Genomic DNA, 42425 nt, shown 5'->3' on the forward strand with positions numbered 1-42425 from the left:
CTTTTTGAATCCTAGAGCACTCCCTTCGGTCGGGTTAGTTCGCCGCCATCCGGCGCCGAACTAACCGAATCTGGTATTACTCCGAGACGATCCAGTGGAAGTGGGTGGTGTGTCCCCCCAGGGGCCGGATTACGTCGCGTGCCTGCCGGCCGTCGTTGAGGGTCACGTTCCTGATGGCCTCCCAGAAGGCGTTGCCGTTGGCCTGCTGGTACGTGACGTAGACGGTGAGGATGCGTGAGCCGTAGGTGGCGTCGTTGAGGTGACCGATGATGGTCTGGGCGGTCGCGGCGTCCCGCGCGTTGTAGCCGTTGAACCAGCCGTCGGCATCGTTGCCGTCGTTATGCGTCTGGTGGGGCGGGAACGGGCCCCCGTTCATGTTGCTGAAGTCGCCCCAGGTAAGACCGGCGAAGTGCTCGATCACGGTCCTGACGCTGGGTTTGACCCAGTCATCGCCCCCCACCCCCTCGTCACGGCCACCGTAGCGGTTGGCGCCGGTGTAGCGCACCAGTTTCTGCACCGCCCCGAACTCCTCGGTGGCCTCCTCGCCGTTCTGGGACTTGGCCCGCGCGCGCAGGGTGAGGTTGCCGTTGTTCTGCTGGTTGACGGCGGCGGCCTGGGCTGAGGGGAGTTCGAAGAGCAGTTGCGAGTTGCTGACCTCCACCTTCTCGTCGTCGCCAAAGGCGGTGAGCAGGGTTCCCCGGACCCCGGCCGCCAGGTTGGCCCTGGCCACCACCGCCCCCCCCTCGAGCACCTCGAGCTCCAGCGAGGTGAGCGAGTCGTCCTCGGCCCCCTCGACCGTGATGGTGCCGTGGATGCGGGTGTTGCCGCCGAAGTAGGTGTGTGCGGAGGCGCTCAGGTAATTGAGGGGCTGGTTGTTGATGTCGTTGAGCTGCAGCTTGGTGATCGCTAGCTTCTTCTCTTCGACGATGTCCACCACCACCTGGGAGTCCAGGAGGTCGTCGGCAACGTTGGCCACGGTCAGATCCACCTGGATGGTGTCGCCCTCTTCGTCCACCGGCAGGTCCTGCTCACGCCAGGCCGTCGCTCCGCCGGCATCGAAGGCCGCCAGGCCCAGCCCGTTCATGCTGTTGCGCTCCAGGGCCGCGCCGCCGCCCTTCTGGCTGCGGATGGAAACGCCGAAGTAATCGTTGTACTTGGTGCCGAAATAGCCGCCAGGCACCTCGCTGGTGATGAAGCGATAGCGCACCGTGACGTTCTTGGTTCCCGGCTTGATGGTGAAGGTGCGGGAGATGGACTGTGGCCCTTCACCGGAGGTGTTGAGCACTAAGTCCATGTCGTCGGCCTGGGGAGCGGTTGCGGCTCGCGTCCAGGGGGCTGGAGCGATGAAACCTGGCCTCCGCTCGAGCCGGGGCGGGGTTGCCGCGCCGGCGGGCAGGCTGCCGATGCTCCCTTCCACGTGGGGAGCGATCTCTACCGGAGCCTTCCCGTCCCCGTCGGTGTCCAGGTTCCAGCCGTTGGTGCCCTGGCTGAAGTCGTTGTTGTCCACGGCGCTGGGTGGGTCGAACCCCCTCAGCACCAGCTTGGGCGAATCCCCGATGATGGCGGCCAGCGAGGCAAAGCGGTTGCCGCTGGCCTTGGCCTCGAGGATGAAAGTCCGGTCGGGGAGGTTGTCGAAGGTCGCCTGGCCCCCGGTGCTCGTGGCCTGGGCGCTCACGCTCTGGTCGTCGTTGAGCCGGATGGTCACGGCGGCGTCGCTGACGGGCTGGTTGCCCTGGTCCACCACCTGGACCAGGAGGCTCTGGCTGCCGGCCCAGAAGCGGGTCTCGTAGGTGATGCCCAGCCCCTTGCTGTCGCGGGCGATGAGGGTGAACTCGTTGAGCCCTTCCTCGGTGATGGAAGGGAGGGTGACCTCGCTGCTCGAGACCTCGAGCGCGCCGTCGGGGACCTTGGTGTTGTTGTGCAGCACCAGCACGCTGCCCGGCGCGGTGTCGAGGGTCTCGCCGGAGATCACGAACTTCACCGTGCCGGCAGCGGCGTTGAAGCCGGTCTTGTTGACTCCTACCACGCTCACCTGTGCCGCAGACGTGGGCTCATCATCCGACGGGGTTGGCTCGGCCGGGCGGCAGCCGAAAAGCAGAACTCCCGCCAGCAGTGCCAGGGGCCATCTCGAGCCGCTGGCCTGAATGACATGCCCCCTGATCCGCAGAATTGCTCCCAATGCGTCCATACGGAACCTCCTTCCTGGCGAATGCAGTACCTGGCGTGTCCTTGAAGGTCACGCTCTGTAGTTCGGCATCCCAGTCTCTTGGGCGAGTTTACACGGTGGCAGAGAGCACCACGGCGGGCCGGCTCGAGCTTCCCATAGCCGACCCACCACGGAGCCTTACCGCAACGTCACCAGCACCCGGATCAGGCCCGTTCCCTCCCTCAGGGGCTCGAGGGCCTTGCCGATGAGGATGCCGCCGGGATAGACCGCGACGCCGCTCACCCGCACCGGCGAGGCTTTCATGGCGTGGCCGGGGGTGCTCGAGGTCGTGAGCATGTCGCCGACCTCGATGGGGCCGTTCTCGGCGCTGGCCTTGGTGGGCACGATGCCCACGATGGCTACCGGCACGTCGCTGGCGTCCACGCGGGTGATGCCGTCTCCTTTCTCCGCGCCCAGGATGCCCGGCCGGGTGGAGTACACCCCGGCCACGCGGGGGTCGTTGGGGCGGCTGGAGCGCTCGACCCGGCCTGGGGTCTGCGTGCTCAGTACCAGCACGTCTCCGGGGCTGAAATCGGCCTTGTCGCCCAGGGCGGGCAGCGCTTCGGCGAAGTCCGAGCCGGCCACGAAGGTGCCGTCCTTGTTGATGTGGCACTTCCGCGCTTGCCCCTGGGCCTCGCACTCGAGGAAGTTCCCGCTCGAGTCCTTGTGCTTGATCAGCTTCAAGACCGCGTTGGCATTGGCCGCGCTGTCGGTGCGTAAGAGCGCGGCTTCGCCGGCGGTGGTGAAGTTGTAGGCCTCCAGCCCGGCCAAGGTCGCGGGGACGCTGGTGATCCCCCGCAACACCTGGACGTTGCCCGTGCCCACCGAGAAGACCAGGTCGCGGTTGTTGACCGTCTCCAGTACGGTTTGCGTGCCCCCGACCGGCTTGACGTCGAGAAAGGCGTTCGAGCCGGACAGCAGCCGCAGGGCCGGGCTCCCCTCGCTCACCGCGACGGTGGCTTTGGCGCCGGGGCTGGCCGTGCCGATGCCCACGTTGCCCCCTGTGTCCACCCGCAGCCGTTCCACGTTGTTCGTCCTGAACACCAGGGGCTGGTTATCGGCGGTGCCCAGGAAATTGCTGGCGGGGTTGGTCCCTGCGTTGCCCGTGAGCTTCCAACCCGCGTCCCCGCCGCCGCTCACCGCCTCGCAGGTCACGCTGCCATCGGCGTTGACGACCCGGATCGCCGAACCCGCCGCGCAGGTGCCGTTCACGCGGTTTTGCTTGCCGCTCTCCAGCGCGTCCACCGCGGTCTTCAGCGCGCCGAAGTTGGCGTTGACCTCGCTGGCCTTGATGGGCGTTCCCGGGGCGAAGGTGTGGGGAAGGCTCACCGCCACCACGTATAGCCCCGAGGCGGCCAGGGCTGCTCCGAGCACGAAGTGTTTCAGGTTTCCACCGCGCATAATCCCCCCTCACTCCTATTGCCAGTTGGCGCCATCCCAGTTCGACTGATCCCAAACCCCGCCCTGCCCGCCCGGCTGGGGGCCACTACAGGCCACCGGGAGGAGGGCCAGCAGCAGGGCGAGACCGAGGCCGGCCACGGCTTTCGCGAGTCTTCGCATGGCTATTCCCCCGCCTCCTACCCTGCCACCCTGCCCTCAACAAGCGCTCAACGTGGCTAGACTTGGGGTATGTCGTCCAATGGGCAGGGTTGGGCCTGGGCGATCCCCAGGCCGCGCCTGATCAGGGCCATCGACCAGGCTCAGGGCCCGCTGGTGCTGCTGCGGGCAGCCGCCGGCTACGGCAAGACCGTGCTGGCCGCGCAGTGGGCAGCGCAGCGTTCCGGCGTGCGCTGGCTCGAGCCAGGGGACGTTCTACCCGGCGGGTCGGGGGACGTGGTGTTCGAGAACTACCGGCCTGGCGACGCCGGGTTGGACCGGGCCCTCATCGCCCGGCTCGAGGCCCTCGAGCCGGGGGCCCGCCTGCTCCTGCTCGCGCGGGCCGAGCCAAGCCTGCCCATCCCCCGCTGGCTGGCGGAGGGCCGGGCCACCCTCCTGGAGGCCGAGGACCTGGCCTTCGACCCGGACGAGGCCGCGGCCCTCCTGGGCCGCCATGCCGGGGAGCACCTGGAGCAGGTCATGCAGCGCAGCGAGGGCTGGCCCCTGGCGCTGCGGTTGATGGCGCAGGCCCTCGAGCGGGGCGGGACGGCGGATCAGATCGCGGGCCGCTTACCCCCCCTCTCGGACTACCTCGAGGCCGAGGTCTGGCCGGCGCTCACGCCCGCCCAGCGCCGCTTCCTGCTTCGGACGGCGGTGCTGGAGGAGCTTTTCCCCCAGGAGTGCGACGCCGTGCTGGGCCGCAGCGGCTCGGCCCGCGGCCTGCGGGCGATGCAGGCGGCGGGAGTGCCGCTCTGCCCGCCCGCCAGGGTGGGCCAGGGCTACCGCTACCCGGCGCTCTTCCGCGACTTCCTGCTCTCCAAGCTGGACGAGACCCCCAAAGAGCGCCGGGGGCTCGAGGCCCGCGCCGCCCGGGTGCTGCTGCAGGCCTTCCAGCCCTTCCGGGCCGCGCCGCACGCCCTGGAGGCCCAGGACTGGGAGCTGGCCCTCACCTGCTTGTCCCAGGCCGCCGACAGGGTTTACCGCGAAGGCCAGGCCGCCACGCTGGAAACCTGCCTCCAGCGCTTCCCCGAGGACTACCGCGAGCGCCCGGAGTTCCTTCGCATCGAGGCCTACATCGCCTGGGGCTCCGGCAACTACGCCATCGCCCTCTCCAAGGCCACCCGCGCCGCCCAGGCCGGCGATCCCGACCTGCGGGCCCTGGCCCTGGTGGTGGTGGCGGGGGTGCATCAGGCTCAGGGCCGCTGGGGCGAGGAGGTAGCCACCCTCGAGGCCGCCCTCGCCGCCCAGCCCCGCCAGCCCCTCACCCTGGGCATCGTGCGCCACCTGCTGGGCGCGGCCTACCTGCGGCTGGGACGGCTGGAGGAGGCCGAGGCCACGCTGAACCAGGCCCTGGAGGGCTTCAAGCCGCACCAGCCCGGCTACGCCAGCGTGCTGGGGCAGCTAGCCCTGCTGCACCTGTCGCGAGGTCGCCCCCGGTCGGCCGCCGAGGGGCTGGAGCAGGCCGCTTTGATGCAGCGGCGGCTGGGCAACCTGCGGGGAGAGGCGGTGGTGCTGTACAACCTGGCCATTGCCCTGAACCAGGCCGGGATGCACCGCCGCGCCCAGGGGGCCCTCGCCCAGGCCCGCCGGCTGGCCGAGCGCGTGGGCCTGACCCACCTCCTGGCCCTCATCGCCCGGGAGAGCGCCGATACCCTCCGCGACGTCGGCGAGGGGTCGGTGGAGCACTACCGCCAGGCCCTGGCCGCGCTGGAGGCCCTCCAGGCTTCCGCCGGCCTGCTCCACGCCTATCACGGCCTCGCCGTGCTGCACCGCCGCCGGGGGGAAATGGCTGCTGCCCGGCGGGCCGCCGAACAGGCCCTCCGCTTCGCCGCCTCGGGCGACCCGGCCTTCGTGGGGCTGGTGCGGGTTCACCGGGCGATGCTGGAGGGCGACGCCCAGGCCCTGGACCCGGCGCTGGCCGGGGTTCTGAAGGGGCCCAACCTCTACTATCAGGCCCAGGCCCTGCTCTACGCGGCCTCCAGGGGCCAGGACCCCGCGCTGAGGCAGAAGGCTTTGGAACTCATCGAGGACCAGGGCTTCGACCACCTGCTGCGGGAAGAGGAAGACCTGCTGGCGGTCCGGCTGGGGGCCGAGGCCTCTTCCCTCAGCGCCTCGACGCTGGCGGCGGGGTTGGAGTTGCGCATGCTGGGGGGCCTCGAGCTCAGGGCTCCGGGGGGCCAGCCGTCCGGCCTGAGGCCGCTGGCGCTGAGGCTCCTGGCTTACCTGGCCCTGCGCCGGGGGGCCACCGTGAGCCCCGAGCAGATCGCGCAGGCCCTGTGGCCGGACTCGAGCGAGGACATGCGCCCGACGCTGCAAACCCTCGTCTGGCAACTGCGCCGGGCCCTGGGCTCGGGCATAGTCCTCACCTACGGCGGGGGCTACTGCTTCGACCCCCCCTACCCGGTCTGGACCGACGTGGAGGCCTTCAGCGAGAGGCTGCGCCAGGGTCGCCTGGCCGAGGCCGTCGCCCTGTACCAGGGCGAACTCCTGCCCGGGGTGGACTGGGCGCAGCTCGAGCGCCAGCACCTGGAGAACCGCTACCTGCAAGCCCTGGAGGACTTGGCCGAGCAGGAAGCCGGGCGGGGGAGCCTCGAGGCCGCCATCGCCCTCTTGGAGCGGGTGATCGAGCGCGATCCCCTGGCCGAAGAGGCCTACCGGCGGCTCATCTGCTGGCACCAGCAGGCGGGCCACCCGGACGCAGCCCGGCGGGTGCGGCAGGAGTTCAGCAGGGTGCTCGAGGCGGAGTTCGAGCCGGGGAAGCACTGATGATGGCCAGTCAATTGCTTCCTGATGGGGAATTCCATGAAGCCGGGCTGCGGACGCAACGGCTCGAGAGGGCTGGAATTTTCAGGACAGGACGTGTTCGCCGGTGGGTCGTGCCCTAGGTGCTGACGTTTGCTGGTTTTTTCGCATCGCAGAGGAGCCCTTTCTGGGTCCACTGCGGACGACTTATCGGGAATCTAGATCCCTGAGCTGCAAAAGCTTGACGCATACTGCATAAGTCGGTACTATAAAACTATCAAGCCCGGAGATGTCCGGGGTTTTTCTTTTTGACATGGCGAAAGAACGCTTGGACAAGGTACTGGCCCACCTGGGCCTGGGCAGCCGCAAGGAGATCCACCGGCTGGCCCGCGCCGGGCTGGTCTCGGTGGACGGGGAGGTGGTGCGCGACGCGGCCTTCAAGTTCGACCCCGCCCAGGCCCGCCTCGAGGTGGACGGCGAGGTGGTGGTCTACCGGGCCTTCTTCCACCTGATGCTGCACAAACCCGCCGGCTACGTCACCTCGACCAGCGACCGCGACGGCCAGCCCGTCACCGCGCTCCTGCCCGAGGAGTGGCAGCGCGACGACTGGATGCCGGTGGGCCGCCTCGACAAGGACACCGAGGGCCTGCTGCTGCTCACCACCGACGGCGAGCTGCTGCACCGCCTGACCCACCCGCGCTGGAAGGTGGGCAAGCGCTACTATGCCGAGCTGGCCGCCCCGGCCACCCCCGCCGACGTGGAGGCGTTCGCCGCCGGGCTGGAACTCGAGGGCGAGCCCCTACAGCCCGCGGAGCTGCGCCTCGAGGCCGACGGCCGCAGGGTCGAGCTGGTGATCCGCGAGGGCAAGTACCACCAGGTCAAGCGCATGTTCGCCGCGCGGGGCAACCACGTCACCTACCTGAGGCGCGTGGCCTTCGGGCCGCTCGAGCTGCCCGAAGACCTGCCGATCGGGGAGTCCCGCCCGCTCGAGCCCGGCGAGGAGCGCAGGCTCTACGAAGCCGTAGACCTCGCTCCACGCTAGGGCCGCCCGGCCTGATCGGGTGGGGTAGACTGGGGCTCGAGGCCTCCCATGACCTTCCCTCCCTGGTGATCCCACGGCGCTCGCCCTGATCCGGTCCTTTCAAAGGGCCGGGCAGTGGGGTCGTGCACCGGGATTCCTCCGCCGAGCCGTCGGCTTTTTGGCCTTCGGCTTCGGGCTTTTGGACCTTCGGAGGAATACCGGATGGCGTTTTGGCGATTTGGCAGTGGGACTGGCCTGGCGCTGCTGCGCGGCCTTTCGGCGGTGCTGGCGACCAGCCTGCTCGTCGAGTTCCTGGACGAACTGACCGACGGGGTGAGCGGGGCGGCCTGGCCGCTGATCCGGCAGGACCTGGGGCTCTCTTACCTCGAGATCGGCCTGTTGCTCTCGGCGCCCCGGATGCTCAGCATCCTGGCCGACCCCTGGCTGGGGCTGTTGGGGGACACCCGCTGGCGGCGGGCGCTGATCCTGGGCGGGGGGCTGGCCTTCGCCGTGGCCCTGGTTCTGACCGGGCTGGCGGAGGCCTTTTGGGTGTTGCTGCTGGGCTGGCTGGTGTTTTATCCGGCTTCGGGGGCCTTCGTCAACCTGATGCAGGCCACCTTGATGGACCACGACCCTTCCCGGCGCGAGCAGAACATGGCCCGCTGGGCGCTGGCCGGGTCGCTGGGAAACGTGCTGGGGCCACTCTTGGTCGGCGCGGCGGTGGCGCTGGGGCTGGGCTGGCGGCCGGTCTTCCTGGGGCTGGCCCTGCTGACGCTGGCGGCGGTGGCCGGGCTGTGGCGCTCGAGGCTGGCGGTAGGGGAAGGGGAGCCGGGCGGGCACGAGGCGGCCCCGGGGTTGGGTCAGAGCCTGCGCAAAGCCCTCGCGGCCTTGCGGCGGGGCGCGGTGCTGCGCTGGCTGGGGCTGCTCGAGGCCGCCGACCTGATGCTCGACGTGTTCCGGGGCTTCGTGGCGCTGTACTTCGTGGGGGTGGTGGGCACCGGCCCGGCGGAGGCCAGCCTTGCCGTAGCGGTGCTGACCGGGGTGGGGCTGCTGGGCGATGCCGCGCTGCTGCCCCTGCTGCGGCGGGTACCGGGGCTGGTGTGGCTGCGCTCCAGCGCGCTGGCGATGCTGGGCCTGTACCCCCTGTTCCTGCTGGTGCCCTCGTTGGCCGCCAAGCTGGCGCTTCTCGGGCTTTTGGGTTTTCTCAACTCGGGCTGGTACGCCCTGCTCCAGGCCCGGCTCTACGCTGCCCTGCCCGGGCAGAGCGGCAGCGTGATGGCGCTGGGGAGCGTGGCGGGGTTGCTGGGGGGCCTGCTGCCGCTGGGGCTGGGCTGGCTGGCCGATCGCTTTGGCCTCGAGGCCGCCCTGTGGTGCTTGCTGGCGGGGCCGCTGGCGCTGCTCAGCGGCCTGCCCCGGCGGGAGGGTCCGAGCGAAGGGTCAGGGTGAACACTGCCCCGCCCTCGGGGTGGTTGCTGGCCTCGAGCCGCCCCCCGTGGGCCTCCACGATGGCGCGGGCGATGGTCAGGCCCAGCCCCGAGCCCCCGCTGCCCTCCGCCCGCGTGCGTGAGGGGTCGGCGCGGTAGAAGCGCTCGAAGACGCGCTCGAGCGCCTCCGGGCTCAGCCCCGGCCCGTGGTCGCGCACCTGGACCTTCACCCCGCCCTCGTGGGGGATCGCGCTCAGCTCGATGGGGCCGGCGGCGTAGCGCATCGCGTTTTCGAGCAGGTTGCCCAGCACGCGGGTGATCTGGGCGGGGTCGAAGCGGGCGCTGAGGCGGGAAGGCAGCAGTTGCAGCCGGACTTCCATGCCGGCCTGGGCTGCCCTGGGGGCGAAGGCTTCCGCCACCCCGCGCAGGAAGGGCTCGAGCTCGAGGGTCTCCAGCCGCAGCCCCAGCCCCCCGCTCTCGGCCAGCGAGAGGGTGCGCAGGTCGTCCACCAGCTTGGAGAGCAGCATCACCTGGGCGTGCAGCCGCCCCAACCCCTCGCCGCCCAAGGGGACCACCCCGTCCTGCATGGCTTCGATCTCGCTACGCAGCACCGCCAGCGGGGTGCGCAGGTCGTGGGCGATGTCGGCGACCAGGTTGCGCCGCCAGGCCTCCTGGCGCTCGAGGCCCGTCGCCAGGTTGTTGAAGGCCACGGTCAGGGCCTGCAACTCGTCGTTGGCGCGGGGCACCCGCAGGCGCAGGCCGCGCTCGCCGGCCTCGAGGCGCTTGGCCCCGTCGGTGAGGGCCACCAGGGGCCGGGTCAGGATACGGGTCACGACGGCGGCGGCCACCGAGGCCAGCAGGAAGGCCAGGGTCCCCGACCAGAAGGCGGTGCCGGTGATGCGCCCGAAGAGCTCGCGGGCCTGCGCGAACTGGGGGTCGCTCCAGGCCCCCTGCCGCCAGTTCCACCAGCGGCCCTCATGTCCGCTCGCCTGCGGCGCGTCGCCGAAGAGGGCGCTGTAGACCGCCCCCAGGGTGAACCAGGTGGTGAGGAAGACGGCGGTGAGGGCCACGAAGGTGAAGAAGAAGGTCAGCCTGCGCCGCAGGCCCCAGCGCCCCCGCCAGTGCTCGCGGCGCTGCCAGACCCAGGGGGGCTCGGTCTCGCCCCGCCAGTGTCGCCGTCTCCAGTGCATGGCCGGTCCCCTCAAGCCGAATCTACCAGCTTGTAGCCCACCCCGCGCACCGTCTCGATGCGCTCGCCGAAAGCCCCCAGCTTGCGCCGGATGTTTTTGACGTGGGCGTCCACGGTGCGCTCGTCGGCGTAGCTCTCGGCGTCGCCGGTCACGGCCAGCAGCTCGGGCCGCGTGCGCACCCGGCCCGGCTCCTTCGCCAGCAGCGCCAGCAGCCGGGTCTCGCTGGTGGTGAGGTCCACGGGCTTCCCGTCGCAGCGCACCTCGAAGGCGGCCAGGTCCACCTCGAGCCCCCCCACCCGGTAGACCTCGGGGGCCAGCACGCTGCCGCGCACCCGCCGCAGCACCGCCTTGACCCGCGCCACCACCTCGCGCGGGCTGTAGGGCTTGACCACGTAGTCGTCGGCGCCCAGGCCCAGCCCCAGCAGCTTGTCCACCTCGTCGTCGCGGGCGGTGAGCATGATGATGGGCACCGCGCTCTCGGCCCGGACGCGCCGGGCCACCTCGAGCCCGTCGAGCACCGGCAACATCAGGTCCAGCAGGATCAGGTCGGGCTGGAGGGCGCGCCACAGCTCCAGCGCCCGCCCCCCGTCCTTGGCCCGCTCGGTGCGGTAGCCCTCGCGGCGGAGGTAGTCCTCGAGGATGTCGGCCAGGCGGGCCTCGTCCTCGACGATCAGGATGCTGGCGCTCACAGCCACCGCCGCACCTTTCGCCGGTACTCGGCGTAGGGTGTTCCCAGCGCCTGCTCCACCTTGGCCTCCTCGCGGGGGATGTAGCTGTAGTTCATGAACAGCCAGTAGGCCAGCGGCGCGGCGAGCATCGGCCAGGAGCCCAGGAACAGCGCGACGGAGAACAGGGTGAGGGTCATGCCCAGGTAGATGGGGTTGCGGCTGAAGCGGTAGGGGCCGCTGGTCACGAGCCGCGTGGGCAGGGTGGTGGGCTCGACCGGGGTGCCGTGGCGCTGGAACTCCACGACGGCCCAGGCCGCCAGCCCGAACCCGGCCAGCAGCGCCAGCACCGCCAGCCCGAAGGGCGCGGGGAAGCGGGCGGGGATGAGCAGGTGCAGCAGCAGGCCCAGCAGGAAGGCCAGGCCTGCGATCTGCACGGGGACCAGGCGGGTCATACGCCCCGCTCAGTCGGCCGCCGCCGGGGCGGGCGCGTTGCTGCGGCGCAGGGGCAGCTCGGGGATGAACAGCGTCACCGCCAGCCCCAGCAGCACGATCACGATGCCGATCTGGTACACCTGCCGGATGGCCGTGGTCAGGGCCTGCTTGAGCGCGGCCTCGACCCTGTCCACGGTGGCGAGGGCGCTCTGCCGGGCCTGCTCGAGCCCCCGGGTTGCCCCCGCCAGCACCGCGGCCCGGACCTCTGCCCCCGCGTTCCCCGCCTCCAGCGCCCGCCGCAACTCCTCGGGGGTGCTGGGGTCGGCCAGGAGCTTTTGCACGGCCTGGGGGTCGCCGGCCTCGAGGGCCGCCCTCAGGGCGCGTTCCTGCTCCTCGAAGCGCCGGGCGATCTGGGCCTTGACCTTCTCGGCGTCGAAGGAGAGCTGCGCCCCGCCCTCGCCCCCCGCCGCGTTGCCCGAGAACTGGAACTGCGCGCGCAGGGCGGGGGGGAGGTCGGCGGTGGCGGCCTGGACGCGCGGGGTGAGCTCGGCGCTGAAGGTGTTGGCGAAGATGCTGCCCAGCACCGCCACCCCGATGGTCGAGCCCATCGAGCGGAAGAACAGCGCCGAGCTGCTGGCGACGCCGGTCATCTGCGGGGGAACCGCGTTCTGGATGGCCAGCGTGTAGAGCGGGATGGCCGGGCCCAGCCCCAGGCCCATCAGGATCATCTTGAGCGTGACCTCGGCCTGGCTCGAGTCGGGCGTGAGGGTGAAGCCCATGATGGTGAAGGCGGTCGCCAGGAGCACGATGCCGGCGAGCATCAGCGGCTTGTAGCGCCCGATGCGCGAGACCAGTTGCCCCGAGATCACGTTGCCGAAGACGATCCCGAAGGTCAGGGGCGTGACGGTGAGCCCGGAGCTGGTGGCCGAGAGCCCCACCACGATCACCATGAACAGCGGCAAAAACACGATGGCCGCCAGGAAGCCCGCCCCCAGCACGAAGGAGGCCGCGTTGCCCACCGCGAAGGTGCGGTTGGCGAAGAGCGAGAGGGGGAGGATGGGCTCCTTGACCCGCCGCTCGGTCAGCAGGAAGCCCGCCAGGCCGGCCAGGGCCAGCGCGAACATCCCCAGGATCTGCCAGGAGCCCCACAGGTAGCCGGTCTCGCCGGGGCTGAGCTGGGTCTTGCCCAGCGAGAGCGCCAGCAAGAGCGGCACGGTGAACACCAGCAGCCACGCCGCCCCCAGGTAGTCGATCACCGGCCTGCGCTCGGAGAGCCGCAGCAGGGGCATCCGCAGCACGATGAAGGCCAGCGCCACCGCCCCGACGGGCAGGTTGACGAAGAAGACCCAGTGCCAACTGATGTTGTCGGTGAGGAAACCGCCCACCAGCGGCCCCACCACGCTGCTCAGCCCGAACACCGCGCCGAAGAGCCCGGTGTAGCGCCCGCGCACCGCCGGGGGGAAGATGTCGGCGATGATGGCGAAGGCGGTGGTGAAGAGCCCCGCCGAGCCCAACCCCTGCAAGGCCCGGAACAGGATGAGCTGCACGGCGCTCTGCGCCAGCCCGCACAAGAGCGAGCCCAGCAGGAAGATGCTGATGGCGGCGATCAGCACGGGCTTGCGCCCGTAGAGGTCGGAGAGCTTGCCGTAGATGGGCACGAAGACGGTGGAGGTCACGAGGTAGGCGGTGGTGATCCAGACGTAGAGCGAGGGCTCGATGCTGAGGTCGCGCTGGATGGCGGGGCCCGCCGTGGCCACGATGGTCTGGTCGAGGGCCGCCAGCAGCAGGCCCAGCAGGGTGCCCAGCAAGGTGAACAGGCGTTCTTGTGGGGTGAGTTCGGGGGTTTTGAACGGTGTGGGCTGTGCTGCCATAGGTCCTCCGTATAAATAAGGCAGTTTTACTGCGCCCCTGCCCGCGCGAATGTACAGCACGTTACCCGGCGGCCCCTTCCGGACCGGCCCGGCGGCGGCCAGGGGTCGCGCCGCACGCTCGAGGCGGCGGGGCGCGGGAGGTCCTCCCGCGCCCCTGGCTGTCCTCAGCCCTGAAGCCCCTGCTTGATGGCCTCGAACTCCTCGAGCGTGATCTCCCCCCTGGCGAAGCGGGCGCGGGCGACCTCGAGGGCGCTGTCGCGGTGCCAGAAGGGCTTCCAGTCCTCGTGCCCCTGCTCGCGCTCGAGGCCCGCCTTGATGCGCTCGTACTCCTCGCGCCCGATCTCGCCCTTGGCGAAGCGCTCGCGGGCCGCGTCCAGGGCGCTGTCGCCGCCGAAGGGCCCGCCCGCGTAGCGCATGCGCCGGCAGGGGCCCCGGCCCCAGTCGCCCCGCCCGCCGTGGCGGCCCCACACCAGGAAGCGGAAGACCCAGAACAGGAAGACGAAGAACAGCAGCGTGCCCAGAAAGTTCAAGAAGCCCAGGCCGAAGCCCCCGTAATGCCCCATTGCCATCGGTTCCATCCTCATTCTCCTTTGGCGCCCGGTCTTCGCCGAGCGTTGGCCAAAGGGTAGGGCAGGGGCTGTGAACGGCGGGGGCGGGTTGTGTGAACGCGGTGTGAACGAACCGGCTTCGGCGCTTGACGAACGGCTGACATAAGGGGGGGAGACTCGAGGTCATGAAGCCTCGAGTGTTGATCCTGTGCACCGGCAACTCGGCCCGTAGCCAGATGGCCGAGGGGATCGTGCGGGCAGTGGCGGGCGACGCCGTCGAAGTGATGAGCGCGGGGCTCGAGCCCAAAGGCCTCAACCCTTACGCGGTGCGGGTCATGCGGGAGATCGGCATCGACATCGCCCACCACGCCTCCAAGGACGTGCGCGAGTTCCTGGGCCAGTCCTTTACCTACCTCATCACCGTCTGCGACGACGCCAAAGAGCGCTGCCCCATCTTTCCGGGAGTGATCTACCGCCTGCATTGGCCCTTCGAAGACCCCGCGGCCTTCGAGGGCAGCGAAGCGGAGACCCTGGCCAAATTCCGCGAGGTGCGGGACCAGATCCGGGAGAAGGTCGAGGGGTGGTGGGCGACTCTGCCGACCGGCCGTTCCTGAGGCCGCTGTGGGCTACCCCGCCCGGTTAAAGAAGTAGGGGCGCAGCGTGCTGCGCCCCTGCCGGGGACTGACGGTCTCCTAGCTCGAGGCCCCGGCCTTCGGCTTGGGCCCCTCGCCCGGCGGGGTGCCGCCTTTGGACTTGCGGGTCAGGCCCGACCGGCGCTCGCTCTTGCGGGTGTAGCCCATGGCCTCGTAGAGGGCGCTGTCCGGGCCTAGGGCGGCGTCGGCCAGCACCGCGGCCACGACCCGCATGCGGGCGGCGAGGGAGACCTGGTCGGCCCGGTCGCGCTCGGCCTGGGCCTCGAGCAGCTCGTTCTGGAGCTGGGCGATGCGTTCGCGGGCTGCGAAGGAAGGGGCGATGAGGGCTCTGAACTCTTCGAGGGTCATATCGGCCAGCCTGCGCTCCGGGGCCAACTGGCTCCACGCGACCTCGGCGGCCTGGATCTTCTCCAGGGCGGATTTCGGATTACCGGCCATTCAACACCTCCCTCACGGGTATGCCCTGTGCGGGCGGGCATCATAATTGCGCTTTGATTCCAAAAATGTCAAGGTGGACCCCGTCCAGTCGCCCTCATCCGGTGGCTTGCCGGCCCTTTAGGCTCGACAGGAAGAAAACTCCTGCGCCGGAGAAGCCTTTTCTCCTTCGTGGGGGAAAGTCTCTTAGGAGGAAGAGACTAATTCCGCTTAACAAGAAAAGAATTCTTACGCGCAGGAAGGGTATTCCCCCGGACAGGAGCATAAGTCCGGCGCATAGGATGAGCACTCTCCTGCGGGAGAAAGCCCTTCTCCCGCACGGGAAAACCCTTCCTCTCGAGCCGCGCTGGTCAGGGCCGGGCCTCACCCGGCCAACGGGGCAACGCCCCATGGCGCTCTGCCGGGGGTGGCCCATCGCTATAGGTGCCGGGGCGCTCGAGCGCGCCCCGGGAAGAGCCGGACGCTCGAGGGGCCGCCCCTGCGCCTCGGTCCCCGTGCCGCGGCACGGCCCCAACCCCCTCCGCCCGCCTGACCCCTGATGACAATTCCCTGACACAAGCCGAGCAGTCTGGAGCCGTGGAGGTTACGCCGATGAAACGAGCACTCGTTGCCGCCGCCGCCCTGCTGGGGCTGGCCTCGGCCCAGGTGACCCTGACCGGGGCCGGGGCCACCTTTCCCGCCCCGCTCTACACCGAGAAGTACATCCCCACCTTCTCCAAGCTCGCCAACGTCAAGATCAACTACCAGGCGGTGGGCTCGGGGGGCGGGCAGCGCCAGCTTCTGGACAAGGTGGTGCAGTTCGCCGGTTCGGACGCCCCCCTCACCGACGCCCAGATGAAGGAGTACCAGGACAAGACCGGCAGCGCCGTGCTGCACATCCCCGCCGCCCTGGGGCCGGTCGCCATCACCTACAACCTGCCCGGCGTCAACGAGCTGCGCCTCGACGCCGACACCCTCGCCGCCATCTACCTGGGCAAGATCGTGCGCTGGAACGACCCCCGCATCGCCGCGCTCAACCCCGGCGTCAACCTGCCGCGCCAGGTGATCTCCGCCGTGCACCGCTCGGACGGCTCGGGCACGACCTACATCTTCACCGCCTACCTCTCGGCCATCTCCGCCGAGTGGAAGAGCAAGGTGGGGCAGGGCACCGCCGTCAACTGGCCGGCCTTCAGCAGCCTCGCCAACCGCGGCAACGCCGGCGTGGCGGGCCTGGTGCAGAAGTCGCCGGGGGCGGTGGGCTACGTCGAGCTGGCCTACGCGCTCGAGAACAACCTCCCCATCGCCAGCGTCAAGAACGCCGCCGGCAACTTCGTCAAGCCCAGCCTGGCCAGCGCCAAGGAGGCCGCCGAGGGCGTGGACCTGCCCAAGGACCTGCGCCTGGTCAACCAGGTGGTCAACACCAAGGACCCCGCCGGCTACCCCATCGTGGGCATGACCTGGCTGCTGGTCTTCCAGAAGCAGGAGGTCACCGCCAAGAGCCGCGAGCAGGCCAAGGCCGTCGTGGACTTCCTCAACTGGGTCATCACCGACGGGCAGGAGCTCAACGAGTCGCTCAAGTACGTGCGCCTCTCGCCCAAGGTGGTCAACCAGGCCAAGGCCCTCATCGCCACCATCACCTACAACGGCCAGAAGCTCTGAGCAGGAGTAGTTTAGACTCGAAAAGCGGAGGGGTGAGCCCATCCCGCGTCGCCTGCATGGCCCCGGCCGTGCAGGCCCGATCACGGAGAACCCCGCTCGCCCCTCCCCGGAGAACGCAATGGAACCTGTCCAAACGCGCAGCATCCACGTAAGCCAGTCACCGCTCTACCGTGCGCTGGGCGACAGGCTGTTCGTCGGCGCCATCCTCGTCTTGTGCCTGCTGGTGATCGGCATCGTGCTGGTCATGGGCTGGCAGTTGGGGTCGGCGGGGAGCGAGGCGCTGGCGGCGTTTGGTTTTTGGGGCTTCCTCTCGGGCAGCACCTGGGACCCCGTGCAAAACATTTACGGAGCCTGGCCCTTCATCCTGGGCACCCTCCTGACCAGCCTCGGCGCGCTGGCGCTGGCCTTTTTCCCGGCGCTGGCGGTGGCGATCTTCGCGGTGGAGTATGCCCCCCGCTGGCTGGGCAGCGCGCTGAGCTACGCGCTCGAGCTCCTGGCCTCCCTGCCCAGCGTGATCTACGGGCTGTGGGGCCTGTTCGTGCTGGTCCCGGCGGTGCGGGCGGTGCAGGAGAGTGTCTACTTCTGGGCCGCCGACTACGCCCCCTTCCTGCTGCCCCTGCTGGGCAACCCCATCGGCATCGGCATGACCAGCGCGGTGCTGGTGCTGGCGGTGATGATCATCCCCTTCGCCGCCACCTTGGCCAAGGACTCCATCGCCCTGGTGCCCGCCGCCCAGCGCGAGGCGGCCTACGGCCTGGGGGCGACCAAGTGGGAGGTGATCCGCCTGGCCATCCTGCCCTACGCGCGCGGGGGCATCCTGGCCGGGGTGATCCTGGCCCTGACCCGCGCCCTGGGCGAGACCATGGCGGTGGTGATGGTCATCGGCAACAGCAACAAGCTGCCCTTCACCCTCTTCGGGCCCGCGACCACCATCCCCTCGGCCGTCATCAACGAGTTCGGGGAGGCCCAGGGCTTGCAGCTCTCGAGCCTGCTGGCCCTGGGCTTCATCCTCTTCCTCATCAGCGGGGCGCTCAACCTGCTGGCCGCCTGGATTGTCAAGCGCATGAGCGTGGAGGGACGGCTGTGAGGCCCGGCGGCAACCTCGAGCGGCGCAAGCTCTTCGACCGCTTCATGCTGGGCCTGCTGATCCTGGGCAGCCTGCTGGTGGTCGCCCCGCTGGTGCTGGTGCTGGGAAAGGTCTTCCTCACCGGCCTCTCGGCCCTCAACCTGGCCTTCTTCGTCGAGCCCTACCGCCCGCTCGACGAGGGCGGCGGCGGGCTGGCCCACGCCATCGTCGGCACGCTGATGATGAACCTGCTGGCCCTGCTCATCGGCGGGCTGCTGGGCCTGGCGGGGGGCATCCTGCTCTCGGAGTACCCCGACCACCCCGTCAACCCCTTCCTGCGGGTCATCTCCGACCTGCTCAACGGCCTCCCCGCCCTGCTCAAGGGGCTGGTGATCTACACCCTCTTCGTCATCCCGATGGGCCGCTTCACCGGCCTCGCCGGGGCGCTGGCGCTGGCGCTGGTGATGGTGCCCATCGTGCTGCGGGCCACCGAGGGGGTGCTCAAGCTGGTGCCCTGGAGCGTGCGGGAGGCCGGCCTGGCGCTGGGCTTGCCCCGCTGGCGGGTCATCCTCTCGCTGGTGCTGCCCTCGGCGCTGCCGGGGGTGATCACCGGGCTGATGCTGGGCTTCGCCCGCGCCGCCGGGGAGGCGGCCCCGCTGTACTTCACGGCGGGCGGTAACCTCAACCTGAGCTTCAGCCTGGGCGACCAGGTGGAGAGCCTGGCCCTGACGATCTACAAGTACGCGGGCGAGCCCTCGCCGGTGCGGCAGGAGCAGGCCTGGGCGGCCTCGCTGGTGCTGACGCTGCTGGTGCTGGCCGCCGGCCTGCTGGCCCGCTGGGCCACCCGCAAGCGATAAAGGTGATGACCATGAACGAGCAACGACCCCTGACGGTCCCGCCCAAGCTCGAGGCGGCTCGAGCGGGCGGGCTCGAGGCCGACCTCAAGCCCCGCATGGAGGCGCAGGGCCTCACGGTGTACTACGGCAAAAAGGTGGGGGTGGGCAACGTGAGCATGCCCATCTACGCCAACCGCGTCACCGCGCTCATCGGCCCCTCCGGCTGCGGCAAGACCACCTTCCTGCGCGCCCTCAACCGCATGCACGACCTCACGCCCGTCGCCCGCGTCGAGGGCAAGGCCCTGCTCGACGGCCAGGACATCTACGCCCCGGGCGTGGACCCGGTGGACGTGCGCCGCCGCATCGGGATGGTCTTCCAGAAGCCCAACCCTTTCCCCACCCTCACCATCTACGACAACGTGATCGCCGGGCTCAAGCTGCTGGGCGTGCGCCGGAAAAACGTGCTGGACGAAGCAGTCGAACGCTCGCTGCAACAGGCGGCCCTGTGGGACGAGGTCAAAGACCGCCTGCGCGCCCCCGGCATGAGCCTGTCGGGGGGGCAGCAGCAGCGGCTGTGCATCGCCCGCGCCCTGGCGGTGCAGCCCGAGGTTTTGCTGATGGACGAGCCCACCAGCGCCCTCGACCCCATCTCCACCCAGTCCATCGAAGACCTGATGAGCGAGCTCAAGAAGCACGTGACCGTCGTGATCGTCACCCACAACATGCAGCAGGCGGCCCGCGTCTCCGACTTCACGGGTTACTTCCTCACCGGCGAACTCGTGGAGTTCGGCCCGACCAGCCAGGTGTTCACGATGCCCAAGGATCCGCGCACGGAGGCGTACATCACGGGGCGGTTCGGGTAGGGGGTGGTGGGGTGGTCGTACGTCGTACGCCGAACGCAAAACGCAAAACGCAAAACGCAAAACGCCTTGGCCCTCGGCCTTCGGCCTCCTATAAGATGACCCCGTGCAACTCGGCGTGTTGTTGAGCCCTGGTTTTCTCGAGGCCGAAGCTGCGTTAGCGCTGGAAGTGGCCCGACTTTTGAAGTGGGAGGCCTTCACCCTGGCGCGGGGGAGGACGGCGCTCGAGGGGGCCGGGGGTTCGGTCTGGACCCCGCGCTACGTGCTGGGCGCCCGTACGGCCTTCGACGTTCTCGTGATCCCCGGCGGCCCGCAGATGAGCAAGCTGGGCCGCGACCCCGACCACCAGGACTGGTTCGCCCAGGTCTGGGAGGGCTTGCGGGCGGTGTTCGCCGGCTCCAACGCCGCGCTGATGCTGCTCGAGCTCGGCCACCTCCAGCGCTCCCAACCCCTAGCCGCCCACCCCCTCGCGCTCGAGGCCCTGCGCGAACAAGGCTTCCGGCCCGAGCCCAAGCCGGTGCTCTGGCAGGGCAAGGTCTGCACCACGCGGGGCTACCTCGAGCTGGCGCGGGCGCTGCTGGAATGGGCCGGCTTCTCGGAAGAGGCCAGGGCGCACCTGGGGCTGTCGGTTTGAGGAATGTCGATAGTCGATGGTCGATAGCCGATAGCTGATAGCTAAACGCCGGGCGCGGGTCGTACGTCCTACGTCGTACGTCGTACGCCAAACGCCAGACGCGAGACGCCAGACGCCTTGTTCCCCTTTAGCAAGGGGGGTTGGGGGGATAGCCCCTCCCCGCGTGCGGGGAGGGAAGGGGTGGGGTCAACCACGAGCCTTTCGCTGATAGCTGATAGCTGATGGCTTACAGCTTTCCCTGGTACGCCAGGTCCAGAATCTCGACCGTGTGGTACATCGGGATCTCGTGCCCCAGCTTGCGCAGGTGGCTCTGAATTTGGGTGAAGCAGCCGATGTTGCCGGTGGCGATGGCCTGGGCGCCGGTGGCGAGGATGTTGCGGGCCTTGCGTTCGCCCAGCGTGGCGGCGATGGCGGGCTGCTCGAGGTTATAGGTCCCGGCGCTGCCGCAGCACAGTTCGCCTTCGGGGATCTCGAGCAGCTCGAGGCCCCCCACCGAGCGCAGCAGCTTGCGCGGCTCGGAGCGCACCTGCTGGGCGTGAGCGAGGTGGCAGGCGTCGTGGTAGGCCACCTTGAGGGGCTGCTTGAGGGCGGGGGGCTCGAGCAAGCCCAGGTTGGCGAGGAAGACCGACACGTCCTGCACGCGCTTGCTAAAGGCTTCGGCGGCCGGGTGCTCGGGCTCGCCCACGAAGAGCAGGCCGTACTCCTTGAGCCCCGAGCCGCACCCGGCGGCGTTGGAGAGGATGGCGTCCACGTCGGCGGGGAAGGCCTCCAGGTTCTGCCGGGCGAGGCCGATGGCGCGGCTGCGCTCGCCGGTGTGCAGGGCGGCGGCCCCGCAGCAGGCCTGGCCCCTGGGGATGAGCACCTCCACGCCGTTCTCGGCCAGCACCCGCAGGGTGGCCCAGTTGAAGTTGGGCTTGAGCACCTGCTGGGCGCACCCGGTCAGCAGCGCGACGCGGGCGCGGCGGGGGCCCTTGGCGGGGAAGAACTCGGGCAGGGGAGGGGCGGGCTCGAGGCGGTCGGGGAGGAGCTCGAGCGGCGCTTGCAGGGCCTTGGGGAGCAGCGGCTTGAAGACCTTGCCGATCTTGCCGAGCTGGGCGGCGGCGCGGAAGCGCTGGGGGTAGGGCAGCAGCTCCATGACGCCCAGGCGGAAGGCCTTCTGGAAGGGCGAGCGGTGGCGGCGGGGCTCGGCCCAGCCCCGGTAGGTGCTGACGAGCTCGCCGTAGGGCACGCCGGAGGGGCAGGCCGAGACGCAGCCCAAGCAGCCGAGGCACTTGTCGATGTAGGGGGCGGCGTCCTCAGGGTTCAGGTTGCCCTCGAGCACCTCCTTCATCAGGAAGATGCGCCCGCGGGGGCTGTCCATCTCCTCGCCCAGCACCTGATAGGTGGGGCAGGCGGGCAGGCAGAAGCCGCAGTGGACGCAGGCCTCGACGGCGTGGGCCATCACCTCGCCCTGCGGGCCGATGGATTGGGTGTCGATCTTGTGCTGCATAGCAATCAGGGGTCGAGCGAGAACCGCCGGGTGGGGTCGAGCGCGGCACGGACGCGGCGGGCGAAGCTGTGTTCCAAGTCTATCCCGAGCAGGGGCGACTTTAGCGTTTCCTTCACCGCGGGGTAGGCGTCGCCCCGCAGCACTATGCCGCAAAGCCCATGAGCTTTCAGCAAGCTATCCAGCTTTTCGGCGGCGTCGAGCCAGTTGAGGTAGAGCAGGTTCCCAGCAGCGACGTAGCGGCGGATCCCCGGGGGCAGGTCGCGCTCGAGCGCGGCGATCTTGCCGGGTTGGAGGGGCACCTTGACCAGGTAGCCGTGGCCCCACTCGAGCCGGCCCACGAAGCGCCAGTAGCCCTGCTCCTTCTCGCCCTCCATCAGCAGGGTGTGGGTGTCGGGGGGGTGGCCCAGGAAGGCCCGCAGGCGCTCGAGCCGGGAGGGCAGGGCTTCGGGCTGCCCGCCGAGGCGCAGCGTCAGGGTCGCGGGGTTGGTCTCGAGGTCGAGGGCGTAGAACTCCAGCGGCGAGGAGGCGAGCTCGTGCATGGCCTCGAGGGCGGGCTCGAGGCGCTCGAAGGTCACCTTGAAGGTGGCGGTGGCCCGGGGGGAGGGGAAGACCTTGAAGGCCAGCTCGACCAGCACCCCCAGTTGCCCCCGGCTGCCCACCATCAGCTTGGGCAGGTCGAAGCCGGCGGCGTTCTTGACCACCTTGCCGCCCCCGCGCACCGCGTTGCCCTCCCCGTCCACGAACTGCACGCCCAGGATGAAGTCACGCACCCCGCCGTAGCGCTGGCGCATGGGGCCAGAGAGCCCGGCCGCCACGGTCCCGCCCAGGGTGGCCCCCTGCTCGACGAAGGGCGGGTCGAAGGGCAGGTACTGGCCGTGCCGGGCCAGAAGGGCCTCGACCTCGGCCAGAGGGGTCCCGGCCAGGGCCACCAGCACGTACTCGGCGGGGTCGTACTCGAGCACCCCGCTCAGGCCGGTCATGTCGAGCACGGCCTGGCCCTCCCTCGGCGTGGAAAGGGCGGCCTTGGTGCCCCCACCCCTCGGCAGCAGCTTGGGGGTGGCCCTCACCGCCTCCAGGACCTCGGTGAGGGAGGTGGGCCTCACCCGGCCCTCCGCTTGCGCCACAGCGCGTGGGCCAGGCGGGCCTGCTCCTCCTGGTGCCCGTGCCAGACCGGGACTTCGTCGAGCTCCCAGTAGGCCAGGCCCAGGTCCTCGTGGGAGCCGCGCAGCTCGCCGCCCACCGCCTCGCAGAGGTAGACCGTGCTCACCAGGGTGAAGGCGGTGTACTCCTTCATGGGGAAGCGGGTGAACACGCCCACGAGCTCGAGCGGCCGCACCTCGAGCCCGGTCTCCTCCTTCGCCTCGCGCACGGCGCACTGCTCGGGGGTCTCGCCCACCTCCACCAGCCCGCAGGGCATGCACCAGCGGCGGTTGTCGCGGCGCAGCATCAGCAGGATGCGGCCCCCGGCGTCGAAGACGGCCGCGCCCGAGCCCACCTTGGGGGTCACGGCCCCGAGGTCCTTGAGCAGTTGCTCGCGCACCGCCTGCGGGGGGGCCTCGAGCAGCCGCCCGTAGTACTCGCTGGCGAGCTCGAGCAGTTGGCGGTAGCGCTCGGCGTCGTAGGGGTCCTTGCTGTAGTGAAGGCCGGTCTTGGCGATGGCCTGGATCTTCTCCAGCAGCGGCAGGGGGTCGGTGGTCATGCTATTCCCTCGAGAGGAGGCCCGCTTGCTCGAGCGGGTGGGGTCCGGAATGCCTGGGGGCACCTGTAGCGGCGGTGCCCTGGGGGAACATCTTGCCCCGGTTGGCGAGCTCGTCGGGGTCTAAGGCGCGGCGCAGGCGCTGCATGAGGGCGAGGTCGTCCTCGCTGAACATGGCGGGCATGTAGGCTTTCTTCTCCATGCCTACCCCGTGCTCGCCGGTGATGGAGCCGCCCAGCCCCACGCACAGCTTCAGGATCTCCCCGGCCAGCGCCTCGGCCTGCTCGAGCTGCCCCCCCACCTTGCCGTCGTAGAGGATGAGGGGGTGGAGGTTGCCGTCGCCGGCGTGGAAGACGTTGGCGACGCGCAGGCCATACTGCTGGGAGAGGCGCTCGATCTCGAGCAGGGCCTGACCCAGCTTCGAGCGCGGCACCACCCCGTCCTGCACCAGGTAGTCCGGGCTCAGGCGGCCCACCGCCGAGAAGGCGGCCTTGCGGCCTTTCCAGATCTTCGCCCGCTCATCGGCGTCCCGCGCCACCCGCACCTCGTAAGCCCCGGAGGCGGCGATGACCTCCCCCAGGTGCCTCGCCTCGGCCTCGACCTCGGGGGCCTCGCCCTCGAGCTCCACGATCAGCAAGGCCCGCGCGTCCATCGGGTAGCCCGCCTTCACCGCGGCCTCGGCGGCCTCGATCGCCAGGTGGTCCATGATCTCCATCGCCCCCGGCAAAAGCCCGCTGGCGACCACCGCCGCCACCGCGTTGCCGGCCTTCTCGAGGCTGTCGTAGGCGGCCAGGACGGTGTGGTACTTCTCCGGCTTGGGCAGCAGGCGCAGGGTGACCTCCACCGCGATGCCCATCAGCCCCTCCGAGCCCACGAACAGCCCCAGCCAGTCGGGGCCGACGGCCTCGAGGCTCTGCGAGCCCAGCTCCACCACCTCGGCATCCGGCAGCACCACCTTCGCACCCAGCACGTGGTTGGAGGTCATGCCGTACTTCAGGCAGTGCGCCCCGCCGGAGTTGAAGGCCAGGTTGCCGCCGATGGTGCTCACGGGCTGGCTCGAGGGGTCGGGGGCGTAGTAGAGCCCGTAGGGCGCGGCGGCGTTGGAGACGTGGAGGTTGATGAAGCCGGGCTGCACCACCGCGACGCGCTCTTTGGGGTCGAGCCTGAGCAGCCGGTTCATGCGGTTGAGCCCGATCACCAGGCCGCCCTCGACAGGCAGCGACCCCCCCGAGAGGCTGGTGCCCGAGCCCCGGGCCACGAAGGGGACCTTGTGGCGCGCGCACCAGGCCACGGTCTGCACCACCTCCTCGGCGGTCTCGGGCAGCACGACCGCCAGGGGCCGGGCCCGGAAGGCGGTGAGCGCGTCCGACTCGTAGGGCGCGAGCTGGCCGGGCTGCACCAGCAGCCGCTCGGGCGGGTAGATGCGCCCCAATTCGCTCAGGGCAGGGTTCATGGGGTCCTCCTCGAGATCAGGATACGGTCTAATGCCCGGTTCGGTCAGTCCGGCGCCGTCCGGCGCCGGACTGAAAGGGCCGAAGGGAGTGCTCCAGGATTCGAAAAGATAGCCTCTGACCTTGTCCTCATGCCGGGCCGTATGCTGGGAAAGGAGGTGCATTTATGTGGCCGTTCGGTAAGTCGATTGCGGATCGGGTCAAGGACGCATTGAAGGAACTGCGCATCACCCAAAACCTCAACCTCAACGTCACGGAGCGCGGCGGGGTGGTGAGCTTCGCCGGGGAGGTGCCCAACGAGCGCTACGTGCGGCTGCTCGAGACCGTAGCCATGGGCGTCAACGGCGTGAAGAGCGTGGACACCAGCGGGCTGGTGTTCGCCGCGTCGGCCCCCGAGCCCGAGGCGGCCACGGCCGAGCTCATCAAGGAGGCCGAGACCTCCTCGGCCATCGCCAAGGCGGTCTACAACAACATCCGCGCCAACGGCGAGCTCAAGGACGACCCCATCGACGTGCTGCAGAAGGGCACCGGGGTCATCCTGCGCGGTGCGGTGGACAGCCAGCACGAGTACAACCTCGCGGTGCAGCTCGCGCAGGGCACCCCCGGCGTGGGCGAGGTGGACGCCAGCGGCCTCAAGGTGGTGGAGGGTGCTAAGCAGAAGGCCAAGGCCGAGGCGGGCTACGTCAACGTGCCCGACGAGTGGTACACCGTGCAGCCGGGCGACACCCTCTCCGAGATCGCGCTCAAGTTCTACGGCGACGGCACCCGCGAGTCTTACATGAAGATCGCCAGGGCCAACGGGATCGAGAACCCCGACCTGATCCGGGTGGGGCAGAGGTTGCAGATTCCGCGTTAGGGAGGTCGATAGTCGATAGCTGGGCGCGGGTCGTACGTCCTGCGCCCGGCGTCGTACGCAAGACGCCAAACGCAAAACGCCAAACGCAAGACGCGAAACGCCCTTTCTTTACCCCCCTTAACAAGGGGGGCAGGGGGGGATAAACCCTCCCCGCGTGCGGGGAGGGTTGGGAGGGGTAAACCACGGGCTACAAGCTGACCGCTGACGGCTGATGGCTGAAAGATGCCAGATGCGGGGCTCAGGTCGGTTTGCTCAGGGTGGCGATGTTTTGGTTGCCGCGCAGGATGTGGACGCGGACGCCTTCGGCCTCGAGCAGGCTCTTCTTCTTCAGCAGGCGCAGCATGCCGTCGGTCTTGCCGAACACCGGGCGGCCGCCCTCGCCGGGGCGCAGGTAGAAGCCTTCGGGCAGGGCGATGAGGTGGACGCGGCTGGCCCGCGCTCGCGCCCGCAGCGCGCCCTCGATGACCTCGCTCGAGGCCTCCTGCGTCACCAGGATGAGGTTGACGCCGGGGGGCGGGACGGGGACCGCGTGGGGCTCGGCTTCGGGGTCGGCCAGGGCCAGGGCTTGCAGCATCCGGGCGAGGTGGTCGGTGCCCCGGCCCAGCCCGACCTCGAGCCCCCCTACCGACAGCCCGAAGGCCAGCCCGTCGCGCTCGGCGGCGAGGAGCAGGCTGGTGGCGAGCGAGGCGGCGTGCTCGGCGTAGACCTCGCCCGGCTTGCCCTGCCCCTGCAGGTCGAGGTGCAGCCAGACCCCGCTGCTCTTGACCCTGGCGTACTCGCGCACCATGGGGCGGCCCTGGCGGGCGGTGGCCTTCCAGTGCAGCCGGTGCAGCGGGTCGCCCGGCGCGTACTCGCGCACCCCGGCGAAGCGGGAGGGGTCTTCGAGGCCCCCCGCCGCCTCGGGCCCGTCGGCCAGGAGGGTCAGGCGGAAGGCGGGGGAGTCGAGGGGGAAGGCCTCGGGGTAGGCCAGAACGCTCGAGCGCTCCTGCGGCAGGGACAGCTCGTGCTCGAGCAGCCCCAGCAGGTCCTTGACGAAGACCCGCACCCTCGGCAGCCGGTGTTCGCCCCGGTAGCGGGGGCTGTACTCCAGGGGCTCGCTGAAGCGGAACTCCCCCCACGCCAGGCCCCGCAGGCCGCCCGGCAGCAGCGAAAGCGAGCTCTGCCCCTCGCGCTCGAGGCGCACGTACACCGGCAGCGGGCTGTGCAGGCAGAGCTCGAGGGCCCCCCGTCCCCTGCGCCGCGGGAACAGCCGGGGCTGATCGGCGCTCAGCCGCACCGTGCCCCGCACCAGCCGGGGGCTGTAGAGCAGCCCGGCCAGCAGCAGGAGCGCGGTCACGAGCGCGAGCATTTCCGGTCCGCCCTGCGCCCCCTCACTCCAACCCCTCGAACAGGTCCTCCATCGGCCAGCGCGGGATGGGCCCCCGCGCCGCCCCCAGCGCGTAGTGCTCGTGGGTTTGAATTTCGCGCATCAGGGCGACGAACTCGGGGTCCGGGGGATTGGAGACGGAGGCGAACTGCGAGACGTGGGCGCGGTTGGCCTGCCACTTGCGCTCGAGGTAGGGCTCCACGTTGAGCCGCACGGCGACGAGCCGGGGGTCCACGCCGAAGACCTTGGGGTCGTTCTCGCCCAGGAGGTTGGCGAAGCGCTCGCTCTGGCGCATGCGTTCTAAGCTCGCCAGCGGCAACACCCCGTAGAACAGGCGCTGGGGCGGGTTGGGCAGGTGGCTGCTGGAGAAGAAGGCGGCGGTGGTGGCCCGCTGCACCACCAGGTGATCGACGTGGCCGTAGCCGCCGTGGGGGTCGAAGGTGAGGATCACCTGCGGCTCGACCCGGGCGATCACCTCGCGAACGCGGGCTTCGACCTCGAGCCAGCCCGCGTTCATCAGGGCCAGCGGGTTGTCCTGCTGCACGCGCTCCTTGCGCCCCGAGTCGTGAAAGCCCAGGAACACCGGGGGCTCGATGCCCAGGATCTCGCAGGCCTTGCGCAGCTCCTGCTCGCGCAGGGCGCCGAGGTCCTTAACCTGGCCTAAGCTGGCGTCCTTGACCTGTCCGGCCTCGCCGCGGGTGGCGCAGGCCAGCACCACGCGGTAGCCCTTGGCCGCGTAGTGGGCGAGCGCGCCGCCGCTGAAGCCTTCGTCGTCGGGGTGGGCGTAGACCGCCAGGAGGGTTTTGGGCATGGGCTCACCTCGCTCAGGACTCTACCGGCACCGGCACCCGCTCGAGGATGACGTGCAACACGCTCTCGGGGGTGAGGCCCTCGAGCCGCGCCTCGTAGGAGAGGATCAGGCGGTGGCCCAGCACCGGGAAAACCGCGTCCTTGAGGTCGTCGGGGATCACGTAGTCGCGGCCCTCGAGCGCGGCCAGGGCCTGGGCGAAGCGCTCCAGCGCCAGCGCCGCGCGGGGGCTCGCGCCCAGCACCACGCCCTGCGCCTTGCGGGTGGCGGCCACGACCTCGAGCAGGTAGTCCTCCATCTCCGGGCTCACCCGCACCTTGCGCACGGCGCGCTGGGCCTCGAGCACGGCCTCGGCGGTGGTGACGGGCCTCAGCTCGTCGAGCGGGCTGGCCTGCCGCATGCGCCGCAGCATCTCCCGCTCGCTCTCGCCCTCGGGGTAGCCCAGCCGGACGCGGGCGGTGAAGCGGTCGAGCTGCGCCTCGGGCAGGCGGTAGGTGCCCTCCTGCTCGATGGGGTTCTGGGTGGCGATGACCAGGAAGGGCCTGGGCAGCGGGTGGGTGTGGCCCTCGAGCGTCACCTGCCCCTCGGCCATGGCCTCCAGCAATGCCGACTGGGTCTTGGGGGTGGCGCGGTTGAGCTCGTCGGCCAGCAGCAGCCCGGTGAAGAGGGGGCCGCTGCGGAACTCGAACTCGCCCTGCCGGAACACGTAGACGCCGGTGAGGTCGGAGGGGAGCAGGTCGGGGGTGAACTGCACGCGGCGGAACTCGAGGCCCAGGCTCTTCGCCAGCGCCCGCGCCAGCGTGGTCTTGCCGGTGCCCGGCACGTCCTCCAGCAGCACGTGCCCGCCGGTGAGCAGCGTGGCCACCACCCGCCGCACCTCCTCGTGCTTGCCCACGATGACCTGCTCGACGTTCGAGCTGAGTTTGTGAAACCAAGTCTGGATCATGCTTTTTCCCTTTGCTGATCGCCCGTGGCGTCCAGGGTATAGCTGAAAGCGTCAGGCACCAACTCGGCCAGTCGCTCCGCCCGTTCGGCCTGGGCCTCGTCGGCGTAACCACCGTAGCGTACCGGTTCGTAGAGCCCGGTCAGTTCGTGAAGCTCGGCATGCACGGCCGGGCTATGCTTCCCTAACCGCGTGGCGTATTCGCGGGGGCTTTCGTACACGGTGCGGGGGTAGCCCCGCTGCTCCATCAGCCGCAGGAACTGCTGGTAAGCCCGGCGGATGCGGCTCGCCGACGCCGCTTTTTCCCCCTCACCCCGGCGGGGTGAAGCTTCAGGGGGATGCGACGGCTCCTTCTTAAGTTGCCTCGCGAGGCTCCAGGCAACGGCCGACAGAACGACGACCGCCGCGAGTGCGGCGAGCAGGCCCACCACTGCGGATGCGTCCAGGACGGGGAGCGCTGAACTGCCTCCCGGAGCTACCGTCTGATCGGCGCTCCCTCCCGGCGCTCGAGGAAGCGCGGTGACCGGACCCTCCGCCGCACCGGCGTCCCCCCGGCTCAGTTGGAACCAGGCGAGAAGCATGCCCAGCCCGAACGACGCTACGAGCAGGGGCATCAAGTGCCCACGAAGTAGTGGTTGTCCTCTCGCCCGGGCCCGGACCGCCAGCACGAAGGCGATGCCCAGGACCAGCACGGCTAGGGCCAGCGTGACTTGGATGAAAATGTCGAGCAGCGGGAGCGGGTTCGTCTGGGTGGAAACGGCGCGTGCCCGCTTGCTCGAGGCGAGGTTCCCGCCTTCCGGAAGGCCGGGCTCGCTACGGGGCTCGGCAGGGGCAGGGGGCTTCACGGCGTGAGCGCCAGGCTCCGCGACCTTGCTTGGCGGAGGGCTATCCGTGGCTATGCCCAGCGGGGCCAGGGAGGCGCCAGCAGCCAACACCACGGCGGCGGCCAACAGCCCGGCCGGTGCCTTAGGGGTCGTGACCCAGCGCCTGCCCAACTGCCCCGAAAGGCTCGCTTCTCTCGTCAGCGTCCACAGCGATTGAATGAGGAGGACTATGCCCAGCAGGTAGCCCTCCGGCCGCAAGGCGATGAGGGGCAGCAGGTACAGCACCGGAAACCTTGCGCCTCGAGACGCCGACGAGACCGTAAGGCTCAGAAGGAGCAACCCGAACGACACCAACCCCCAGGCACCGAAGGCCGCCAGGAGTGACTCTTGCGTAGCCTCGACCCCGAGAAAGTGATACAGCCCGGGCAGCGAGGAAAACCAGGCGAAGCCTTCCCTATAGTGGGACCGCCATAACGCCCAAAACAAAATCACGCCGCAAACCAATCCCGGCCAGCTTTCCTTTGGTAATGCCAGGAAGGAGAAGATCAGTACCAAAGCCCACTGTGCCTGCACCATCACTGGCTGAAAACGCATCAAGCTAACCTCATTCCTGGGATATTGACGAAATATTTATACATAATATAACCTAATAACAACCTAGCCGTGTAACAGCTCTAACACCTGTGCACCATAACCTACGCGATGTTCGCGCGCTAGGTCAGGAGGTCAGGCTCATGGTTAGAAGGTCTAAGTTCATACTCGCGGCGCTCTTCCTGATAAGCCTCGGCGCCATGCCTGCGGTAAACGCTTCGGCGACCCCTGACAACGGCTGCGGGACGACGGTACACGACTGCCCATACACACAAATGTAAGTGAATTCGCGATGCTGGAATAGGTTCCCTTCCTGGCTTTCGCCTTACACCCCGGTTGGTTTGCCTGGCGAGCAAGCTGGTCAGCCAACCGGGGTGATTTCGTTCTTCTACGCTTGCCCTTCCTGACGCGGTTATTGGCGACTTCCGCAAGAGGTCTATCGGGCAGGGCCACGAATTCGTTTTCAGCTCCCGGCCTGCCGCGCGTAGTTCCTCAGAAACATCCCGGCCGCCCTACGCATCCCGAAGCGCTCGTAGAAGGGGGCCAGCTCGGGCTCGCACAGCAGGTCGGCCATGTAGAAGCCCTCGAGCTGTTCGAGCATCCGCCGCATCAGCTCGCTCCCGACGCCGCGGCCCTGGTAGGGCGGGAGCACCTCGAGCAGGGGAATGTACGCGCTGAGCACGCCGTCGCTGATGGCGTTGACGAACCCCACGACCCTTTCGCCGTCCAGCGCCAGCACCACGTGGCTGCTGCCCTTCAGGATTCGCAGGTGGGTCTGGGGCGAGGGCGGGTTGGGCCAGCCGACGAAAAAGCCTTCCAACTGCTCGGGGGTGATGCCCTCGAGGCTCGAGGTGTAGATCAGGTCCACGCGTGCCCTCCTGCCAATAGCCAAGCTCGATCCTTCAAGCCGATCGCCAGCGCCCGTGCAAGAATCAGCGAATTTTCCCAAGAAGCATGGCCCGATTGTACCTGCTACACTCGAGGCATGTCGGCCCGGCCTCTGCCCCCGAACCTCAGCCCGGAGGAGTACCTCGCGCTCGAGGAGAAATCTCCCGTCCGGCACGAGTATGTGGACGGTATCGTCTACGAAATGCCGGGTGAGTCCAAAGAACACAACGAGGTTGCCGGGAACATCTACACCGCGCTGCGCCCCGTGGCGCGTTCGCGGGGTTGCTGGGTCGCCTTCGAGGGCGTCAAGCTCTGGATTCCCCAGCTCCACCGTTACTACTACCCCGACGTGATGGTGCTGTGCGACCCGGCAGAAACCCAGAGCCACATTTTCCAGCGCCCGTGCTTCATCGCCGAGGTGACCTCGCCCACCACCGAGGCCACCGACCGGCGCGAAAAGCTTCAGGCCTACCGGAGCATCGAAAGCCTGTCCACCTACCTCATCGTTGACCCTGAGGCCCGCTGCGTGGACGTGTTCCACCGGGCTTCCGCGGGGTGGCAAACCCTGCGCCTCGAGACAGGCTCGGTGGACGTGCCTTGCCTGGGGTTCTCGCTCCCGCTCGAGGCCATATTCGAGGGCCTTTAGGGTCCGGCCTCGGGCGGGTAGCCCCCGAACGATAGCCGTCAGCCAGCCGTGCTCAGCCCTTATCCCACCAGACGACGACCACCGTCGCGGGGAGGTTCTCGGTGCGCCCGGCGGGTTCCCCGAGCTTTTTCCTGAGCCAGGCGAGCTTTTTCTCGATGGCCTCGAGGGAAGGCCCGTAAAAGCCCAGGATCAGCCGGCTTGCCGTAGCCCCCAGAGCTTCGTCCAGATAACGCTGGGCCCAGGGCTGCTCGAACTCGAGGTCGTCCCAGACGTTCCAGTAGACGAAGTCGAACCGGGTGGGCAGGGCGTAGTCGCTCAACCGCCTCAGCTCTCCGAGCCCGATGGGGGCGAGATGGCTGGCGTACTCGGGCAGCAACCCGCGCGCCGCGTCGAGCCGCTGCGGGTCGGGGTCTATCCCGTAGGGGACAAGCGGATGGGGGCTCCAATCCAGCAGGCACCGCAGCAGGAGGCCGTTCGCGCAACCGACGTCCAGAAGGGTGCCCGGGTGATGGATGGCCTTGGCGATCAGGCGACGTTGCCCCTCCCAGTCCGACAAGGTAGAACCCATCAAACAGCTGCCCTCGAGCAGTTCGCGCTCCCTATCCGGGTCAGCAAACAGGCGTTTTAGAGATTCCACGGAGTCTAGCCCAAGCGCTCGTAGGCGGGCAGCGTCAGGAACTCGCGGAACTCGGGCTGCAGCACCAGCTCGTCGAGCAACTGGGCGGCGGCCTCGAGGTTCTTCATCCCCTCGAGCTTGGCCATCTCCTCCCGCTTGAGCTGCTCGTAAAGCTCGCGGGTGAAGGGACGGCCGTCCTCGAGCTTGGCCCCCTTGCGCAGCCACTGCCAGAGCTGGGCGCGGGAGATCTCGGCGGTGGCGGCGTCCTCCATCAGGTTGAAGATCGCCACCGCGCCGCTGCCGCCGAGCCAGGCGGCCATGTACTGCAGCTCCACGCTGATGTTGTTGCGCGCCCCCGCCTCGGTGACGGTGCCGCCGGGCACGTCGAAGTCGATGAGCTGCTCGGGGCGCACCTTGCCCTCGACGTCCTCGCGCAGGCGGTCCTTCTGGTTGGGCTTCTCGCCCAGCACCTTGTCGAAGACGCCGATGGCCACGGGCACTAAGTCGGGGTGGGCCACCCAGGTGCCGTCGAAGCCGTCGCCCGACTCGCGCTCCTTGTCCTTGGTCACGGCGGCGATGGCGAGAGCGTTGACCTCAGGGTCCTTGCGGCTAGGGATGAAGGCGGCCATGCCCCCGATGGCGTGGGCGCCGCGCTTGTGGCAGGTGCGCACCAGCAGCTCGGTGTAGGCGCGCATGAAGGGCACGGTCATGGTGATCTGGACGCGGTCGGGGAAAATGACCCCGCCGTCCGCGGCAGGGACGGTGGCGAATTTCTTGATGCAGCTAAAGATGTAGTCCCAGCGCCCGGCGTTGAGCCCGGCGGCGTGTTCCTTCAGCTCGTAGAGGATCTCCTCCATCTCGAAGGCGGCCAGGATGGTCTCGATGAGCACAGTGGCGCGGATGGTGCCGCGCGGGATGCCCAGGTAGTCCTGCGCGAAGTTGAACACGTCGTTCCAGAGGCGGGCCTCGAGGTGACTCTCCAGCTTGGGCAGGTAGAAGTAGGGGCCCGAGCCGCGCCTGAGCAGTTCGTGGGCGTTGTGGAAGAAGTAGAGCCCGAAGTCGAAGAGGGAGCCCGAGACCGGCTCGCCGTCCACGAGGACGTGGCGCTCGGTGAGGTGCCAGCCGCGCGGGCGCACCACCAGGGTGGCGGTCTTCTCGGCCAGGCGGTACTCCTTGCCCTCCGGCGAGGTGAAGCTGATGGTGCGGCGCACCGCGTCCATGAGGTTCTGCTGCCCCTGGACGATGTTCTCCCAGGTGGGGGAGAGGGCGTCCTCGCAGTCGGCCATGAAGACCTTGGCCCCCGAGTTGAGCGCGTTGATCATCATCTTGCGCTCGATGGGGCCGGTGATCTCGGTGCGGCGGTCGTCGAGGTCGGGGGGGGCCGGGGCCACGCGCCAGTCGCCCTCGCGGATGAAGCGGGTGTGCTCGAGCAGGCCCGGCTTCTCGCCCGCCGCGATCCGCCGCGCCACCTCGGCCCGGCGCTGCAGCAAGCCCTTGCGCACCGCGCCGAACTCGCGCTGCAAGCCCGCCACGAAGGCCAGGGCCTCGGGGGTGAGCACGTTGTCGGAGGCCGGGAGCTTGGGGCCGGTGATCTCGATGCCTTTGGGTAGGGTCATGGGGGCTCCTTTGCTGGGGGTGCGGATGGCGGATGGCGTATCGCCAGGCGGCGACCGGCCAAGCGCTATCCGCGCTTCATGTTCATGAGCCTAGCTTTCAGGTCGTTGTTTGTCAATGTATGAACAGATTTTGCGTGTATTGAAAAATACCCGGCCCTCGAGTAAGCTGGCCGTATGGAGAACAAACGCCGACCCGGGCGCACCCGCAGCACCGAGGTGGGGGAGGTGCGCACGCTCGAGCGCGGTCTGCACCTGCTCGAGGCCCTCTCCGAGGCCGAGACCCTCTCCCTCTCCGAGCTCGCCCGGCGCACCGAGCTCTCGCCCAGCACCGCCTACCGGCTGCTCGAGACCCTCCGCAAGCGGGGCTTCGCCGACTGGGACGAGGACCGGGGCCTGTGGAAGGTGGGGCTGCGGGCCTACCAGGTGGGTTCGGCCTTCCTGACCCGGGGCGGGCTGGTGGACGCCGCCATGCCCGAGATGGAAAAGCTAGTGGACGAGCTCAACGAGACCGTCAACCTGGCCGTACTCGACGGCAACGAGGCGGTCTATATCGCCCAGGTCGAGGGGCGGCAGCTCATCCGCATGTTCACCCGCATCGGGGCGCGGGCGCCGCTGTACTGCACCGGGGTGGGCAAGGCCCTGCTGATGGGCCACAGCGAGGCCGAGACCCGGCGCATGCTGGGGGCCGGGCCCTTCAGGGCCTTCACCGACAAGACCCTCACCAGCCCCGAAGCCTTCCTCAGCGCGATCGGCGAGGCGCAAAAGCGCGGCTTCGCCCTCGACAACGAGGAGCGCGAGGAGGGGGTGCGCTGCATCGCCGCGCCGGTGCGGGACAACCGCGGCAAGGTGGTGGCCTCCATGTCGCTCTCCGCCCCCGCCAGCCGTGTGCCCGACGAGCGCCTGGATGGCCTGGGCCAGCGGGTGCGCCGCGCCGCCGACGCGGTCTCCGCCCGCCTGGGCTGGGCGGGCTAGGGGAGCTTCCACCCCGCGGGCAGCAGGGCCCGCACCGCGCCGTCGGCCAGCACCAGCCCGAAGCCGAAGCCGCTCTGGCTGTAGTAGTTCACCTCCACGCCCACGCCCAGCCCCGCGAAGTAGTTGAGGATGAAGTCCCCCAGCACCTGCACGCCCCCGCCGTATTCGAAACTGGCGTTCACGCCCCGCGCCCCGGCGAAGGGCACCAGGGACAGCCGCTCGAGCGCGTAAACCCCGTCCCCGGCCCGCCACTCCAGCCGCAGGGGGTAGTGCGCCGACAGGCGGGCCTCGCTGAGGACGGGGTCCGAGGCGTTCCAACCGCCCTGGTAGCCGCTCAGTTGCAGCGCCAGGTTCTGCTCGAGGACGCTCCCCGCCAGCGTGAACCGCCCCTCCCAGCCCGAAAGCCGCGACGCCGCACCCCCGAGGCCCCAGCCCTGCTCGAGGTAGCCGAAGGGGTCGAAGCCGAGGTTGCCGAGGTCCAGGCGCGCGCCCGCGTCCCAGCCCGCGTTGCTGTAGTAGGCCGCGAAGGGCTGCAGGCGGTAGGCGGCGAGCCCCAGGCCCGGGAGTTCGCCCACGCCGCGGTAGGCTGGGCTGAGCCCCACGGCCCAGCCCCCCGGGCCTGTAGCTCCCAGCGAGGGTCAGCCCCCACTCGAAGGTGGGGGTGAAGCTGTACTGCGCCTGCGCGGCCAGGCCGCCCGCCTCGGCCACGCCCAGCCCCACCTCATAGGCGTGGAGCCCGGCCACGTCGTTGCCGTAGACCGTGGCCCCCAGCCCGAAGGCCCCTGGCCCCACCGGCAGCCAGTAGAGCGGCAGCAGGTGCGGGGTGTAGGGCTCGACCGGGTACGGCCTCGCCTTGGGGCAGGGCGGGGGCGGGGGGCTCCGAAGCCTGGAGCGACCCCACCTCGAGGCCCTCCGGCAGGCGCTCGAGCCGCTTGACCTCGAGGCCGAGGCCGCCGTAGCTGGAGAAGGCGACCCCCTGGGGCGAATGGCTGACGCTGAACACCCCCCCGGGGGTTGGGCGGTGAGCTGGAGGAGCTGCCCCTCCCGCACCCGGTAGAGCTGGGAGCTTCCCCGGCGGTCGGAGGCGAAGAGGAGCTGCCCTTCGGGGGTCCAGGCGGGCCACCAGTCCTGGAAGAAGTCGGAGGTGACGAACTCGAGCGCCCCCTCCCGCAGCAGCGCCACGTCGAGGAAGCCGCCCGGGCGCCACACCGCGAGCGCGACGGCGCCGTCCGGGCCCGGGGCGGGCTGGAAGAGCTGCCAGCCCCCGGGGGCCGCGTAGACCTCCCGGTCCTGCCCCCCGCACCAGCGGCGCAGGGCCGAGCGGTCCACACTTCGGCGCACGTACAGCACGCAGTCGCCCTCCGCCACCGCGTCGCTGGCGCGCGCGCCGTGGGTCAGGCGGGTCTCCTGCCCGCCGGGCCCCAGCCGGAACACCTCGCCGTAGCTGGTGCCCCCCTGGCGCACCACGCGGGAGTAGACCAGGCTGCCGCTGCGGTCCCAGGAGAGCCGGTCGGGGCGGCCCGGCAGGGGGACGGCGGAGGAGAAGCCGGTCGTGGCCTGCCGCCGGTCGGCCCACCCCACCCGCACCGCGCCGCCCTGCCACCAGGCCAGCAGCCCGTCGGGGCGCCAGGCCGGGCTCGAGCCCGCGCTCAGCCGCTCGGCCTGCGGGAGCTCGGTGCGTCGCAGCGCCTCCGCCTCGGCCTGGGCCCGGGCGAGCTCGAGCCCGCTCCACAGCTCCCACAGGGGTTCCAAGCGCGTTCCCAGCGCCCTCTCCCAGGCTTCTGAGAAGTCGAAGCCCCCGGCGTTGTAGGCCCGGATGACCTTCCGCAGGCCGTCCTCGCCGAACTCATCGGCCAGGAAGGCCACGAAACCGGCCCCGAAGCTGTAGCGGGTGTTGCCGCCGGGGTAGCGCTCGAGCGGCCCGATCCCCGCGTCGGCCAGGGTGGGCCACTTCCCCTCGCGCGCGATCTGCGCCCGCAGGGTGCGGGTGGTGGTGTCGGCCACGCGGCCCCCGCTGGTCAGGATGGACTCGAGGTATACCGCGTAGCCCTCGATGAACCAGGCCGGCGGAACGCGGGCGGTGTTGCTGCCCGGGTAGCGGCCCAGGATGGCCGTCAGCGGGTCGTCGCCGTGGGTGGTGAGGTGGGCTATGTGCGTGTACTCGTGGACGAGCAGCACCTCGAGCACGTCCTGCCACTGCACCCCGATGAGCCCGGGCTGCGGGAACGTGGCGTAGATGCGGATGACGGGGTAGGGAAAGACCATCGCGAAGCCGTTGAACTCGTCGGTCTCGTCGCCCACCAGGACGTAGGTGCGCGGCGGCTGGTTGCCCACGATCCCGCTCACCGCCTCCCGCACCGCCTCGGCCGTGGCCGCGACCCGCCGGGCGTAGCCCTCCAGGCGCGGCGGGTGGACCACGGTGAAGTGCGGCGTGACCACCTGCTGCAGCGGCACCTCCCCGATGAGCTGCGCTCGAGCCGAACCCAGGGCCGCCAGCACCAGCAGCACCCAAAAGACGTGGCGGAACATGCGCCTACTTTACCGGCCGGGCGGCCGGGTTTGATGACGGTCGGCGGCGTGGTGTGGTTCGCCGAACGCCTAACGCCTAACGCCTAACGCCGAACGCCGAACGCCTAACGCCGAACGCCGAACTAACCCGACCGAAGGGAGTACTCTAGGATTCAAAAAGATAGCCTCTGGAGTTTTTTGATTTGGAAGATTATCTTTTTGAATCCGGTATAAAACACCAGACGCATGATGCCGTCGGCAGGCCTCGCGCTGGCCTGTGCCCATTCTCCCAAGAAGCCAGGCCCCGCCTTGGCGGGGCCTAGTCAGGCTATCAGCTATCGACTATCGACTTGTTCAGCTCACTCGAGCTTCCAGGTACTCGCGCTCGCCCAGCACGATCTGGCGGGCTAAGTCGGGGTCTTTGGGGAATTCCTTGCCCCGGTTGATGAGGTAGGTCTCGTAGCGCCCGATCTCGAACTTCTCGACTATGCTCGAGAGCGCCTTGGAGAGGTCGAACTCTTTGCAGGAGAAGATGTCCACGCTGACAAAGCGTTTCTCGGGGAAGGTGTGGATGGCGATGTGGCTCTCGGCGATGAGGACCACGCCGGTAACGCCGGAGGAGTGCCCGGTGTGCCCGTCATAGCGGTGCACGAAGGGGGGCAGCACCTTGGTCATGCCCATCTCCATGGGAAGCTCGTCCAGAACGCGCCGGACGAGTTCAAAATCGGCCAATTTGTCGGCGTTGGCGTTGTAGCCGTCGATCATCAGGTGCGGGCCAAACCCAAAGAGTTCCAACCTTATCTCCTTAAGTGGCCTACGGGTGTCTCCCGGCAGGCTTTCTCACCCCGTCGAGCGGCGTAGGAACGCCGTTTCAACAGCCAATCATTATGGGGCCGGGGGGGTGGGGTGTCAAGGACGCGAAGGGCATGAGGCGGTGTAATTACCCCGCCGTCACCGGGGACGAAAATCCCGAGGGTTGGACACCGTGATACGCACGCGAAAATCGAACAATTGGCCGCCTACAGTTTCCCTCCCTGACGGTGTTATTATTGGCTTCGTGAGAGGAGGCAACAATGTATCGCGGTAGAGAAGGGCAATGGGCCTTTTTCCTGCACCGGATATCGGGGATAGCCATCCTGCTCTATCTCCTGATCCACGTGCTCAACATATCGGCGGCGATGTGGGGCGAGGAAGCGTCGAAGAGCTTATTCGCCATCTTCCACATCTGGTTCTTCCGACTAGGGCTGCTGGGGGTGATCGGCGCGGTGCTCTACCACGCCCTCAACGGGCTGCGCATCATCCTCATGGACTTTACCGGATGGGGTGTGAAGTACCAGCGGGAGCTTTGGTACGGGGTGTGGGGGCTGTTCGTGCTGTTCTACGTCCCCGCGCTCGTGAAGATCGTGCCGGAGATCGTCCGGGACATCACGGGGGCCTGACATGGCAGTGCGCGCGCGTCGTTATCAAGAGGCCAAGGCCCAGGCCGGGACCAACCTCGAGCTCGCCTGGTGGGTGTTCATGCGGGTCTCGGGGCTGGTGCTGGTGTTCTTGGTGCTGGGCCACCTTTACATGAGCAACATCCTGATCAACGCCGGGAAGGTCGAGTACACCTACATCGCCGAGCGGCTGTCCAACACCACCTGGAAGATCTACGACTGGGCCATGCTCTCGCTGTCGCTGCTGCACGGCATGAACGGCCTGCGCTACGTGCTCGACGACTGGGTGCGCGACCCCGCCCGCCGCTTCTGGGCCAAGGTGGTCGCCTACTCCCTGGCGGTGCTGGTGTTCTTCGTGGGCAGCATGTCGCTGCTGAACCACGACTTCTCCAAGGGGCTCAGCGAGAACACCCGGCTCGAGCAGAGCGAGGGCACGAGGTAAACCATGGCACACCAACATGACGTGATCGTCATCGGCGCGGGGGGCTCGGGCCTCACCGCCGCGCTCTACGCGGCCAAGCAGGGCGTGGACGTGGCGGTGATCTCCAAGCTCTACCCCACCCGCAGCCACACCGGCGCGGCCCAGGGGGGCATCGGCGCGGCCTTAGGCAACGTCGAGGAGGACCACTGGGAGTGGCACATGTTCGACACCATCAAGGGCGGGGACTACCTCACCGACCAGGACGCCGCCGAGATCTTCGCCAAGGAGGTCATCGAGGCGGTGCTCGAGCTCGAGCACATGGGCCTGCCCTTCGACCGGCTGCCTAACGGCCGCATCGCCCAGCGCCGCTTCGGCGGGCACACCAAGGAGTACGGCAAGGCCGCCGTGCACCGCGCCGCCCACGCCGCCGACCGCACCGGGCACATGATCCTGCAGACGCTCTACCAGCAGTGCGTCAAGCACAACCTCACCTTCTACAACGAGTTCCACGTCACCGACGTGATCATCGAGGACAACGTGGCCAAGGGCGTGGTGGCCTACGAACTGGCCACGGGTGAGCTGCACACCTTCCAGGCCAAGGCCATCGTCATCGCCTCGGGCGGCTACGGGCGAGCCTGGAAAGTCACCTCCAACGCCTTCACCCTCACCGGCGACCTGCAGGCCATCCTCTACCGCAAGGGGCTGCCGCTGGAGGACATGGAGTTCTACCAGTTCCACCCCACCGGCCTCTTCCCGCTGGGCATCCTGCTCACCGAGGGGGCGCGCGGCGAGGGCGGCATCCTGCGCAACGACTCGGGCGAGCGCTTCATGGAGCGCTACGCGCCCACCATCAAGGACCTGGCCCCGCGCGACATGGTGGCCCGGGCGATGTACCTCGAGGTGCGCGAGGGCCGGGGCGTGGGCCCGCGCAAGGACCACGTGCTCCTCGACCTCACCCACCTGCCCGCCGAGACCATCCACAAGAAGCTGCCCGACATCTCCGAGTTCGCCTGGATCTACCAGGGCGTCGACCCCACCAAGCAGCCGGTGCCGGTGATGCCCACCGCCCACTACGCGATGGGCGGCATCCCCACCACCTTGAGCGGCGAGGTCATCGCCGACGACAAGAACACCCTCATCGCCGGGCTCTACGCCGCGGGCGAGGTGGCCTGCGTGAGCCTGCACGGCGCCAACCGCCTGGGCACCAACTCGCTGGGCGACCTCGTGGTCTTCGGCCGCCGCGCCGGGACCGCCGCCGCCAAGTTCGCCAAGTCGGCCGAGCTGCACGACCTCTCCCCGGACGCCTCGGGGGAGAGCCGCGAGCGCCTCGAGCGCGTGCGCAACTCCAGCGGCAAGGAGTCGGTGGCGGCGCTGCGGGCCGAGCTCCAGCAGGCCATGCAGGACTACGCCTCGGTCTTCCGCACCGAGGAGCTGCTGGCCAAGGGCGTGGAGGCGGTGGCCGAGCTGCAGGAGCGCTACAAGAACATCGGCGTGCAGGACAAGGGCGAGCGCTACAACACCGAGCTCGTCGAGGCGATGGAGCTGGGGTACTTGCTCGAGGTCTCCGAGGCCACGGTGCACTCCTGCCTCAACCGCAAGGAGAGCCGCGGCGCCCACGCCCGCGAGGACTACCCCGAGCGCGACGACAAGAACTGGCTCAAGCACAGCCTGGTCTACCGCAAGAACGGCAAGGTGGACTTCATGTACAAGCCGGTGGTGCTGGGCAAGTTCGAGCCTAAGGCGAGGACGTATTGATGCCGATAGCCCATAGCCGATAGTCGATAGCCAAAGGGCTATTAGCTATCGGCTATCAGCGTCCGGAGGACAAATGCAAGTAACCCTCAAAGTCATGCGCTACGACCCCAACAAGGCGGCCAAGCCGGGTTGGGTGAGCTATCAGGTCGAGGCGGAGCCCATGGACCGGGTGCTCGATCTGCTGCACAAGGTCAAGTACTTCCAGGACGGCACGCTGGCCTTCCGGCGCAGTTGCGGGCACGGCATCTGCGGCTCGGACGCCATGCTCATCAACGGGAAGAACCAGCTCGCGTGCAAGGCGCTGGTCAAGGACCTCACCAAGAAGGCGGGGGACACCATCACGGTCGAGCCGCTGCGCGGCCTGCCGGTGAAGAAGGACCTGGTCGTGGACATGGACCCCTTCTTCGACGCTTACCGCGCGGTCAAGCCCTACCTCATCAACGACGAGCCGCCGCCCGACCGCGAGCGTCTGCAAAGCCCCGAGGACCGTGCCCGCTTCGACGCGAGCACCAAGTGCATCCTCTGCGCGGCCTGCACCACGAGCTGCCCCGTGTTCTGGGTCAACGGCAGCTACATCGGCCCGGCCGCCATCGTGCAGGCGCACCGCTTCATCTTCGACAGCCGCGACCGGGGCGCCCGCGAGCGCTTCCAGGCCCTCGCGGCCAGCACCGGGGTCTGGCGCTGCCGCACGGCCTACAACTGCACCGAGGCCTGCCCGCGCGAAATCCCCGTCACCCAGGCCATCGAAGAGGTCAAGCGGGCCATCCTCTACGACAAGTTCTGACCTCGAGCCCCCTCTCTAAGGGTGAACCGTAGGTTCGCCCTTTCGTTTTTGCTTCTGGAGAGGCCGGTTCGCGGCGCGGTGGTTTGGCGGGGACTGTTCCGCCGTCAGGGGCCGGAGGGGGAGGCCATTCCACGTGGCGAGGGCATCGCGGTACGCGACCCGGCATACGCCGGAAACCTGCTCCCCCTGGGCTCCCCCGAGGGACTCCAGGTTACCGGCAGAGCCGGTATGGCCTACGGCCACCCCCTCGCGGACGTGCCGCCGGGCCTCAGTGCCCGCGTGTGCGGGGGTGCGGGCCGCACCTTGACCCGGCGGCCTGCCCGTCTGCGCCACCCCGCCCACCCCCTCCCCCGTGAGCCGCACACCCCGGCCGGGGCACGGCAGCAACCACTGAGCAAATGTCCCCTGGGGAGTGGGGCTGTAGTCGGCCTGCGGGCGGGGCACAACCCCAGCGGATGATTAACTTTGTAGGGACGCGAGGCCTCGCGTCCCTACGGCGTTTTGCGTTTTGCGTTCGGCTATCGGCGTTCGGCTACCGGCGCATCACGCCAAGTGTGCGACGATTTGCGGCAGCTGCCGTTGCACGAGGTAGCGCAGGACGCCGAGTTGGCCGTTGCCGCGCACGACCAGGACGAGGCTGTGCTCGAGGTCGATGCGGTGGAAGACGAGCTGGTGGCCGCGGTACTCCAGGGTGAGGCTGTCGAGGGTGGAGTAGCCGGTGCGGTCGCCGAGCACGCCCGCGATGGAGAAGAGGGTGCGGCAGTAGACGGTGAAGACCTCGGGGTCGGGGGGCATCTGGCCGACCTGGCCCAGCATGGCGCCGCCGGGGCCGATGACCATGGCCGTTTCGACCTCGGGCTTGTCGAGGAAGGGGGAGAGGAGGGGCTCGAGGCCCGGCTTGAGCACGGGCTCGGGGGCGGGCGGGGTGGGGGAGGGGGG

The 42425-nt window shown here is 69.2% G+C and carries 40 protein-coding genes; 17 read left to right on the forward strand and 23 right to left on the reverse strand.

Annotated elements, in window-relative coordinates; genetic code table 11:
- Positions 1-76: 76 nt before the first annotated feature.
- From MEICH_RS0112155 to MEICH_RS29370, 3 genes are all read right to left on the reverse strand, one after another.
- Positions 77-2032 (reverse strand): carboxypeptidase-like regulatory domain-containing protein, encoded by a 1956-nt coding sequence (locus tag MEICH_RS0112155; RefSeq protein WP_027892844.1) that lies wholly within the window; start codon positions 2030-2032, stop codon positions 77-79.
- Between the two features lie 312 nt (positions 2033-2344).
- A complete protein-coding gene (locus MEICH_RS24870; RefSeq protein WP_036218536.1) occupies positions 2345-3607 on the reverse strand; it encodes a hypothetical protein in 1263 nt (420 codons plus the stop codon).
- A 15-nt stretch (positions 3608-3622) separates the two neighbouring features.
- Positions 3623-3766, reverse strand: coding sequence for a hypothetical protein (locus MEICH_RS29370; protein WP_169730664.1), 144 nt, complete (start codon positions 3764-3766; stop codon positions 3623-3625).
- Positions 3767-3835: 69 nt separating this feature from the next.
- On the opposite strand from MEICH_RS29370, the gene MEICH_RS0112165 reads away from it, so the two are divergent.
- The 3 genes from MEICH_RS0112165 to MEICH_RS0112175 all read left to right on the forward strand — a co-directional run bounded on the left by MEICH_RS0112165 (position 3836) and on the right by MEICH_RS0112175 (position 9011).
- Positions 3836-6568, forward strand: a complete 2733-nt coding sequence (locus tag MEICH_RS0112165) for an AfsR/SARP family transcriptional regulator (RefSeq protein ID WP_027892845.1) — start codon at positions 3836-3838, stop codon at positions 6566-6568.
- 289 nt (positions 6569-6857) lie between these two features.
- Entirely contained in the window at positions 6858-7586 is a 729-nt protein-coding gene (locus MEICH_RS0112170; RefSeq protein ID WP_036218537.1) for a pseudouridine synthase, read from the forward strand.
- A 201-nt stretch (positions 7587-7787) separates the two neighbouring features.
- The gene (locus MEICH_RS0112175) at positions 7788-9011 is read left to right on the forward strand and encodes an MFS transporter (protein ID WP_084542289.1); all 1224 of its coding nucleotides are present in this window, start codon (positions 7788-7790) and stop codon (positions 9009-9011) included.
- Here the strand turns inward: MEICH_RS0112175 and MEICH_RS24875 are convergent.
- The 5 genes from MEICH_RS24875 to MEICH_RS24880 all read right to left on the reverse strand — a co-directional run bounded on the left by MEICH_RS24875 (position 8965) and on the right by MEICH_RS24880 (position 13728).
- Positions 8965-10179, reverse strand: coding sequence for a sensor histidine kinase (locus MEICH_RS24875; protein ID WP_051304127.1), 1215 nt, complete (start codon positions 10177-10179; stop codon positions 8965-8967). The two genes, MEICH_RS0112175 and MEICH_RS24875, sit on opposite strands and share 47 nt — an antisense overlap.
- Before the next feature lie 11 nt (positions 10180-10190).
- Positions 10191-10868, reverse strand: coding sequence for a response regulator transcription factor (locus MEICH_RS0112185; protein WP_027892848.1), 678 nt, complete (start codon positions 10866-10868; stop codon positions 10191-10193).
- A complete protein-coding gene (locus MEICH_RS0112190; RefSeq protein WP_027892849.1) occupies positions 10865-11299 on the reverse strand; it encodes a methyltransferase family protein in 435 nt (144 codons plus the stop codon). The genes MEICH_RS0112185 and MEICH_RS0112190 overlap by 4 nt, the downstream gene beginning before the upstream one ends.
- A 9-nt stretch (positions 11300-11308) precedes the next feature.
- Positions 11309-13150 (reverse strand): MDR family MFS transporter, encoded by a 1842-nt coding sequence (locus tag MEICH_RS0112195; protein ID WP_027892850.1) that lies wholly within the window; start codon positions 13148-13150, stop codon positions 11309-11311.
- Positions 13151-13314: 164 nt separating this feature from the next.
- The gene (locus tag MEICH_RS24880; protein WP_147372893.1) at positions 13315-13728 is read right to left on the reverse strand and encodes an SHOCT domain-containing protein; all 414 of its coding nucleotides are present in this window, start codon (positions 13726-13728) and stop codon (positions 13315-13317) included.
- Positions 13729-13883: 155 nt separating this feature from the next.
- Between MEICH_RS24880 and MEICH_RS0112205 the strand changes: the two genes are divergently transcribed.
- Positions 13884-14312 (forward strand): arsenate reductase ArsC, encoded by a 429-nt coding sequence (locus MEICH_RS0112205; protein WP_027892851.1) that lies wholly within the window; start codon positions 13884-13886, stop codon positions 14310-14312.
- A 78-nt stretch (positions 14313-14390) separates the two neighbouring features.
- On the opposite strand, the gene MEICH_RS24885 is transcribed toward MEICH_RS0112205, so the two are convergent.
- On the reverse strand, positions 14391-14789 hold the full coding sequence (locus MEICH_RS24885) for a hypothetical protein (RefSeq protein ID WP_036218539.1): 399 nt from the start codon (positions 14787-14789) through the stop codon (positions 14391-14393).
- A 588-nt stretch (positions 14790-15377) separates the two neighbouring features.
- Between MEICH_RS24885 and pstS the strand changes: the two genes are divergently transcribed.
- The 5 genes from pstS to MEICH_RS0112235 all read left to right on the forward strand — a co-directional run bounded on the left by pstS (position 15378) and on the right by MEICH_RS0112235 (position 19820).
- Positions 15378-16424, forward strand: coding sequence for a phosphate ABC transporter substrate-binding protein PstS (pstS, locus tag MEICH_RS0112215; protein ID WP_027892853.1), 1047 nt, complete (start codon positions 15378-15380; stop codon positions 16422-16424).
- Between the two features lie 118 nt (positions 16425-16542).
- Positions 16543-17511, forward strand: a complete 969-nt coding sequence (gene pstC, locus MEICH_RS0112220; protein ID WP_051304128.1) for a phosphate ABC transporter permease subunit PstC — start codon at positions 16543-16545, stop codon at positions 17509-17511.
- On the forward strand, positions 17508-18347 hold the full coding sequence (gene pstA / locus MEICH_RS0112225; protein ID WP_027892855.1) for a phosphate ABC transporter permease PstA: 840 nt from the start codon (positions 17508-17510) through the stop codon (positions 18345-18347). The genes pstC and pstA overlap by 4 nt, the downstream gene beginning before the upstream one ends.
- Positions 18348-18442: 95 nt before the next feature.
- Entirely contained in the window at positions 18443-19189 is a 747-nt protein-coding gene (gene pstB / locus MEICH_RS0112230) for a phosphate ABC transporter ATP-binding protein PstB (RefSeq protein WP_027892856.1), read from the forward strand.
- A gap of 103 nt (positions 19190-19292) precedes the next feature.
- On the forward strand, positions 19293-19820 hold the full coding sequence (locus MEICH_RS0112235; protein WP_027892857.1) for a DJ-1/PfpI family protein: 528 nt from the start codon (positions 19293-19295) through the stop codon (positions 19818-19820).
- 226 nt (positions 19821-20046) lie between these two features.
- Here MEICH_RS0112235 and glcF read toward each other — a convergent pair whose 3' ends face one another.
- From glcF to MEICH_RS0112255, 4 genes are read right to left on the reverse strand one after another with little or no spacing between them, the layout of a single operon-like run.
- Entirely contained in the window at positions 20047-21309 is a 1263-nt protein-coding gene (gene glcF / locus MEICH_RS0112240) for a glycolate oxidase subunit GlcF (RefSeq protein ID WP_027892858.1), read from the reverse strand.
- A 5-nt stretch (positions 21310-21314) separates the two neighbouring features.
- Positions 21315-22412 (reverse strand): FAD-binding protein, encoded by a 1098-nt coding sequence (locus MEICH_RS0112245; RefSeq protein WP_027892859.1) that lies wholly within the window; start codon positions 22410-22412, stop codon positions 21315-21317.
- Positions 22409-23008, reverse strand: coding sequence for an NUDIX hydrolase (locus MEICH_RS27195; protein WP_051304129.1), 600 nt, complete (start codon positions 23006-23008; stop codon positions 22409-22411). Before MEICH_RS27195 ends, MEICH_RS0112245 begins: the two co-directional genes overlap by 4 nt.
- Position 23009: 1 nt before the next feature.
- A complete protein-coding gene (locus MEICH_RS0112255) occupies positions 23010-24458 on the reverse strand; it encodes an FAD-linked oxidase C-terminal domain-containing protein (protein WP_027892860.1) in 1449 nt (482 codons plus the stop codon).
- 164 nt (positions 24459-24622) lie between these two features.
- Here MEICH_RS0112255 and MEICH_RS0112260 point away from each other — a divergent pair, with 164 nt between their 5' ends.
- The gene (locus tag MEICH_RS0112260; protein ID WP_027892861.1) at positions 24623-25312 is read left to right on the forward strand and encodes a BON domain-containing protein; all 690 of its coding nucleotides are present in this window, start codon (positions 24623-24625) and stop codon (positions 25310-25312) included.
- Positions 25313-25550: 238 nt separating this feature from the next.
- On the opposite strand, the gene MEICH_RS0112265 is transcribed toward MEICH_RS0112260, so the two are convergent.
- The 5 genes from MEICH_RS0112265 to MEICH_RS0112290 form a co-directional block, all read right to left on the reverse strand.
- Positions 25551-26648: a DUF58 domain-containing protein gene (locus MEICH_RS0112265; protein WP_051304130.1), complete on the reverse strand. Its 1098-nt coding sequence runs from the start codon at positions 26646-26648 to the stop codon at positions 25551-25553.
- A gap of 34 nt (positions 26649-26682) precedes the next feature.
- Complete coding sequence (locus MEICH_RS0112270) at positions 26683-27489, reverse strand: PIG-L deacetylase family protein (RefSeq protein ID WP_027892863.1); 807 nt, start codon at positions 27487-27489, stop codon at positions 26683-26685.
- A 13-nt stretch (positions 27490-27502) separates the two neighbouring features.
- On the reverse strand, positions 27503-28432 hold the full coding sequence (locus MEICH_RS0112275) for an AAA family ATPase (protein ID WP_027892864.1): 930 nt from the start codon (positions 28430-28432) through the stop codon (positions 27503-27505).
- A complete protein-coding gene (locus MEICH_RS27200; RefSeq protein ID WP_051304131.1) occupies positions 28429-29847 on the reverse strand; it encodes a DUF4129 domain-containing protein in 1419 nt (472 codons plus the stop codon). Before MEICH_RS27200 ends, MEICH_RS0112275 begins: the two co-directional genes overlap by 4 nt.
- Before the next feature lie 460 nt (positions 29848-30307).
- Complete coding sequence (locus MEICH_RS0112290) at positions 30308-30712, reverse strand: GNAT family N-acetyltransferase (protein WP_218916404.1); 405 nt, start codon at positions 30710-30712, stop codon at positions 30308-30310.
- Between the two features lie 117 nt (positions 30713-30829).
- On the opposite strand from MEICH_RS0112290, the gene MEICH_RS0112295 reads away from it, so the two are divergent.
- A complete protein-coding gene (locus MEICH_RS0112295) occupies positions 30830-31378 on the forward strand; it encodes a Uma2 family endonuclease (RefSeq protein ID WP_027892867.1) in 549 nt (182 codons plus the stop codon).
- Between the two features lie 52 nt (positions 31379-31430).
- Here the strand turns inward: MEICH_RS0112295 and MEICH_RS27205 are convergent, their stop codons facing one another.
- On the reverse strand, positions 31431-31946 hold the full coding sequence (locus tag MEICH_RS27205) for a class I SAM-dependent methyltransferase (protein WP_157202758.1): 516 nt from the start codon (positions 31944-31946) through the stop codon (positions 31431-31433).
- A gap of 74 nt (positions 31947-32020) precedes the next feature.
- Positions 32021-33610: a malate synthase A gene (aceB, locus tag MEICH_RS0112305; protein ID WP_027892869.1), complete on the reverse strand. Its 1590-nt coding sequence runs from the start codon at positions 33608-33610 to the stop codon at positions 32021-32023.
- Positions 33611-33784: 174 nt separating this feature from the next.
- Here aceB and MEICH_RS0112310 point away from each other — a divergent pair, with 174 nt between their 5' ends.
- Complete coding sequence (locus tag MEICH_RS0112310) at positions 33785-34582, forward strand: IclR family transcriptional regulator (protein ID WP_027892870.1); 798 nt, start codon at positions 33785-33787, stop codon at positions 34580-34582.
- On the opposite strand, the gene MEICH_RS0112315 is transcribed toward MEICH_RS0112310, so the two are convergent.
- Positions 34579-35157, reverse strand: a complete 579-nt coding sequence (locus MEICH_RS0112315; protein ID WP_169730665.1) for a hypothetical protein — start codon at positions 35155-35157, stop codon at positions 34579-34581. The two genes, MEICH_RS0112310 and MEICH_RS0112315, sit on opposite strands and share 4 nt — an antisense overlap.
- Before the next feature lie 1576 nt (positions 35158-36733).
- Between MEICH_RS0112315 and MEICH_RS0112320 the strand changes: the two genes are divergently transcribed.
- Positions 36734-37198, forward strand: a complete 465-nt coding sequence (locus tag MEICH_RS0112320) for a hypothetical protein (RefSeq protein ID WP_157202760.1) — start codon at positions 36734-36736, stop codon at positions 37196-37198.
- A gap of 246 nt (positions 37199-37444) precedes the next feature.
- On the opposite strand, the gene speD is transcribed toward MEICH_RS0112320, so the two are convergent.
- Positions 37445-37885 carry an adenosylmethionine decarboxylase gene (speD, locus tag MEICH_RS0112325; protein ID WP_027892873.1) on the reverse strand — a complete coding sequence of 147 codons (441 nt, stop codon included), beginning with the start codon at positions 37883-37885 and terminating at the stop codon, positions 37445-37447.
- Positions 37886-38163: 278 nt separating this feature from the next.
- Between speD and sdhC the strand changes: the two genes are divergently transcribed.
- The 4 genes from sdhC to MEICH_RS0112345 all read left to right on the forward strand — a co-directional run bounded on the left by sdhC (position 38164) and on the right by MEICH_RS0112345 (position 41486).
- Positions 38164-38529 (forward strand): succinate dehydrogenase, cytochrome b556 subunit, encoded by a 366-nt coding sequence (sdhC, locus tag MEICH_RS0112330; protein WP_027892874.1) that lies wholly within the window; start codon positions 38164-38166, stop codon positions 38527-38529.
- Between the two features lies 1 nt (position 38530).
- Complete coding sequence (locus tag MEICH_RS0112335; protein WP_027892875.1) at positions 38531-38968, forward strand: succinate dehydrogenase hydrophobic membrane anchor subunit; 438 nt, start codon at positions 38531-38533, stop codon at positions 38966-38968.
- A 3-nt stretch (positions 38969-38971) separates the two neighbouring features.
- Positions 38972-40702, forward strand: a complete 1731-nt coding sequence (sdhA, locus tag MEICH_RS0112340) for a succinate dehydrogenase flavoprotein subunit (RefSeq protein ID WP_027892876.1) — start codon at positions 38972-38974, stop codon at positions 40700-40702.
- A gap of 73 nt (positions 40703-40775) precedes the next feature.
- Entirely contained in the window at positions 40776-41486 is a 711-nt protein-coding gene (locus tag MEICH_RS0112345; protein WP_027892877.1) for a succinate dehydrogenase iron-sulfur subunit, read from the forward strand.
- A gap of 543 nt (positions 41487-42029) precedes the next feature.
- Here the strand turns inward: MEICH_RS0112345 and MEICH_RS29375 are convergent.
- The coding region (locus MEICH_RS29375; protein WP_169730666.1) for a roadblock/LC7 domain-containing protein at positions 42030-42425 on the reverse strand (396 nt) is incomplete at its 5' end.

This window comes from Calidithermus chliarophilus DSM 9957, from assembly GCF_000430045.1.
GTDB lineage: Bacteria > Deinococcota > Deinococci > Deinococcales > Thermaceae > Calidithermus > Calidithermus chliarophilus.

What these genes read in the sequence shown, in the direction of transcription:
- MEICH_RS24870 (WP_036218536.1), bottom strand. Translation starts at nt 3,607, where the DNA reads ATGCGCGGTGGAAACCTGAAACACTTCGTGCTCGGAGCAGCCCTGGCC.
- MEICH_RS29370 (WP_169730664.1), bottom strand. Translation starts at nt 3,766, where the DNA reads ATGCGAAGACTCGCGAAAGCCGTGGCCGGCCTCGGTCTCGCCCTGCTG.
- MEICH_RS0112165 (WP_027892845.1), top strand. Translation starts at nt 3,836, where the DNA reads ATGTCGTCCAATGGGCAGGGTTGGGCCTGGGCGATCCCCAGGCCGCGC.
- MEICH_RS0112170 (WP_036218537.1), top strand. Translation starts at nt 6,858, where the DNA reads ATGGCGAAAGAACGCTTGGACAAGGTACTGGCCCACCTGGGCCTGGGC.
- MEICH_RS0112175 (WP_084542289.1), top strand. Translation starts at nt 7,788, where the DNA reads ATGGCGTTTTGGCGATTTGGCAGTGGGACTGGCCTGGCGCTGCTGCGC.
- MEICH_RS24875 (WP_051304127.1), bottom strand. Translation starts at nt 10,179, where the DNA reads ATGCACTGGAGACGGCGACACTGGCGGGGCGAGACCGAGCCCCCCTGG.
- MEICH_RS0112190 (WP_027892849.1), bottom strand. Translation starts at nt 11,299, where the DNA reads ATGACCCGCCTGGTCCCCGTGCAGATCGCAGGCCTGGCCTTCCTGCTG.
- MEICH_RS0112195 (WP_027892850.1), bottom strand. Translation starts at nt 13,150, where the DNA reads ATGGCAGCACAGCCCACACCGTTCAAAACCCCCGAACTCACCCCACAA.
- MEICH_RS24880 (WP_147372893.1), bottom strand. Translation starts at nt 13,728, where the DNA reads ATGGAACCGATGGCAATGGGGCATTACGGGGGCTTCGGCCTGGGCTTC.
- MEICH_RS0112205 (WP_027892851.1), top strand. Translation starts at nt 13,884, where the DNA reads ATGAAGCCTCGAGTGTTGATCCTGTGCACCGGCAACTCGGCCCGTAGC.
- MEICH_RS24885 (WP_036218539.1), bottom strand. Translation starts at nt 14,789, where the DNA reads ATGGCCGGTAATCCGAAATCCGCCCTGGAGAAGATCCAGGCCGCCGAG.
- pstS (WP_027892853.1), top strand. Translation starts at nt 15,378, where the DNA reads ATGAAACGAGCACTCGTTGCCGCCGCCGCCCTGCTGGGGCTGGCCTCG.
- pstC (WP_051304128.1), top strand. Translation starts at nt 16,543, where the DNA reads ATGGAACCTGTCCAAACGCGCAGCATCCACGTAAGCCAGTCACCGCTC.
- pstB (WP_027892856.1), top strand. Translation starts at nt 18,443, where the DNA reads ATGGAGGCGCAGGGCCTCACGGTGTACTACGGCAAAAAGGTGGGGGTG.
- glcF (WP_027892858.1), bottom strand. Translation starts at nt 21,309, where the DNA reads ATGCAGCACAAGATCGACACCCAATCCATCGGCCCGCAGGGCGAGGTG.
- MEICH_RS27195 (WP_051304129.1), bottom strand. Translation starts at nt 23,008, where the DNA reads ATGACCACCGACCCCCTGCCGCTGCTGGAGAAGATCCAGGCCATCGCC.
- MEICH_RS0112255 (WP_027892860.1), bottom strand. Translation starts at nt 24,458, where the DNA reads ATGAACCCTGCCCTGAGCGAATTGGGGCGCATCTACCCGCCCGAGCGG.
- MEICH_RS0112260 (WP_027892861.1), top strand. Translation starts at nt 24,623, where the DNA reads ATGTGGCCGTTCGGTAAGTCGATTGCGGATCGGGTCAAGGACGCATTG.
- MEICH_RS0112270 (WP_027892863.1), bottom strand. Translation starts at nt 27,489, where the DNA reads ATGCCCAAAACCCTCCTGGCGGTCTACGCCCACCCCGACGACGAAGGC.
- MEICH_RS0112275 (WP_027892864.1), bottom strand. Translation starts at nt 28,432, where the DNA reads ATGATCCAGACTTGGTTTCACAAACTCAGCTCGAACGTCGAGCAGGTC.
- MEICH_RS27200 (WP_051304131.1), bottom strand. Translation starts at nt 29,847, where the DNA reads ATGCGTTTTCAGCCAGTGATGGTGCAGGCACAGTGGGCTTTGGTACTG.
- MEICH_RS0112295 (WP_027892867.1), top strand. Translation starts at nt 30,830, where the DNA reads ATGTCGGCCCGGCCTCTGCCCCCGAACCTCAGCCCGGAGGAGTACCTC.
- MEICH_RS27205 (WP_157202758.1), bottom strand. Translation starts at nt 31,946, where the DNA reads ATGGGTTCTACCTTGTCGGACTGGGAGGGGCAACGTCGCCTGATCGCC.
- aceB (WP_027892869.1), bottom strand. Translation starts at nt 33,610, where the DNA reads ATGACCCTACCCAAAGGCATCGAGATCACCGGCCCCAAGCTCCCGGCC.
- MEICH_RS0112310 (WP_027892870.1), top strand. Translation starts at nt 33,785, where the DNA reads ATGGAGAACAAACGCCGACCCGGGCGCACCCGCAGCACCGAGGTGGGG.
- sdhC (WP_027892874.1), top strand. Translation starts at nt 38,164, where the DNA reads ATGTATCGCGGTAGAGAAGGGCAATGGGCCTTTTTCCTGCACCGGATA.
- MEICH_RS0112335 (WP_027892875.1), top strand. Translation starts at nt 38,531, where the DNA reads ATGGCAGTGCGCGCGCGTCGTTATCAAGAGGCCAAGGCCCAGGCCGGG.
- sdhA (WP_027892876.1), top strand. Translation starts at nt 38,972, where the DNA reads ATGGCACACCAACATGACGTGATCGTCATCGGCGCGGGGGGCTCGGGC.
- MEICH_RS0112345 (WP_027892877.1), top strand. Translation starts at nt 40,776, where the DNA reads ATGCAAGTAACCCTCAAAGTCATGCGCTACGACCCCAACAAGGCGGCC.